The following is a 48,882-nucleotide window of genomic DNA, read 5'->3' on the forward strand; positions in this document are numbered from 1 at the left end:
GCTCCATGATGGTTGACTGTACTGATTGTCAAGGTTCTGGGAACGCCCGGGGCCATCTGCCTCATTGGCGCTTTACTAGCCTATGCCCCATAACCATGCCCTGTCAACCCCCTGGAAGAGGTTTTTTTAGACAAAGAAGGGATCCGGATCCTCTCCCGTTAGACTGTGGGAGGTACTTTAGCGTGAGTCGGACGGCCTTATGGCGATCGCAATTGGTGCTGCTGCCCCTGACTTCAGCCTGCCTGCGGTGGGGAAAGGGATCCCGAAGGGATCCCAAATTTCGCTGGGAGCCTATCGCGGCAAGAGCAAGGTGTTACTGGCTTTTTACCCGGCAGACTTCTCCCCGGTGTGTACGAGTGAGATGAGTTGTTTTCGGGAAGATTGGGGAGCGTTTCGGGCAGCGGGGTGTGAGATCTTGGGGATCAGCAGCGACCCAATCTCGAAACACCAAGAGTTTGCTGAACAGTTGAAGCTGGAGTTTCCGCTGCTGAGCGATGTGGATAGGGTGGTCAGTCGGCAGTATGGGGTGGATAGCCTACTGGGAACTCGCCGGGCTTACTTTGTGATAGATAGCCAAGGGATCCTGCGGTATCAGCATGTAGAGTGGTTGCCGGTATTTAAGCGGGACAATCAAGAGCTGTTAGAGGCCTTGAAGGAAATTGTGTAGAGCAATGGGGGGTTCAGACTGGGGAAAAGCTGAGTTGATGCCTTTGTCCGTCATCTCTGAAGGAGAGAGGGGCATAGCCCAAGGGTTCAATGACCCAAGTACGGTTGGCAGGGATCCAGTTGCCCTGGCGGGGGGTAATCTCCAGTAGCAGCTGAGCCTCGGTTTGCCGCAGATGGAAGGTGGTGGTTGCCCAGTCTCCTGCTTGGTAGTTGAGGGTGCGCCCATCATCTTCGTAGAGGGTGAAGCTGCCGTCACCGGGGTAAAGGCGAAGGGTGAAGGGATCCCAGTTGGCGTTGGCAGTACAGGGTTGCACGGGAGCGAGAGGGAAAATGGCTCCTGCCCTGACAAAGAGGGGCATGTGGGCTAGGGGGGCAGGCGCGAGGATATGAGTAGGGCCGTGGTAAGACTGGCCGGTCCACCAGTCAAACCAAGTACCTGCCGGTAGGTAAACTGCCCGTTGCCGGACGCCCGGGCGTACCACAGGGGCGGCTAGCAGCCAGGATCCCAGCATGGCTTGGTCAGAGAGGTCGTAGGTTTGTGGGTCATCCGGAAATTCGTAGAGCAGAGGCCGCAAAATGGGAGCTCCGGTTTGGCTGGATTCCCAAAACAGGCTGTAGAGGTAGGGCAGCAATTGGTAGCGCAGCTCGATGGCCTGCCGACAGATGGCTTCGACTTCTGGGCCAAAGCACCAGGGTTCGTGGGGGCGGGTACCCATGGCTGTATGGCCGCGCATAAGGGGGTAGAGGATTCCCATTTGCATCCAGCGGGCGAACAGTTCTGGGCTGGCATTGCCCCCAAAACCGCCGATATCAGCCCCGACAAAGCTCACGCCCGATAGGCCCAAATTACAGAGCATGGGGAGAGACATTTCCAGGTGCTCCCAAGAGGACTGGTTATCACCTGTCCAAACGGCTGACCAGCGCTGGATCCCGGCATAGCCGGAGCGGGTCAGGACAAAGGGGCGTTGAGTGGGGTTGAGGCGTTCCAGTCCTTCGCGGCAGGCCCGGGCCATCATCAGGCCATAGAGGTTGTGGGTTTCGGCGTGGGTGGTGGGTTCGGAGGGGGATCCCTGGGGGGCATCGTGGGGGATATCGACGATCTGACCGCCATCTCCAAAGGGCCGATCATTGAGGGCAGGTTCATTCATGTCGTTCCAGATGCCGGCGACGCCCACTTGGGTGAGCACCTTTTGCCAGTCTCCCCACCATTGCCGTACTTCCGGGCGTAGAAAGTCGGGGAAGAGGGTTTTCCCGGGCCAGACGTACCCATGAAAAAGGTGGCCATCAGCGCGACGAATGAAGAAATCTTGGGCTACCCCCTCATCGAAGACGGCATAGTCGGCTTCTGGGTCAAATTTGACGCCTGGATCCACAATGGTGACCACCTGGAATCCTGCTTGATGGAGTTGTGTGATTAACTCTTTGGGATCCGGAAACCGCAAGGGATCCCAGGTGAAGACCCGGTAGCCGCGCATGTAGTCGATGTCTAAGTAAAGGACATCACAAGGGATGTGTCGCTGTCGAAACTGCCGCGCTATGGCTTGTACTTGGGCAGCGCTGGAGTAGCTCCAGCGGCATTGCTGATAGCCTAGGGCCCAGAGAGGGGGTAGAGGGGTGCGGCCAGTGAGTTGGGTATAGGTGTTCAGGACTTGAGCGGGGGTGGGGCCGTAGAGAAGGTAGTAGTCTAGCTCAGGGGCATGCACTTCGAGGGTCAGTTGCTCAGGATCTGTTTGGCCCAGATCAAACTGGCTCCAATGGGTGCAGTGGAGGAACAGCCCATAACAGAGGCCGGGACGAAGGCAGAGGGCAAAGGGAATGGCTTGGTAGAGATTGTCGCTGTGGGCATCGTAGTTCCAACAATCCTGCGTCCAGTGGCTGTAGCGTCTGCCCCGTTTGTTTAACAGGCCGGCCCGCTCCCCCAGGCCGTAGATCTGCTCTTGGGGATGGAGGTGCTTGTGCAGTTGGATCCCTTTGGCATCCCAACTGAGGTTGCGGTTACCTTCGATATCGGTGGCAAAGGGCTGCCCCTGGTGATCTTGAAAGCGGAACCGAATTGGATCCCGGTCGATGTAAACCTGCACCAGAGCGGTAGATAGTTGCACCTGAGTTGGGCTTTCTTCTAGTTGAAAGGGAACGGGTGGCCACTCCTCATCGGCAAGGGCTACATCCCAGGAACGACGGGGTAAGGGTTCTCCGGTGGGGCTGAAGCGCAGACGCAATAGGCGGGGGGTGAGGACTTGGACTGACCAACTTCCCTGGGTGCAGATCAACCGGATCCCAGTCGGATGCACCTGTAGTTGCTCAAGGGATCCGCAGGTTTGCTGTCGGGGTGGGCGGGCGGGAAATTGGGCAAAGACCTCAATCGGCTCCAGCATCGGTTCGGGATCCCTGATCAACACCGCCTTAAAGACTAACCCAGCCGGTCAAAGACAACTCATGCCCGCAACCAACTCTGCCGCCAGGGGAACCTCAACCGAAAAAGGCAGTAGCGATAATTGATAAGGAATGTAAATGTCGCTAGGGGACAGCGAATGAAAATCAAGCTCCGAACCATGAAGCACCTCCCCACCCTGCTCTTTGTTTTGGGAATGGCGGTTGCTCCAGCTCCGGTGAGGGCCAATCCCGTCAGTGCGGAAGCGGTAATGACCTTACAGCAGGGAACCCATGCCCAAGCGCTACCCAGAGCCAGAACCGAACAACCCTTTCGCGTGACTTCTTTGGCCAATGGGCTAGAACACCCCTGGGGTATGGCCTTTTTGCCGGATGGCTCAATTTTGGTGACCGAACGTCCGGGGCGACTGCGGCTAGTGACTGCGAACGGCTTGGATCCGCAACCGATTGCTGGGGTGCCGGAGGTGGTGGCCCGGGGACAGGGAGGCTTGTTGGATGTGGTCTTACATCCTGAGTACGACGAAAATGGCTGGATTTACTTGGCTTACTCGGCAGCAGAGACGCCGGGATCCACGGCAGCGGGAACGCGAGTGGCACGAGCCAGGCTGGGGCTAGAGGGGCTTTACGATTTGGAAGTGATCTTCGACATGGCGCGGAAGACGCCGGCAGGGCAACACTTCGGGGCACGGCTTGCCTTCGATGAAGACGGCTTGCTCTACATTGCTACTGGGGATCGAGGTGAACCGGATCGCGCTCAGGATCTGGGGGATCATGCCGGAAAAGTGCTGCGCCTCACCGACTCGGGTGGGATCCCTGCGGACAATCCTTTTGTAAATCAAGCGGGGGCTTTGCCAGAAGTTTATACCTATGGCAACCGCAACATTCAGGGCCTCACTCGTCACCCAGAAACCGGAGCGATTTGGTCCCATGAGCATGGGCCGCGCGGTGGCGATGAGATCAACATCCTTGCTCCAGGGGTGAACTATGGTTGGCCGCTGATCAGCCATGGGCGGGAATATACCGGTGGCCCTGTAGGGGAAGGACGGTCGGAAGCTCCAGGTTTGGCCTCACCTCTGTTGCACTGGACCCCCTCCATTGCTCCTTCGGGCATGACGTTTTACACGGGCGAAGCCTTTCCAGAATGGCAAGGGAATTTGTTTGTCGGGGCACTGGCGGGACAACATCTAGCCCGCTTGCAACTGGAAGGGGATCAGATCGTGGCGGAAGAGCGTCTTCTGGAGGGAGCCGTCGGGCGAATTCGCGATGTGCGGCAAGGGCCGGATGGCTTGCTGTATCTGCTCACGGATGCCCCCAATGGCTCCCTGTTGCGGTTGGAGCCGGCATCCTAGGTTAGAAATCTTGAGGGCTCTCCTCGTCAGAAGCGGGTAACGCACCAGAAAAAGCCGGCCATGGGTCGGTCAAGCCCACCTCCTGCCACCGGCTTTTGTATCCCACTTAAAATGGCACAGGCTATGGGAAGCTCAGAAGCTAAGGCTTTCCCAGGAGACGTTGATATTTTCCAGGAGCAGTGACTTGTTGTAAATCTGCAGAATAATCAGCAAAAAGACGGTGAAAAGGCCCATGAAAACCGCCATCAGAGGCGTGGTTCCCCAGCCGGGAGCAACTTTACCGTATTCAGAGTTGAGGGGGCGCAACAGCTCGCCCAGTTTGGTACGAATGGCCATAGGTTCTCGCAGTAAGTCAGGAAAAGGACACTTGTCAACCAGTACAGACAGCTAACCGAGGGCGGCGATCCCCAGTGCCCCGCATTGCCAGCGTGGATCAGCTGAGGGCAAACCAGGCTCTAGCTTACAAAGATCAAGCTACCAGAATCTGGCTAACCGCTTTTGCCTTCGGCAAGGAATTGTAAACTTGTGTAATACTATAGTCTGATTCTCTCAGGATCGAAAGCACTGTTATGGAACCCACTTTTTCCTTGATCGTGGCAATTGCGGTTGTCACCATTTGCATCACCGCCTTTGCCATTTACACGGCCTTCGGCCCTCCTTCTAAGGAGTTGCAGGATCCCTACGAGATGCACGAGGATTAAAGCCTGTCGCTTCGGGATCCGGTTCGCATGTCTGCTCCGTTGCCATCGCCCCTCCCCTCCCGCCTTTCATTTCACAAGTATCAAGGGTTGGGGAATGACTTTATTTTGGTGGATAACCGCCAGCAGCCCCAGCCCTGTTTAACCCCCGAACAGGCCATTGCCCTTTGTGATCGCCGCTTTGGCATTGGGGCGGACGGGGTGATTTTTTTACTGCCGGGGCAAGCGGGGGCGGATTTCAGCATGCGTCTCTTCAACAGCGATGGCTCTGAGCCGGAAATGTGCGGCAATGGGATCCGTTGTTTGGCCCAGTTTTTGCACCGTTTGGGGATTCCCGGTCGAGAGGGTGCTTACCAAATTCACACCTTGGCAGGACGGATCGTGCCGCAGTTACGGGCGGATGGACAGGTCACTGTTGATATGGGGATCCCGCGCCTCCTCGCCGGCCAAATTCCCACAACCCTGGCTGAAGCTGAGCAAAAGGTGATCCAAAAACCCCTCTCTGTGGCCGGACGAGAGTGGCAGGTGACCGGGGTGAGTATGGGCAACCCCCATTGCGTGACTTTCTTGGGAGCCGGTGAATCGTTAGAAGATCTGGATTTGCCGGTGGTGGGACCCCAGTTTGAGCATCATCCTGCTTTCCCTGAGCGGACCAACACAGAATTTGTACAAGTGCTCAGCCCGACTTGTCTGCGCATGCGGGTTTGGGAGCGGGGAGCAGGGGCAACCCTGGCCTGTGGGACGGGAGCCTGTGCGGTTCTGGTGGCTGCGGTTTTGGAGGGACGGGCCGAACCCGAAGCCACGGTGGAGCTGCCGGGTGGAAACCTGGAGATTCGCTGGGATCCAAGTACCCAGCATGTGTTTATGACCGGGCCTGCCCTACATGTCTTCAGCGGTACAGTAGCTGAATAGAGGCTGAATGGATCCCCATGAGTTGTTCAAGCTCCCAGACCCCATAGGAGAATTGCCACCAGAGATAGGATCCCGTAGGTAACACTCCAGCCCTGCCGCCAGATCAGCACCACCAGGATCCCCATCAACACCAACCCCATGCCCAAGCCGATCTGCCGAAACAAGGGGTGCACCCGTGCTACTAGCCAGCGCTTCAGCCAGGGGAACCCTATGCCGAAAACCAGCGCTACTGCCGGTGGAATCAAATCCACCCGCTGCCATCCCCCCAATATGTAGAACCCACTCAGGCAAATCCCGAGGCAAAAAAACAGCACCCGCATGCCGGGATAGTCTTGCCGGTGGCTCATGGCTCGGCGGGAGGATTCCTCGGAGTTGGCCAACACCAATGGTTCCACTGCAAAACTTTCACTCCACTCCGGTGCATCGGCCTCTTGCCCGCGACACCACAGATAAACGTTGACTTTGCGGAGGTCTTGTAACATCGAGGCTTCGACAGCGGTACGGATAATCTCCATCAACTGCAGCGTATCTACCACATCCCCCGGCAGGCGCTCCAGTAGGACATTCAAAATCGGCCCCTTCAACTCAGCTCGGCCAAACAGGCGCAAGTCCGCCAGTTTATAGTCGAGAATTTGGTTTAGGGTTTTGAGCTGGCGACGCATGGGATCCCGTAAAAAAGGGCAGCTGTCTGAGGGGAGCTTTCAACATAGCTAGTTTAACGAGTGGAGCTGAAATCCCGAGTGCAGCACACGCGTAAAGGCCGATTAGCTTAAGGGCAACAGAATGCGGAAACAGGTGCGACCCGGTTGGCTCTCCACCTCGATCCGGCCTTGGTGCTTGTCCAGGATGCGGCGCACGATATCCAACCCCAGGCCACTGCCTTCCCCAGCGGGTTTGGTGGTGAAAAACGGCTCGAAAATGCGTTCCCGTAGCTCAGCGGGGATCCCTGGGCCAGAATCGATAATTTCCACCACGGCTTCGGATCCCTGCGGATAGGCCCGCACCTGCAACTGCCCTTTACCCTCCATGGCCTGAATGGCATTGTGAATCAGGTTCGTCCACACTTGGTTTAGCTCGTCGGGGTAACAGAGGATCTCCGGCAGAGGCTGGAAGTCACGAATGACTTCAATCCCCTGTTTGAGCAGGTTGTGGTGGTGAGCACCACCTCCAATCCCTCGGTGAGAGCGGCTCTGCTTTTTTCACCCGTACTGCTGAACCGGGCGTAACTGCGCAGGGCAAAGACGATCTTGGAAACCCGTTCGATGGCCAGGCTGATGTTGTGGCCGTTGCGCATTTGGCTGCTTAAATCCCGGGCCGTTTCTAAAATGTGTTCCCGCAAGGGATCCCTGAGCAAGGTTTGCCACCGCTGCGGTTGTTCGGTGATGCCAATTTCCACCAACAGACTGGCCAATGCGTGCAAATCGAGGGATCCCAACTGCATATTTTCCAAGGCTTCTACTAAAGCACGGCGCAATTGTCGTTCTTGGCGGGGAGAGAGTGCCATCGAGGTTTGGCTACAACTTTGTACCAGCGCCAGAAAATCGGTTTGCCTCTCTGGAGAAAGCTGCTGAAACAACAAGGGCAAACTCCGCAGAGATCGTTCTAGAGCAGTGGTGATGTTACCAATCGAGGCGCGGATCGCACCCAGAGGTGTATTGATCTCATGGGCAATGTTGGCCACCAATTGACCCAGAGCCGCCATTTTTTCCGATTGGATCAACTCCTGTTGGGTTGCCTTCAATTCTTCTAGGGCTTGGCTTAAGGCTTGAGTGCGCTCCCGAACTTGCGCCTCTAGGGTGCGGCTGTACTCCGCCATCAACTGTTCCGCCTGCTTGCGCTGGGTGATGTCTTGAAAGGCCACAACCCCGTAAATGACCTGACCCTGCTGGTTGTAGATTGGGGAGCCCCAACACTCCAGAGGGATCACTTGCCCCTCCGGATGAATTTCCATATCTTCAACACTGCTGGCCTGCCCCTGAAAAGCTCGCACCAAAGGCAAGTCCTGGACAGGATAGGGTTCTGTCGTACCGGCTTTGTACACTTGATACTGGTGAGATAAATCCTCAACCGCAGTCGTTTGCAACACAGGCCCACCCAACAGTTCTGTGGCACGACGATTGGCGTAGTAGGGGATCCCTTGGGGATCATAAACGGTTACCCCAACGGGCATGGCTTCGAGGATCTGGGCTAGGTGATTTTGGCTTTCTTTCACCTCGGCGTACAGTTGGGCATTGCTGATGGCGATGGCCGCCTGGCCGGAGAGCAGTTGCACCACCTCCAGACGGGCGGGGGTAAAGGCCGCCGCCGTTAAGTTGTTTTCCAGATAAACCAACCCCACCAACTGCCCTTGATTCAGCAACGGCGCACAGAGAATGGAACGCACCTGCCGGTGTTGAATGGAGGGATCCGTCGCAAACCCCCCTTCTTTGGCCGCATCCGCTAAAACCAGACTGGCTTGGGTACGCTGCACATAATTGAGCACCGATTCTGGCAACGGGATCCCGGAAAACTCTGCCGGGGTTTGAGCCACCAACCGCAGTTCCTCCCCTTGTGCACCAGGATCTGACGCACCTTGATTCAGCAACAATACCGCCTGCTGTGCCCCGGCATTTTCGATCAGAATTTGCATCAAAGTCGTCAGCAGCTTATCCAGTTCAATCTCTTGGGAGAGGGCTTGTGCCGCCTTGAGGACACTGGCCAGATCCAGCCGGGACGTGGGAGTACCCCCAGATGTAGACAGAATGCGAGTGATGCTGACAGGCTGATCGGAGCCCTCGAGAAAAGCAAGAGGATAGCGCTGCTCCAAATCCAGAGCTTTCGCGGGAGCTTGCCAACGGCGATAGGTGTGGTGGGCTAAACGGAAATAGGTGTAGGCAATTTCTTCAAAGTCCTGTTCCAAGTAAAATTCTGCCGCCAGTTCGTAGGCCAAAGCTTCTTCGTGGAGAAAGCCCCCTTGCTTCGCCCCTTGAATGGCCCGCCGGTAGGCTAGCATTGCCGTTTCTAAGGATCCCTGTTGTCGTGCCCATTCCGCCTCGAGCAAATCTACCTTGTGCTGGTAATTGGTCGGGGCATGACTGGCCCAGAAACGCAACTTCTGCAAATGGGTTTGGAAGCGCTCTTGGTAGGCCCCCCGCTGATCTTCCGCTTGTTGGGGGCGCAACCGACAGAGCGCCAGGGCCTCGTAAAAGGGGATTTGGCTGGAGATCATCAAACTGGCGGCGCTGAGTTGGTAGGTGGCAGCCTGTTGAGCGTGATCTAGCGCTTGTTCCTCCCGATGAAACAGGTAAGCCAACATACAGGCAGCCAGATGGTAGCCGTAGAGGGAGGTGTAGTTTTGGGTGGCTTGAAAGAAGGGCACCATTGCGGTTTCATCAAACGCGACCCCTCGCAGCTGGGCTGGATCCCCGTCGGGATCCGGTTGGTGCAGATTCAGGACAAACTGCTCCCAGATTTTGCAGTAGTTGGCATAAAAGTCTTGTTTGAGGTTGTGGAGCAATTCTTTGTAGGCCACTTGGTGCCCGCGAATGGATCCCAGCGGTTCCCCGCAGAGGGTGATGTTGGCGTGCCAGGTGGAAACAGCGGTGGTGGCCCACTCTAAATCCCCCACTTCTAGACCGGTGGTAATCGCCCGTTGCAGGTCTTGGGTGACGGTAGGGGCCGGATCCCGCCAGTGGCGGATGCAGGCATTGAGCAAGACTTCCACTTTGCATTGAATGGGACTGCGCCCTGGGGTGGGAAGAGCTGGCGGCGGCTGAACTGGTGCTGCACTGTCCGACGGAAAGGAAAAGCGTTCTAGCAGGTCTTGAGCGATTTGACCAAAGCGATATCCCAAAGCCAAGTCTTCAAAAATGCCGCACAACAAGAGGCCGTAGTAGGCATAAGCAAAGGGAGCCAGATAGGAGTTGCCCTGATCCAAACACAATTGCACCGTTGTAAAGACCAACTGCCCCAACACCTGCGGGCGGGCAATATAGGCAGGGCTATGCAACATCACCAAAATTCGCATCGCCGCCAAATACTGGGGATCTTGCATTTCTGGCAAATGCAACAATTCCTCTGGGGCTTCCACCACAGGGGGATCGGCTCGCAAAGGGATCCCTAACCGTTCTAAGGCCGCCAAACCCAGATCCAACGCCTCAACCATCTGGTTTTGGGCAATGGTAGAGAGGATTTTGATCTCATCAATGCGAGCCTGTTCCAGAGGGGTCTGACAATGGGCCAGGAGCCTGTTGGCCAAGTGCTCAGCTGCAGCAAAGTCTGTGTTCAGGTAGCCCACTTCCAAAGCCGCCAAATGCAGCTCCCAAACCAAAGCACGATTCTGTTCCCAAGCCTGCGGAGGCAGCAAATCCAGCCCCACCTGCAAATAACGAGCGGCAGAGGCATAGGCATTTTTCTGTTTGGCCTGTTGACCCGCTTGTAGATTCAGTTGAATCAGTTGCCAGCGGGAGGCATCCTCTTGAACCTGGGTTCTGCCTGCATTCAGTTGCGGCACAATTTCAAATTCAAACAGGTGCTCTTCTGTGGGGGTTGCTTGAGCCAGCAGCCATTGGCCAATCTGCCAGTGTTGGGATCCCTTTTCTGCGTCTGAGAGCAGCGAATAAGCCGCTTGTTGGATGCGGTCGTGGCGGAATTTCAGCTGGATATCCAGCTGCGATGCGGGCCAATCGTCTTGATCCGTTCCTGCTAGGGTGCCGTGGGCGTAACTCGCGGCTGTCTCCAAAAGGCGATACCGACCATCCAATGGAAACACCAACCCCTCCTGCAATGCAGGGCGCAGATCATCCCACAGGTGCGCCAAAGTGAGAGGGGATCCCGAATCAGTGCTAGCCAGGTTGGCCAGCAACCGCAGATCAAAGCTGGTGCCCACACACGCGGCCAGTTGTAGGGCTTGACGAGCACGCGCTGGCAACCCGCCAATTTTGCTCGCCATCAGATCCACCACATTGTCGGTGATGCCCTTGGCTGCGATTTGAGTTGTATCCCAAACCCATTCCCCGGACTGAAACCTGAGCAACTGTTCAGCCGCCAGGGTTTTCAAAAATTCTGTTGCAAAAAAGGCGTTGCCCTGGGTTTTGGCCTCGATCAAAGTGGCCAAGGAAGCACAGCGCTCGGTTGCAAGGCTGAGGGTATCCGCCAACCACGCCATCAAATCCTGGTGCTTCAGGTTATCCAGATGGATCTGGTGCAGTGTACCGTGGCGAAGCCCCTCGATCGTCAAGGCCAACGGATGAACAGCATCTCCAGTTCCCGAAAGAATTTCGTTGTCTCGGTAGGCTCCAATCAGGTACAAGTGGCGCAGTTCGGGATCCCGCAGCAGGGCTTGGAGCAGCTGTAGCGAGGCCGCATCCGCCCACTGCAAGTCATCCAGAAATACCACCAAAGGCCGCTGCGGTTGGGCGATGGCTCGTAAAAATTGCCCAAACAAAAAATGGAAGCGGTTCTGGGCCTCACGGGATCCAACACTGGGTACCGGGGGTTGGGATCCCAAAATCACCTGCAATGCTGGAATCACATCGATGAGCACCTGGGCATTCTGTCCCAAGGCGGATCCCAGCCGCTCTTGCCAACCCTGTAGCTCGCTATCACTGGCCACCAACACCTGTTCACACCAACCGCCAAAGGCTTGAGCGATGGCAAAGTAGGGAATATCCCGTTTGTATTGCTCGTATTTACCTGCCACAAAACAGCCGCGCCGCGCCGTGATCGGTCGATGCAATTCATGAATGAGGGCGGATTTTCCCACCCCGGCATACCCCCCCACCAACATCAGCTCCAGGGATCCCTGGCTGGCCCGTTCAAACCCTGCCAATAGCTCTTGGTATTCTCTCTCCCGTCCATACAGCTTCTGGGGAAATACCAACTGAGCCTGTCGTTCAGCTTGTCCCAACGGAAAAGGCTTGATTTCACCCTGGCTGCACCATTGTTCCAGACATCGTCTCAAATCGGCTGCCAAACCTGCGGCGGAAAGATACCGATCCTCAGCATTTTTGGCCATCAACTTGTTCACCAAGTCAGCCACCGGTTGCGACACCTCCGGTCGTATCTGAGATAAGGGTGGCGGCGACAGGGCAATGTGGCTGTGAATCAGTTCCAAGGGATCCTGGCTGGCAAAGGGGAGGTGTCCAGCCAGCAACTCGTAAAAGGTCACCCCGAGAGCGTAGAAATCGCTACGGTAATCGACGGCCCGATTCATCCGTCCGGTTTGTTCCGGTGAAAGGTAAGGCAGCGTTCCCTCCAACACTTTGGGATCTTGAAAGGGCAGGATCTCCCGCGATAACTGGGTAGAAATACCAAAATCAATAATCTTGACAGCGCCAGTGTTCGGATTGAGCAGAATATTGGCGGGGTTGAGATCTTTATGGATTACCTGTGCGGCATGGATCTCGGCCAAGATCTCGGCAATTGATAGTGCCAATTCCAAAAACTGTTCCAGATCAAGGTGTCCAGCCAAACCCAACCGGGCCAAAGATTCCCCACCAAAATCCTCTAGCACCATCAACAGCCGCCGCTGGTCTTGTTCGAGACCATAGACCTTGGCGATCCCTGGCAAATCGAGATGCCGCAGCAGGTCATATTCCCGCCGAAACCACGCCACCCGCTCCGGAGTAGGATCCGCTTCTTTGAGCACCTTTAACACCACCGGCAGACCATCCGACTGGCGAATGCTGCGATAAACCAGCGACTGCGCCCCCTCGTACAGCTTTTCGGTGATGCGGTAGCCAGATAGGGTGAACATAGACGTTCCGGTGCAGGAGAGAATCCCTGAGGGTTAGGGGATGCCTTAATACTGCCTCAGGATCCCGAACTCGACCGCATCCGCATTAGGACAAAGAATACCTCAAACGCCCCCCATGACTCGGATCCCTACCCCTGGCAATCTTCTGGACTCGCCGGGATCCGACCGGAAGGTCACCACGACCCCAGAGATATTCCCGGCAAGGTCGGTAATGGGGGCAGCACTGGCGGAAAAGAAGTGCTCTGTTTGGGCCTTATCGATCAGTACGGTGGCGGGAGAGAGCCCCAGGGTTTTGCCCTGATTCAGCACTGCGGCCACCAAATCTGGATGAGGCTCCCGAGTTTCTTGATTCAACCCCACCTCCAGCCGCATAACGTTCGGATCCGTCCCACTGACTCGGAAAAGAAACCCTTTTGCTGCCCCCAGTCAATCTGCTGCCTGCTGCACAATCATCTGCAGCAGTTCGGGCAGCTCACGCCGATCCAGCAGCGCCAACCCAATCTGGTGTAAGGCGTTGAGATAGCGATTCTGAGCCAAAAGATCGGATGAGGCACTGGTCATCCTTGGCCTGCTGAAGTAGTAGTGAGTAAGACTGCTTCACGGTAGATCCGACTGTGGCTTTTGGGTAGTCTCATGTTCAGGATCTTTCAGGATCTATCCCTCGCCCTTCCTGCCCAGCCCCCAGTGCTGCTCCCAAAAGTAAGGTCACCAACAGATGGATCCGACCATCCAAGATCACCACATCCAACAACCCAGAGGCCAGCCAAGCAACTAGCGCCAGGAGGATCCCCAACAGCACCCCCTCTTGAGTCTGCCTCCATGTCCGCCAGCTGCGCCACAGGATCCACCCCCACAGCAGCAGATAGCCCAGCAAGATGGGGATCCCGCCCTCAACCGCCAGATGCAGATACCAATTGTGACAATGGCCCAATAGCTCCGGTGGATTTTGGGCATTGTACAGCTCGGCGAAGCTCTGCCATCCCCAGCCGGTTAGGGGACGTTCTTGCACCCTTTCCAGCGCAAAACGCCAGGCATCCACCCGATTGGCGGTGGAACTGAAATAAGTGGCCTGCGGGTCGAAGGTATCGGCCAAACGACTCCAGAGCAACCGTGGCACAACGGCTCGCCAACCGGGCCAATCCAAAGCCGCCGCCAAAGCAGCGATTCCCGAACCGATGAGGATCCCTAACCCCCACCAGCAGCGTCGGATCCCCAACCCCAGCAGCAACACCAAAGCCCCCACTCCCCAGCCATTGCGGGAGGCGGTCAAGATTAACAACAGGGATCCCAACCCAAGCGTGCTCCAGAGCCAGGCCGCTGTTGGCCAGTTGCCCTTCCCGTCCCGAGCCTTGTCCAACAACAGACCTGCTGCCAAGCAGAGGATGATCACCAGATAGATGGCCAGGATATTGGCTGAGGTAAAGGCTGCCGCCGGTCGCTCCCCCCCTGCCACCCCTATGATCCACATTGGCCCCAAAAACAGATCCCACCGCCAACCCCACAAAACCTCCCCCCAACCCAACAGCAGCAGCAGCCAGCTGCTCAGCACCAGCACTTGTGCCAAGCGTTTGCGCTTCACCGCACCCGCCAGCACGCGGGCAAAAACTGGCAGCATCCCCAAAAAGGGCCAGTAATTGAACATGCCCGGTAAACTCAGCCGCCAATCGTGCCCCAGCAGGGCCACCACCACCACTGCCAAGCTCAACCCCAGAGCCAGCCGATGCAAGGGATCCCGCAACACCTCCCACCCCCACTGGCCATAGCTGCGACCGAGGCCGAGCAGCACCAACAGTAAACTGGGGGCCAAATTCACCGGGATCAAGGCCGCCGCCGCCAAGAGCCATCCCTCTTGCCAGAAGGGGGGTATCCTTTGAGTTCCCCTAGAAGAAAGCGCAGAAGGTTCCCCAGCTGTAGAGGAGGACATTACTCCTCCTCAAGGGGAAGCCCCGGTCTGACCCGTCCTTTGCCGAAGTAGCGCCCAAATTGCAACTCATACACCTCATCTTCATCCTGGGTCTCCACCCATAGCTCCGAGCGCGCATAGCCCACACACAGCAGCCCATAACCCTGCTCCTTCAACTCCCGCGAGATCCCCATTGCTTCTGGTTGATAAAGGGATCCCTGTCGTACCCGCACCGCACAGGTGGTACAGGCCCCATTGCGACAGGCAAACGGCAGCTGGATCCCTTGGGCTTCTGCGCTGGCCAAAATGTACTGATCGGCGGGCACCTGAATCAAATAGTGTCGATCCCGTTGGCGATCGTGAATGTGAACCGGATAGGAGACAGCAGACTGGGGTGAAGTCATGGAGGACAATAGCGTTTTCCCGAAGCCAGATACCTTCTCATGATCCCACAGGATTCTGTCCCGCTGATGTAACCGGAACCGTCTTATTGGGGATCCCAGGAGGGCTGGGATAATCTAAAAGCACACCCCTGAGGAGGGCAACTCCATGCTGGAAACCCCTAAGCCAGACCTGGCTCCACCAGACAAACTCCCTGTTCCCCTCTCTGCCGAGACTTTGGCCCAGCTGATCGAGAGCAATACCGAAAGTCGACCCTGGGGCACCTTTACCGTGCTTGAGGAGGGCCCCGGCTATAAAATCAAGCGAATCGTGGTGTTGCCCAAACATCGCCTCAGCCTACAAATGCACTACCACCGCAGCGAACATTGGATTGTTGTGGCCGGCACCGCCAAAGTCACCTGTGGAGACGAAGAAAAAATCATCACCTCCAACCAATCCACCTATGTGCCCCCCTGCACCCAACATCGCTTAGAAAATCCGGGTGTCATTCCGCTGGTGATCATCGAAGTACAAAACGGTCAGTACTTGGGCGAGGACGACATCATTCGGTTTAGCGACGATTACGCCCGAACCAATGGCAGCCAACCCCAAAAAGCCTAAGCCTTCTGGCCGTGACCCGCTGAACCCGACTGAGCAACTCGGTTTGATCCCCCCCTTTGAGTGATTGCAGGATGAAAGCCCTAGAAGCCGAGCACCTGAAAAAGTCCTACCAACAGGGGGGCAAAACGGTACAGGCGGTGGTGGATGTCTCCTTGGCCATTGCAGCGGGGGAGGTTCTGGCTTTTTTGGGGCCTAATGGAGCGGGTAAAACCACCACGATTAAAATGATTGCTGGATTGATTCGCCCGGATGCCGGTAGGGTACGCATTGTCGGGCGGGATCCCCACCGAGAGGAACAGGCCCTGGCGCAGGTGGGCGCGGTGCTGGAGGGCAATCGGAACCTTTACTGGCGGCTTACCCCTCTGCAAAACTTGGAATACTTCGGCGTATTGCGGGGCCTAACAGCCAAAACCGCTCGGCAACGGGGATTGGAGCTGCTAGAAACCTTTGGGTTGATGGAAAAACAGGGGGTAGCGGTACAAACCCTTTCGCGGGGAATGCAACAAAAACTGGCGATTGCCACTGCCCTGATTCACCGTCCGGCTTTGCTGCTGTTGGATGAACCCACCTTGGGATTGGATGTGGAAGCAGCCCAAACCGTCAAGTCCCTGATTCGTCACATCGCTGCGGCGGGTCAGGCTATCCTGCTCACCACCCATCAATTGGATATTGCTGAAGTGCTCTCGGATCAGGTGGCCGTGATTCAACAGGGGGTGATTATCGCCCAAGCACCAACCCGCGAACTGATCCGACACTTTGCTGGCGCTGCCTCTACTTATCACATTGAGTTGGAACAAGCCATTGACAGTGAACGGGCTACTCAACTGGGATCCCTGGGCGTCGTGGTCGAGGAGCCCCATCGGTTGCGGTTCACCGGCTCCTCTGAGGAGTTGTATCGGATACTGGACAAAATGAACCCCATCCCCCTACTCAGCATTAAGCGAGCAGAAGCGGATCTCACCCATGTTTTTCTCAAGTTATTGAGAAAGGGAAATAGGCAGGGATGATCCAACTCTTTTTGGCCGAGTTAAAACGTTCCTGGATCCAATACATTCGCTATCCCGTTGAGGCCCTAGGTGGGATCCTGATCACCACGTTTTTCTTCTATGCCTTGTTTGTTGGGGCTCAATACGTGGCGGGGCCAGCCTCCCAATTTGGAGAACGCTTAGATGCTGTGGTGATTGGCTATGTGTTGTGGACGCTGGTGATCTTTATCGTTAATGATATTGCTTTGAATTTACAGGTCGAAGCCCAAACCGGAACCCTGGAGCAAGTCTTGCTATCCCCTTTCTCGGCAGCATCTATTTTTTTGGCCCGCGCCTGTGCCAGTTTTTCGTTGCGCTTCGCATCGGTCACGGCCATTTTGCTGGTGATTTTAGCGCTGACGGGCAGCCGACTACAGTTCCCTCCCAGTTTAATCTTGCCCCTCGCCAGTGTGGTATTGGGAGCTTACGGATTTTCTTTTTTGCTTGGATCTGCCGCCCTCATTTTCAAGCGGATTCAACAGCTTTTGATCATCAGCCAGTTTGGTTTGTTGTTTCTTTTGGCTACTCCTACCGAAGAATGGCAGGGATCCCTGAAATGGGTGGGGCAAGCGTTACCGATGACGGCAGGAGCTGGGCTGTTGCGGGATGTGATGGTACGGGATGTGGGCTTGGATGGGCTGCGACTGTTGATGGCTTTGATTACTGGGGTTGTGTATTTTGCTCTGGGGATGGTGGCCTTTCGCTGGTCAGTTCGGGTTGCCAAAGATCGCGGCATTCTGGGATCCCAGTAGGGCTAATCTTCGGGATTGACATGAGATCTTGAGGAGACCTGAACATTGAGGCTCAACATGGAGCGGCGTACTCCGGTTACCCTCCCAAGGTTCTTAATGCGAAACTGAGCAGCTCTCAGCAGCCTTCATTTTCAACCAACTTATACTGAGCGAGCGGAAAAATCGTCCGGCACAGCCACAACTCGACGGGTAAACAGAGCCTCAATGAGACGATCCAGCGCCACCAAATCATCCGGGTCAAAGTCACTTGACTCCAAAAGCTGATCCAACCGCTGCTCCTGACGAGAGGTGAGCATCTCGGTCTGTAAAATTTCTTCAATCAGGGAATGAACACGCACAAAGATCCCCCCTCACCAGTCACCACCCCAACCTTAGCTAGCCCGAAACCTAGCCCTAAAGACAAAGCCCAGGCTTTAATCCTTCTCTTTCAAGGGTACTGGAGTGAATAACCCAGCAACCACAGAAAAAGTTCAGAAACAGCAAGATCAAAAAGATACAAAAAATAAAGTGTATGAGTTATTAATACTACGAGAATGCCCTGGAACGGCGAGGTTCGATGCGTCCAGAAGATACAATTTTAGAGATTTTAATGCTTGCTTTATAATCTGGAGATTCTCTGGGTTCTGGAGTGCTCCCCTTTTAGCCTTCTTCTTCAGATGGGATCCCCTGATGCACCTCAGCTTTGGGAGCGGGAGGATTGGCGTCTGGCTGCCGCAGTAAGAGCGCAACCCGTTCTAGCCAAGAGCCGAGTTTATCTTCTTTTAGGATCCCACTCAGCAACTCTAGGCCGCTGCTAGAGAGCAATAGCTTATTAATTTCCGTAGCCGAGGAGCCATTGCCCATACTGCCCCCAAAACTGTAGATGCGGGCATCCCCTAAGACCCCCGGTTTGGGGGCGAGTGCCTCCAGTGTTTGGGGCAGTTGCTGGACGAGATCCGGCCACAGCTCTTTGATTAACTCAGCGGTGAGGGTGGCGGTGCTGACGGTGTTTTGAGCCGCTAATTTAGCTCGGATCCCTTCTGCCTCCGCCAGGGCTCGATCCCGTTCGGCTTCAGACAGAATACGGATCGATTCTGCTTCAATTTGGGCTGCCTCTTGGGCAATTTGGGCTTGTCGTTTACGACGGAAGGCTTCAATCTCCACCACGTTGCGCTCGCTGATGTTGCGTTGTTCAGCCTCTTCTTCGGCAGAAATAATCGCCAACCGTTGACGACGTTCCGCTTGTTCCAGTTCACGGGCGGTTTGCACCCCACTTTCAGCTTTCACTCGTTCCGCTTCGGCTAGTAGACTTTCGCGGCGTTTGTTAGCAATGGCAATTTGAGCTTCTTCCCGGGCAATTTGAGCCTGACGTTCAGCAGCCGCGATTTCCACCTGGGATCCCAGTCGGGCGGACTCAATCGCCTGTTGTCGTTGAATCTCGGCAGTTTCCGATTCCTGTTGTTGCAGGATTTGCACGATTTTAAGTTGTTTGTTGCGCTCCTCTAGGGCAATATCGGCATCAATTTGACTTTGCTGGATGGCCAGCTTTTTGCGGATCTCTTCTTCTTCTACCGATTGCATTTGTAAAATTTTATTCCGCTCCACAGTGGCAGCTTCTCGCACCTGTGCCTCTTGAATTTCTCGTTCTCGTTGGGCTTTCAGGGCTTCGAGTTGCAGCTGCTGCTCCATACGGGCACTTTCTTTCTCCTGCTGAATCAGAAGGGATTGCTTCTCAGCATTTAGCTCTTTCTGTTCGATGGTGACTTGGGTGGTCAGTTCCACCTCTCGTTTTTGTTGGATGGATTTTTGAATGGTCTCGGTGCGGAGGCGAACTCCCTGGGCATCGAAGAAGTTGTTGGTATCGTAGGTGTCGCTTTCCTCTACTTCCGAAATAGCGATGTTGTTGAGAGTCAGACCAACTTTTTTAAGATCTGGCTCGATCAGATTGAGAACCTCTTGAGCAAAGCCCAATTTGTCTGAATCGATCTCGGCTAAGTTCTTGGTTTTGGCAGCAGCTCGAATCGCATCATCTGCTCGTTTTTCTAGAGCATTTTTGATGTCGTCGGGAGTAATTCGCCCTGCTTGAGACAGTCTGGCTGCTGCCGTCAGCACATCTTCTTCGGTGGCATTGATACAGACAAAGAAGGTGACCCGCATATCCGCTCGCAGGTAGTCTTGGGTGCGCACCGCCAGTTTTCCAGTGCGTTCCACATCAATGGAAATTTCCCGCAAGGGTACCCGCGTCAGCTCATGAAAACCCGGTAAAACGATGCAGCCGCCATTCAGGATCACAGTCTTTTTCTTCGCCACAACCCCACCCGTGCGCACAAAGGCTTCGTTGTTAGGGGTGATGACATAAACGCGGGTATAAGCCCAAATGGCTAAGAGCAACAGAAAGACAATCGCCCCAGCCACCCCAGCAAAAAAGGTGGGGCCACTCAGTAGTTGGCCGCGGGCCGATAACGGGATCCCGCTGGTTTGGGTTGAAGTCGTCGGTAGCGGAGGGCGTTGCGGGAGAAGGGCAACCTGTGCCTGCGGCAGATCCAGCTCGCTGGGGATCGGCAAAGATTGCAGCAAGGTTAGCCAAAATAACATCAGGGATCCCTCTCTACTTCAGATGAGTTCGTTCAGATGGGTCAGATAGACAAGAGCACTGTGAAGTGACATCCCATCACCTTCGCTACGTCCTGAGCATACAACAAGACCTTCACTCCTTAATTACAGCCCTTTAATGCTCCGCAGTCGCGTGTTGCGTAGCATTAGCGTTGCGTAGCATTAGCGTTGCGTAGCAACAATGCCTACGGCAGGCTGCGCCACCCCAAAAGTGAACGCGGGTTTGCGACAGCAACAGCTGTGTCCCTAATCAATTTCAAAAGTATGACCCTCCGGGTCGTCCGTAGGACGAGAGGCGTTGGCAAAGCCTATCGGAGACAGACGCGCTAGCGTGCCCTGGGTGCAAAGGGCTGTAAATAAATTAAGTTAATAAGCTATAAAGAATTATAAAGTTTGCCGCAAAGCCAGCCTGTTTGGGAATTAGGGCGGTCGAGCAAATGGTTTCCAAAACAAATGGGATCCCTGAAGGCCCCGGGACATGGCCCATCCCCCTGAGCAGAGGGCTCCAGAAAATGGGTAGATTGTTGTTGAAATCGATTTTTGGGTCGGCGAACAGGCTAGCGAACACAACCCAAGCTGGCTAGGTGTCCATTCTTTACTCCCTGCCACACTGCTTCTCACTCAATGTCACCCAATGTATGAATGCCTCCCCCCTTTGGAACCAGCGGTACCAACCGGAGCGACAACTGAGCAAGCGCAGCGGGCGGCAAACCTGGCTGGCAAGAGATCTCACCACATCAGAACCAGTGATCCTCAAGTTGTTGTTCTTCGGGCCGGATTTTGATTGGGCCGACCTCAAACTTTTCGAGCGGGAAGCCCAGATCCTGCAAACTCTCTCTCATCCGGCTATTCCCCAATACCGTGACCACTTCGAGATCACCCTTGAGGGCGGGCGTGGCCTAGCCTTGGTACAGACCTATATTGAAGCCCCTTCTTTACAGGAGTGGATCGATCAAGGGCGGCACTTCACAGAACCCGAGGTGCGAACGCTGGCCAAAGCGCTGCTCGGGATCCTCATCTACCTACACAGCCTGCATCCCCCCGTCATTCACCGAGATCTCAAACCCAGCAACATCCTGTTGGGATCCGACCAGCAGGTTTATCTGGTGGATTTTGGCTCGGTTCAGGCTGCTGCCCCACGGGAACAGGGATCCTATACGGTGGTGGGGAGCTATGGCTATATGCCCCTAGAGCAATTTGGCGGCAGAACCGTCCCTGCTTCGGATCTCTACAGTTTAGGGGCTACCCTGATTCATTTGCTGACCGGACAACATCCGGCAGATCTACCCCAGGAGGGATCCCGTGTGGTGTTCGAGCAAGCGGTTAATGTCAGCGTTCCCTTTCGGGATTGGTTGCGCTGGCTCACAGAGCCGTTGGTGGGGGATCGCCCGGCCTCAGCCCAACAAGCCCTAGAAGCCTTAGAGAACCTGGAACACCACCCAGGTTTGATCCGGCTAGAAGCGGCAACCGTACCGACGCGGCAACCGGCGGGTAGCCTTATTCAACTGAGCAAATCAGAACGGACATTTCAGGTAATCATCCCAGCCAATGGATTTTCTGGTGGTGTTTTGGTTTTGATCCCGTTTGCCATTGCTTGGAATTCTTTCATTACCTTTTTCACAATCATGTCGGTTGGGTTTGCTCCCTTTCCAGCCAATCTGGTGTTTGGCCTGTTCACACTCCCCTTTTGGACAGTGGGACTGGGGATGGTGGGAATGATTATTTATGGCTTATTTGGCAAAGCTCACCTGCACATCGACAGCGAACGAATTGGCTTAACCCATGAAGTCTTTGGCATCCCCTTTCGCAAAGTGCCCCGCAGTTGGAGACGCGATATTAACCGTCTAGAGCTGGTGCCCCGACATCACAAACGAGATTCGGATGGGGATCGGGTGGAGGTAAAGCCGCAGTTAAATATCTGGGCTGGCAACCGTAAATATGAATTGGGATCCGGGATCCCTTTGCAGGAGCCAGAGTTGGAGTGGCTGGCCTCGGAGCTGAGCCGTTGGTTAAAAGTACCCGTTACCTCCCAGGAATCTCTCCAAAGAGTAAGGCGAGATCTCAAAGGATAAGACAAGACTTGGAACGGGGTAAAAGCTAATTTACAGCCCTTTCATGCTCCGCAGTCGCGTGTCGCGTAGCATTAGCGTTGCGTAGCAACAATGCCTACGGCAGGCTGCGCCACCCCAAAAGTGAACGCGGGTTTGCGACAGCAACAGCTGTGTCCCTAATCAATTTCAAAAGTATGACCCTCCGGGTCGTCCGTAGGACGAGAGGCGTTGGCAAAGCCTATCGGAGACAGACGCGCTAGCGTGCCCTGGGTGCAAAGGGCTGTACGTACCATTGGAGATGTTTCGAAAATTCACTTCAACTGGGTATCCAAGGCCTTTAGCGGCTCCCAATCCTCAACCCCACTCCCTACGGCCTCTCTGACCCAGATCTACAGGAGATCCCTGTGTATGATAGGGAAGAGAGTTTAAGAAATGTAAAGTGACATCCTCATTATCGCAAGCAGTCATTTTGATCACAGGAGCAACGGGCGGCATTGGTAGTGTCCTTGTCCCCCGGTTGGCTCAGGCGGGATCCCATTTGGTCTTGGCAGCTCGACGGGCAGAACCTCTACAGGCTTTGGTGGAAAAAGCGACCGCTCATGGGGCCAGCTCCGCCACAGGGATCCCTACTGATGTAACGGATTATGCCCAGGTGGAAGCTCTGGTTGCCCAAACGGTACAGCAGCATGGGCGCATCGATGTGCTGATTAACCTAGCCGGGGCCGGGATCCTAAAGCCTGCTCCTCAGATTACCCCTGAAGATCTGGAGCGCATGTTGTCGGTCAACCTCAAGGGCAGCTTCTACACGAGTCAGTGGGTTGCCAATCACATGCGTGAGCAGAAATCCGGACATATTCTCAATTTCCCTGGTATCTTGGGTCGCCATCCTATGGCCATGGCTTCTGCCTACTGTGCGGCCAAGTTTGGTGTGGCTGGGTTTAGCAAGTGCATGGCCGATGAGCTGAAGCGATTCGGAGTTAGATTCACCTTGTTTTACTTTGGCGGCGTAGACTCCCCCTTCTGGGATCCGATTAGCCTGAAAGTACAACGGGACAAAATGCTCAGCCCTGCCACCGCTGCCGAGGCAATCCTGTTTGCCCTTTCTGCACCTCCTAATGCCGTTCCCAGTGAAGTGGTGTTGCAGCCGGAGAGTCACCAATTCCTCTGACGGCAATTTCTTCGCAAAAAGAAAGCGCAAGGAGAAAGCATGCAAAGATTCTCAGGCCTGTTAGGCAGTAGGGGCACTTCCCTTGGCGATTTCACTGGCCCAATCCAGCAGACTGTTAACGGAATCGATATCCTGGGCTTCTGCGTAGAGGCGTAGTAAGGGTTCCGTGCCACTGCCACGAATCATGACCCAACTGCTATTGGCCAGGGTGAATTTGTGGCCATCCTGGTCAAAATGCTTGACAACGTTCTGCCCCAAAATCTCAGCTGGGGGATCCACATGGAGCCTTTTCAGAACTTGAGTTTGTTGGGTTTGATCGGTGAGGTGCAAGTCGCGGCGTTGGTACACAGAGGTGAATCCAGCTCGTTCTTGCAGAGTCTGGTAAATTTCGCTCAAGTCTTGCTTTGTTTCTGTGACGGCTTCGATTAGATACAGCCCCGAGAGCAGGGCATCCCGTTCAGGAATATGACCCAGGTAGCCGATCCCACCCGATTCTTCCCCGCCCAGCAACACCTCAGTGCTCATCATGCGCTCGGCAATATACTTGAAACCCACGGGCATTTCCGTGATCGGTAGGCCGTAGTATTCTGCCACCTTAACGAAGAGCTCAGAACCACTAATGGTTTTGACAATTTCACCGCGCAAACCGCGCCGCCCTGCCAAATGATCGATCAGGATTGGAATAAGGATTTGCGGGCTGAGAAAGTTCCCGTGGCCATCAATAGCCGCAATCCGATCCGCATCTCCATCAAACACTAGCCCGATTTTCAATGGAGCGGGATCCGCTGCAATGACCTGAGAAGACTTGCGCAGGTTTTGAGGTAGTGGCTCCGGAGGAACCCCCCCAAACAGGGGATCCCGATAACCCTGCAATTCCGTGATGGTGTTTCCCAAAAGACGGGTGAGGCCGCCCGAGCCAGAGCCAAACATAGCATCCACCCAAATCTTGGCCGGGGATTTTTTGAGCGCGTCCAAATCCACAAAACGGCTCAGTTGAGTAACATAGCTTGGCCAGGGATCCCAGCTTTGAATCGGCGCCTTCTGGGTATTGACTGATGACAGGTTTTGCATCTCCTGCTCAATTTCGGTGGTAACCTCCGGCGGCACGGATCCGCCAAAGCCTCCCTTGACCTTAAGGCCGGAATAATGGGCTGGGTTGTGACTGGCGGTGATCACCAAAGCTCCGTGGCATCCTTGTTCTTTGGCCGCCCAACTAAAGGCAGGGGTCGGAGCCGCACAAGCGGAGAGGTAAACCGGGATCCCTAGGCTGGCGACCACTTCCGCCGTATGAGCTGCAAATTGTTCTGAAAGAAAGCGGTTGTCATACCCGACCACGATCCCTGCGCCGGGGTAGGTGCGGGCCAACACTTGGGCACTGGCTTGGGCTGCAATGCCTAGCCGTTCAAAAGTGAAACCCTCAGCAATAACGGCGCGCCAACCATCGGTGCCAAAGCGAATTGGGGGGGTGGGCATGACTTGTTGTATTGGATCCCGTCGCATCAACTCATAGCATGTTCTGAGTAAAAAAGCGGACGGTCACCACCTTGGTGCATTTCTGGGAATGAAAGGTAAATAAATTAAGTCTCTAAGCACGGGATCCCTACCCGAAATTTCTCGGATTGGGATGGATGCTTACCATTCCTAAATCTGAACTTAACAACTACTTAACCCTGGGCTGCTATTTTCTTTCTGTTCCTTGAAGAAAGATTAAGCCCTCACTGAGGAGTCAATACACACTATGATGAAAACTTTCTTGGCCAGTCGTCGCTCTGTGCTCGTGGGTCTGGCTGCCACTGTGGCCGGTGCTTCGCTGGCTTTAACCGGATTGGTGCATGCCCAAGCCCAGGATTGCCCTCGCTCACCCCAGATGGATGAGCGTTTCTGTGACCGCGATGGCGACTTGGTGGCAGATGCCCCCGAAGATCCGAGCGAATGGATCGACCCAGATACCTTGATCTTCGCCTATACCCCTGTGGAGGATCCCTCTGTTTACGAGAACGTTTGGGCTGAGTTTCTCGAGCACTTGGCGGAGGTGACTGGCAAAAACGTGGAGTACTTCGGTGTGCAATCGAATGCGGCTCAGTTGGAAGCGATGCGGGCGGGCCGTTTGCACGTTACCGGCTTTAATACTGGCTCTGTCCCTTTGGCAGTGAATGCTGTGGGCTTCCGTCCTTTTGCCATGATGGCTAGCTTGGATGGCAGCTTCGGCTACGAAATGGAAATCATCGTCCGGGCCGATAGCGATATCCAAACTCTTGAGGATGTCCGTGGACGGCAAATGGCCTTCACTTCCCCGACATCCAACTCTGGTTTCAAGGCTCCCTCAGCGTTGCTGCAGGCTGAGTTTGACATGATCGAGGGTCGTGATTTTGAGGCGGTGTTCTCCGGTAGCCACGAAAACTCCATCTTGGGTGTGGTGAACGGGGACTATGATGTAGCCTCCATTGCCAACTCAGTGCTCACCCGTATGGACGCTCGCGGTGCAGTGAACAAAAATGATCTGCGGTCTATCTACGTGTCCCAAACCTTCCCGACCACCGGCTATGGGTATGTTTACAACCTCAAGCCGGAATTGGCAGAAAAAGTGAAAGAAGCTTTCTTCACCTTTGAATGGGAGGGAACCAAGCTGGCAGAAGAGTTTGGCAAGAGTGGCGAAGAGCAATTCATTCCCATCACCTACAAAGAGTACTGGGAAGTCATCCGTCAGATCGATGAAATTCAGGGTGTGGAGTACAGACTCTAAGCCCAAATTGCTAAGTTCAGCCTAAGTGGATCGGGATCCCTGTTCAGCCAGGGATCCCTTTTTTTATTTTTTTATTATTTATTGGTTTTGCTGGAGCACTACGAAGAGACTGATTTTCCAATTCGTCAGGCTTGAATGCCCAAACGAGCCAGATCTCGCTTCACTTCAAAGGCCAATTCTCGATTGCGCGGTTCGGTGGCCAGGGCTTTTCTTAGGTAGGCTTCCGCCTGTTGATTTCGCCCTTCGTAGATCAAGTAATTGCCAAAGCGTTGATAGGCTAAGGCAAGAATATGCACGGCCTCACTGGAGTTGGGAAATCGCTTCAGCAGCGCCTCGGCTTGAGCCACCGCTGTGGGCAGTTGTCGATTGCGCCAAGCGGCTCTCACTCGGGCAATCCCCTCTTTCAGCAATTCCGAGTCAAGGGGAGCTTGTGAAGGGGATCCCGTGCGAATCACAACCTGTCCCTCTCGGCTAGAACCTGAGGAGGTATTCGAGGGCGGAGAAGATTGCCGTTGTGCGTCGTATCGCCGCCGTTGCTCTGGGTCGCTCAGTACCTGGTAGGCTTGGCGGATTTGCTGAAACCGTTCCCGGGATCCCTCCCCGGCCACATCGGGATGAAACTGCCGCGCCAACTGACGAAACGCCTGTTTAACTTCTTCCGTATCTGCTTCAGGAGACACGTTCAGGATCGCGTAGTAATCCATAAACGGCAGCGAGTGTAAGTGAGAGAAAAAGGGGCTTGGGCCATGGGTTCTGGCAAACAATCTCCAGCCATGGCCCATCTGTACGCCAATCATGCCATGGCAACCGAGGCTTGACCAGTCATAGACCCGCCCTTTTGGATACGGCTTTATACCGTCACGAGTGTCTCCGCTTCTGCTGCTGCCGCCACCATCCACTCCCTAGCAGCTGTTGCTTCCCCAGTAGGACGGCAGACCGGGATCCGGTGTTAGACTTTGCCCAAGCCTTCTCCTCAGGTGAGGATCCCCCCTTTTTTTGCCAAACTCTTGCTGTATGAGTGAAGCCCTTCACCAAGCCCTTGAAGATCAAGATCCACAACAGTTGTTGGCCCATTTACAGCAGGGGGAGAATATCAATGCTGCCGATGCCCAAGGATTTACGCTACTCCACAAAGCTGCTGTCCTTGGCAACTTGGAGTTATTGGATTTGCTCTTAGCTCATGGGGCTTCACCCCATGCTTTGGATTCAACTGGGGCAACTCCTTTGCATCTGGCTGCGGCTGGAGGTCACGTTAATCTTGTAAGTCGTCTTTTGCGGGCCGGTAGTGACATCAACCTTCAGGATCGGTATGGATATACCCCTTTACATCGGGCTGCCCTTACCGATCAAGCCGAAGTGATGAGTCTGTTCATTAAACAAGGTGCTAACAGCACAGCTCTCTTACACTGGTCTGCGGCAACCGGTCGCAAAAGCATTTTGGCTCGACTACTGGCGAAGGGATCCCCGGTGGATGCTGTGGATGAAATGGGTCGCACCCCTTTGCACGAAGCCTCTGCTCAAGGAAATTTGGGCATTGCTCGTTTTTTGTTGCTGTATGGAGCGAATGTAAATGCTCGCAATCGATATGGGGCAACACCCATGCACTGGGCTGCCTGGGAAGGGCATGTGCAAATGATGGAACTATTATTTGATAATGGAGCTGATCTAAACCCTCGTAATGAAGATGGACATACTCCTTTAGCCTATGCCCAAAAACGCCAGCATGAAATGGCGACTCAGTGGTTGCAAAGTAAAGGCGCAACTCTTTAGGTGCAACTTTTTGCAGTTTTTAAGAGTACTAGGGCATCTGCAAATGAAATAAAAAAAGGAGAGAGGATGTTAGGGTTTCCTCCCTCCGAACTCTTCGTCGCGGTTAGCGTCAACGCTGTTTTGATTCTATCTGAAAATCACATTCTTAGGATTACATTTTTTACTCCTTTCTTTCTTTGTTATAAGCTTTTATTATAAGAAGAATCAAGCTGAAATTAGGAATTAGGTAAAAGAATCACCCTTCTAAAAAATAGTCTGTATAGCGTCCATAGGGTCTACGTAGTCTATTTCCCTATTCCAGCATTCTCAGCCCAGAGATCCACAACAAAGACCTTCCGGCCAGCGAGCCGACCATCCGGGCTGCCCTCTACAACTTAGAAAGCTTAGAAAGAACTTATCTAAACTGACTCTCAATAAGGAAGCTCCTGTCCCTGGAGAAAGAGGGATCCCCGCCAAACGCAGGATGGCTAGTTCCGCTAGCGCAGGATCCCTGTCGCATCCAAGACAAGAGAGGAAGACTGATGGATATAACTCCACCACTCAACTTAAAGACAGCATATCCTTATTGAGACTAAATTGCAATACTATCCCCACTTATTTCGGGATCTCTTTGATAAAGACTTGCATTAAGTTGGGGGGTCTGGTAAAGTGCTTCCCTAAAAGGTAGTTGGCAATTATTTTCAGTTAGGGATCCCGGTAGCAGCGGGGCTGTGGAGTCGCAGGCATGGCATGGCAACAGGTTCAGTCAGGCGTTTGGCATACCCATTTGGGCCAGTTGGCACCTCAGTGGTGGTTGGGTTGGAGTTCTGAGCGAGGCTTTCAGCTCTATCGCAAGGAGGATCAGGCCTCACCTGCTTTGAGGATTCGCTGCCAAGAGCAGGATCAATGGCTGGATGTGTTTCTCGGAACATCAGAACAGCATCCCCAACAGCGACGCAGTCTGATAGATCCCACTGCCCGGGTTGCTTTGCACTATCTGGAAGAGGAGCTGGCCCAGATTCAAATGCTGCAGCGTCCTCATGAACGGATCCCTGTGGATCTCTGGCAACGGCTGACCGCTCACAAAGGCTGAGGAGTTTCCTCCCCCAAGTCTCCTATGCCAGTCGGATTAGAAAGGCCCTCGACGTAAGCTGGAGGAGAACTACCGTCGAGAGGGTCATCGCTTATGCCCGTTTCTGAAACTGGAACCCAGACGCTAGCGCATCCGCAAAGTTCTCGCCGCCTCCTCAAGGGATCCATCATTGGGGCTGGACAGGTGGGCATGGCCTGTGCCTATTCGATGTTGATTCAAAACACCTTGGACGAGCTGGTGATCAGCGATATTGCCCGCGACAAGGTGGAAGGGGAAGTGATGGATCTGGTGCACGGGATCCCTTTTGTAGAACCAACACGGGTTCGTGCAGGTGAACTGGCGGATTGTGCCGGGTCGGATGTAGTGATTTTAACGGCAGGGGCTAAGCAGCGGCCTGGGGAAACCCGTTTGGATTTGGTGCAGCGCAACGTCGAGATCTTCAAGAGTTTGATCCCGGCTTTGATGGAGCATTGCCCCGATGCCATCCTGCTGGTGGTGAGCAACCCCGTCGATATCATGACCTACGTCTCTCTGAAGCTGTCCGGTTTGCCCGCAAAGCAGGTGATTGGGTCAGGCACCGTTTTGGATACGGCCCGTTTTCGCTACCTGCTAGCGGAGCGCTTGGGGGTGGATCCGCGCAGCCTCCATGCCTACATCATTGGCGAGCATGGGGATAGTGAAGTGGCGGTCTGGAGCAAGGTCAATATGGCTGGCACCCCGATCGGAGAACTCTCGCCAGAATGGGATCCCGTCCATTTGGGGGATATCTTCGAGCAGGTGCGCAATGCTGCCTACGAAATCATCCGTCGTAAAGGGGCCACTAGCTATGCCATTGGTTTGGGGGTCACTCAGATTGTGCAAGCTCTACTGCGGGATCAGCACCGTGTTTTGACCGTCAGCAGCCTCACCCAAGGGGAATACGGCCTACCGGAGGTCTGTTTGAGTTTGCCTAGGATCATCGGGCGGCAAGGGGTAGAACGTACTCTCGGGATGTCCCTCACGGAGGTTGAGCAGAAACAACTGCACCACTCCGCGCATCTCTTGCGGCAAATTATCGACGATATTCAGTGGTAGTCTGGGTGTTCCCAGCTTTTTTTGCCTGTTGCTGAACCTTGCGGCAGGAGGTGTTTGATGGAACCGGATGTGCAACGGATAGGGCACTCCTCTGTGGCCCAACCCGCAGATTGCTCTTCTCGATCGGCTCCTCAACCCTGGGGGATTCGGTTGCAACAGGGTCTCAGCCACCGGGTACGACAACACGTCAACCCGTTGCAGGTGCAATACCAGCAACCTGCTTCGCCACCTCACTGGGAACGGGTGTACCGACGCTTGGCGCAGCCCTTTCACCTGGACATCGGTACGGGTAGTGGGCGGTTTTTGTTGCGCATTGCTCAAGAGCAGCCAGAGTGGAACTTTCTGGGGGTAGAAATTCGACAGCCCCTGGTGGAACGAGCCAATCGCTGGCGGGATGAGCTGGGCCTTGACAATGTCCATTTTCTTTTTGGCAACATCAATGTGTCTCTGCGGCATCTGTTTGCTCCAGGGGACCTCAGCCGTGTCACCCTTCAATTTCCGGATCCCTGGTTCAAAAAACGCCATCACAAACGGCGCGTGGTGCAGCCGCAACTGGTGGCAGACTTGGCCTTACTGCTGCGGCCGGGTAGCCCTGTATTTCTGCAATCAGATGTTAAAGAGGTAGCCGAGGAGATGGTGGGGCGCTTCCTGGAGCACCCCCAGTTTTGGGATCCCTACGCGGGTCCCCTGGATCACAACCCCCTTGGCATTCCAACCCAACGAGAGTGGCATTGCCAACAATTGGGCTTGCCCATCTATCGCTATTGGCTGGAGCGACGATAATCAGGGGATAAGATATAACCCGCTTGAGTTGGATCCTGTGCAGCGATGTCTCACCCTGAAGCCGGAGCCTCTACTGACCCATCCTCTGCCCAGACCCAGGGCTGGCTGGCTGCTGGGTTTTCTCTTCGCCGTGGGATCCTCAATCTGTTTAGCCTTTTGGCCTTTTTGATTGTCGGGCTTTCTCTATCCAGCAGTTGGTTCCAACCGCCTCCCCAAACGCAACTGGATTTGTTTCAAACCCATCTGGCCCTACAAGCTTCCCGAACCCTGGACGATCCCCGTTATCAAGATTTGGCACGGGCTCTCCTGGGTCAGGATATCTTTCAGCTCGCCCTCAATCGCTACCAGCAAACCGCCGAGAATTATGCGGAACGTCTGAAACGCCTAAAACGCCTGGCTCAGCCGGTTCCTACTGCTGTGACTGAAGCTTTAACGGGAACAGATACAGCTGCTCCTGAGCCAACGGAACCGTCACCCGTGGATCCTGTCCTGCTGGCCTCGATGCAGGATCTCCAGACAGAATTGGATGCCCTTTGGCTGCGCAGTGGGCTCCTTCATGCCTATCAAGAAAACTTGGAAGAGGCAGAACGGCAGTGGCAACAGCTGCTCGATCCAGAACGGCCTGTGGAGTTGGAATCCAGCCAGAAGGCGGTGGCACGGGTTTTGCAGGGGCTGTGGGGGACACCCCGGCGGATTTTGCCGGATGCCGAAGTGCAAATTCGCAATCATCTGGATGGCTGGTTTGAGGCTGTAGCCCTGCAACGGCTGTACCGTCTTCAACAGCGCAGCGATAGCCTGAATGCTCTCAATCAACAGCAAGAGAAGCTAGCTTTGTCGGCTCTATTCCGACTAGCGGTGGTGGCTGGGATTCCAACGCTGGGGGCGTTGCTGGGCCTGCTGTTGCTGGTGGGCTGGGTAAGCTGGAGTCTCTGGCACAAACAACCGCTTTTGGGCCCTGCCTGGGATCCCCCTTGGCCGGGAATAGGGGTTCAGGCGGTGTTGACGGGTTGGTTTTTAGGATTCATTCTCCTCAATAGTGTGGTGCCCCAGCTCTATGGGATCATCCTTGGCTTACAGTCGCGACAGCTCAGTCCTTGGCACCAGGCGGTGGCTTTGTTTTTGACCTACAATTCCGGTGCCCTGTTGGGGGCAGGGTTGCTGTATCGCCTCTTGCATCGCTATCCTGCCTCCCCAAGGGTGCTGCAGGTGCGGCTGTTCGGCAGTTGGCTGTTGTGGGGGGTGTGTGGTTACTTGGTGGCCTTACCCTTGGTGGTGCTGGCAGCGGCTCTCTCGCAACTGCTATTGCCGCAAGCGGGGGGAGGGAACCCGATTTTGCCCCTGCTGCTGGATAGTCAGGGGTGGGGAGCACGGCTGGTGTTTTTTGCGGTGGTGTCTTTGTGTGCCCCAATTTTTGAGGAGGTGCTGTTTCGCGGTTTTTGGCTGGCGGCCTTGAGCCGTTATTTGCCCATGTGGGGGGCGGTGTTGGTGAGTGCCTTGACCTTTGCTCTCGCCCACCTCAACCTCTCGGATCTACTGCCCCTGACCATGCTGGGGATCGTACTAGGGGTGATCTACAGCCACAGCCGCAACCTGCTGGCCCCGATGCTGCTGCACAGCCTCTGGAATACCGGATCCCTGGTTACCTTACTGGTGCTGGGAGGGGCGCGTTAACACCTACTTTTTCTTGCCGAAAAGACGACCCAAAAATCCCCCGGAGTTGTCGTCTTTCTTGGGAGGGGGAGACACCACCTTCTGAGCTTGGCCCGTTTGACGAGTGGCGGCAGTTCCCGGAACCGGTTGTTGGGGGCCAGTTTGTTGCATCCAACGGCGTACCTCCAGCATCAACTCAGGATTGGTGGGTTCTAGACGGGTGACCTGCAAAAAGTCCGCTTTGGCCATGCCGGTATTCCCCTGCTTCAGGTGAGCAATGCCACGGTGTAGGTAGTAGCGGGCCACATTCGGCTCAGCACTGATGGCGAAGTTCAGGTATTGCACCGCATCCCGGTATTGCTTGCGCTCGATCATATCCAGGGCTTGAAGGAAGCGGGTTTCACTGGGGCTGAGCTTGGGGGCAGGGGGTTCGGTAGGAACCGTCGGAACAGATGGTGCAGAGGATGTAGCGGGAGTGGCCGTGACTCGCGGCGAGATCGGGGGAGTGCTGGCAGCGGCTCGGGGCGGGATCCCACCTAAGGTGCTGGAATTGCTGGTGCTACGGGAACTGGTGGGGATCCCCTTGTAGCCAGCTTTAAGCAAGAGATAGGCCAGATTCAATTCGCTCAGTTGCTCGGTTTTGCTGAGGATCTCCTCCATGGAGTTGTATTGCTCCGCGGAGAGTTGCTGTACCCGCTTGATGTACTCCTCTTGCCAATTGGCGGACTCCGCCAGCCCCCTAACGGCTTCCCCATGCGGCCAAAGATCCGGGGGCGGTGCCTCCAAAAGGCGTTTGATCCGCATTTTAATTACCGCTTCGTACTCCCCTCGTTCCCGATCTTTAGAGAGGATTTCGTTGGCGGGACTGACCATTTTGGCAAACAGGAGATTGGCCCGTTCTGCTGCATCGGAATTGCCCACAAACCGATCCGGATGCAGAGATTTGGCGGCTTGCAGATAGCCGCGTCGGATCCCTTTGGAATCGGCGGTGAGGGGAACTCCCAGAATGGCATAATAGTCGGCTTCATACTTGGCTAACCCTCGGTTGATGCGGGGGACATCACTGTTGGCTCCCATAATTGCCACTTCTCCAAGATTTGCTGCAAGGTGCCATCCTCTGACAGAGTCGAGATCGCTTGATCCAAAGCCTGCTTTAAGGAAGGATGTTGAGACGATACCACTCCCACCAGGGGAATGGGAGACAGGGGAGGCCCCGCGAGACGCAGTCGGGATCCCGATTGGCGCAGGTTCATGGCTGCAACGGGTTGATCGATGAGTACGGCATCCAACTGGCCAGCCTGTAACTGAACAAACAATCGCTCGGGGTTACTGGTGGCAAATAGACGGATGGCATTGCCTCTTCTCTCGTTGTACGCCTCCAACAAAGCTGCCCCTGTACTATTGACTACAATGCCCACTTTTCGGCCAAACAATTGCGATAGCTCCTCAATCGGTGGCTCCTCTCGCGCTAGGGGGACGGAGTCCTTTGGAGTGGGATCCCGGACGACTAAGCGTTGTGGGCTGAGATAGTAGGGCTGAGTGGCAAGAAACTGCTCGGGATCCAAACCAAGAGGTTCTCGGGCCCCTAGGATCAAATCCACTTCATCCGCTTGCAAAGCCGCCAACTGCTCGCTCCAGGCAATCACCACAGGGTTGACCTGGATCTGCAGTGTTTGGGCAATTGCCTTCAGGATATCCCACTCAAAACCTGCGTAGGTTTCCCGCTCCAAGTCAGTGTAGAGATAAGCGCTACCCAGACTGGGATCCAAACCAACACGAATCCATCCCCGTTCTTGAATTTCAGCCCAGCGGGAATCAGTGGCTTGATCTCCCTCATGGGCTGGGCTGGGCTGGGCTTGCCCCCACAGGTGTTCGGGCTGACTGTAGGCACGATGGGCGGTTGCGGCCCCGAATACCATCGCCGCCACGATCAAGGTAAAGCTGAATGTTCCCGCCCAAGGGCAGTGCCGCTGTTTTCTGTTGACCAACCTGCTACTCCTACCCGGCTCGACACCAATGAGACACTAATGATCTCAATCTTCTCAATCTTTTCCAGGTTGCTTCGGGATCCCCCCCACTGGAAACGAAACCGGCAAGGGCCGTACCTGGGCCAGTTCCTGCTGCATTGCGCTGTGCAACCAGCCATTGCTGGCCAGCAGTCTGCCACTATAAACATCCACCGGGCTGCCATCATAGGCGGTCACCTTACCCCCAGCTTCCCGAACCAAGACGATCCCTGCCGCAATATCCCAAGGGGAGAGGCCCCGTTCCCAGTAACCATCCAACTGACCCGTGGCCACATAGGCCAAATCCAGAGCCGCTGATCCACCCCGGCGTACCCCTTGGGTGAGATGGGTGAAATGGCAGAACTCAGCATAATTGTTGTCTGGGGTTTCGCGGCGGTCGTAGGCAAACCCGGTCACCAGCAGGCTATGGGATAACTCTTTAGTGGTGGAAACTTGGATGGGCTTGTGGTTGCGGGTGGCCCCCATCCCTTGGCCGGCCCGAAACAGATCCCCCCGAAACACATCGCAGATTACCCCCAAAACGGGTTCTCGGCTTTGCAACAGACCAATGGAGACGGCAGCAAAGGGATAACCGTGGGCAAAGTTGGTGGTGCCATCCAACGGATCGATCATCCAAGCGTAGAGACCCTGGGCGGATCCCTGTTGGCCGGATTCCTCCGTTAAGATGACATCTTCCGGAAAGTGCCGCCTGAGAATTTTTAAGATCAAGTCTTCAGAAGCTCGGTCCGCTGCAGTCACCAAATCCCCCGGTCGTTTTTCTTCAACGGTCAAGGAATTACCCCCATAGCTGCGCAACAGAGCCGCTGCCTCTAGGGCTGCCTCGGAGGCAACATCCAAACGGCGGAGCAAAGCATCCGTCACTGCTGTACCTCTGTTAAGAACTTGTTACTTTAGAATAGCCTTGAGGCGCAGTACAGGCGGAACACTGGGACGAATCGAATCTAGGTAGGGATCCTTAGATTAGATTTATCATTGTCATTTATTATTTGCTTGAGGGATCAGTTGCCCCTGGGGGCAGGGGTTTGCCGATCCACCACTGGAGCACCAACCGAGTTGCCACCGCTGCAACCAACCAAAAAGAGCCCCAGCACCAAAAAGCAGAGCAGGTGAGCTGAAGAACGCATGGTTTCCTGCCTTGAAGAGCACAACTGACAGCACAGATTACCCCAAAGACCATCCCTGCTTAATGAAGATTCTTTAAGGGCTGGCTGGGGCTGCCAGGGATCCCTCCAGGGCAAGGCGGTCACTGACGGTAAGGCGGCGGCTCTCTAGGGTAACGCCGGTTTGGTTTACCAACATGACGGAGATCCACTCTGCACCGGGTTCCTTTGGGGCATCCGCTTGCCGGAAAATCCCACCTGCCTGTAGGGGCTCAAGGGGGAAGGAGGTCACCGCAGGGTAGCCAGAAGGGGTGATGGGTTGTTCCGTAACCGCTCCCAAGAGCAACGAACGGGTCAGAGGTTCCGCCACAATTGCCTGCAAGGAATAGGTGGAACCTGGCTTGACCACATCCGGCAGATTTAGGGTGACGGTGGGGGGAGCCGAGCCGGAGGTGAGGGTGCTCGCTTCTCGTAAGACTTCTTGGTCGATCAACAGCAGTTGTTCAGGATTAGCCGGATCCGGGCGATAGCGATTGCGCACCAAGGTTGAGGCTTCCACCTGAAAACTACCGCGTACCGAAGCCTGGGATCCCCTCAGTTGGCTGGAGACATCGGCAATGATATCCGGGCCGACCTGCCGCCAGGACTCAATTTGTGCGGAGTAAGTGAGATCCGGGTGGTTGTCCCAAAGCGCTTGGATGGCACGTTCCACACCCTCTCGATCCAGGCCATCCCGATGCCGGAATTCAGGACTGTAGGTGGCCATGACCCCTGCTAAGTCCCGCCGATTGGCCGCTTCGATCTGCTGATTGAGCAGATCAATGAGAGCTTTGGGGGGGGGATTCAAGACTTGGCGTTGGATCCCGCCTTCCAGTTGTGTCGGGGCTGGCTGGGCTAGAACCTCTATGGGAAAGACTGCCGCGAACAGGATCCCCAGACCTAGGGCAGAGGTGAGGGTGAAAAGCTGTTGCAAACCGACAAATGGGGAGCTCAAACCGGGGCCTCCAGCAAGCAAATCTGCATTCCAGTCTAGCCTTGCAGCGCTTAAGATCCAGAAGGTAGGCTCTAGCTCACGAAGTTTATCCAAAAGCAAATTCCTCATGGCTCCCCATCACTCTCCTGCCTTTCTTGCCTTGGTTAACGATGCCAAAAGCCGCATCCAAGAGCTGACTGTTGAACAGGTGCGGCAGAAACAGCTACAAGGGGATCCCTTCTACTTTGTGGATGTGCGGGAAGAATCGGAATGGCAAGCGGGTCATGCTGCCGGGGCTATCCATTTGGGCAAGGGAATTATTGAGCGGGATATTGAAACTGCAATCCCCGATAAAGAGGCTGAGATCGTCCTTTATTGTGGGGGAGGGTTTCGCTCCGCTCTGGCAGCCGACAACCTGAAAAAGATGGGCTATCTAAACGTGATCTCCATGGACGGCGGGATCCGGAGTTGGCGGGAAGCTGGATTTCCTGAGGAAGTCTAAGGCTGGGGAGGCGGTGCAGTTTATGCGCTGGCCAGGGGTGGGGCACGACACCCGCAATGAATCTAGCCTGGTCACGTTGGGTTGGATCGAGGATCGCTTCGCCGGACGGGGCTTTGGTTCGAGTTGTTGAAGGTGGATCCCAAGCCTGCCAACAGCCAACACCCTTTTGGGGAATTCGTTTAAGATTGTGAACCTAGTGCTCACCTGGCTCGGCCATGACTCAAACCTTGCCCCGCTTAGAGATTCCCGCCCGCCTACAGCAGTTGCGGCAGCTTTTGCAAGAAAAGGGTCTGGATGGATTTTTGGTGCCCTCGGCCGATGAGCATTTGAACGAATATTTGCCGAACCATCGCAAGCGGCGGCAGTGGATCACGGGCTTTACCGGTTCGGCGGGCGATGCCCTCGTGGGTCGGGATAAAGCCTGGCTGCTGGTGGATCCCCGCTATCACGAACAAGCTGAGCAGGAAGTGGATCTGAGCCTCTTTACCCTGATCAAATCTGGCTTGCCGGATCAGCCGAGCTTGATGGAGATCATCGAAGCGCTGGGATCCGGTTTTCGCTTGGGGGTGGATCCCTTCACGGTTTCGGTGGCTACGTATCGACAACTGAAAACCCATACTCAGGCAGGAGGGGTGTTGCTGATTCCCACCTCAGAAAACCTAGTGGATAGGGTGCGGCAGGGATCCGTACCTGGATCTGAAGCCTCTGAGGAAGTATCAAAGCCTTTTACCCAACCGATTTATGCAGTGCCCATCAGCCTGAGCGGAGCCACGATTGCCGAGAAGCTGAGCCAAGTCCGACAACACATGCAGCAAAAACGAGTTGGGTTGTTGCCCCTCACCAAGTTGGATCAAGTGGCCTGGCTGTTTAACCTGCGGGGATCGGATATTCCCTACAATCCGGTGTTTCGGGCCTATGGCTTGGTCAGTGCCCAAAAGACAGCTCTTTTTACCGACGTAGAGCGGCTGACTCCAGAAGCCCAGCTGAGTTTGCAAGAGGCGGGGGTGGAAGTCTTGCCCTATGACAGCTACGCGGAACACTTGCCTCTCTGGGCCAGAAGCGATGCTCCGGTGGGGCTGGATGCCAAACACACCACCCAAGGGACCCAGGATCTATTGCAGGATGTGGCCTGTCGGGAGCTGGATCACCCGGTCGAGGCCCTGAAAGCAATCAAAAATCCGGTGGAACTGGAGCAGATGCGGCAGGCCAATCGCAAGGCCAGTCGAGCCAAAATTCGCACCTTGGCCTGGATCGACCGGCAAATCCAACAAGGGATCCCGGTTAGTGAAGCCGATGTGGCAGCCACCATGGAACGACACTACCGGGAGGAAGGCCAGTGGCGGGGCTTGAGTTTCAATACCATTGCCGGAGCTGGCCCCAATAGCTCGATTATCCACTACGGCACCCCGAATCCCGACAAACTTTTGCAGGTGGGTGAACTTTTCCTGCTGGATTCGGGATCCCAATACGAAGGGGGAACCACCGACGATACCCGTACCGTTTGGATTGGCCAAGGGACAGCGGATCCGGTGCACCAACTCCGCTACACAGAGGTGCTCAAAGCCCATATTCAATGTGCCCGCCAGATTTTCCCGCCGGATACCTACGGAGCTTCTTTGGATGGCATCACCCGTTCTAGCCTTTGGCACGCCGGATTGGACTACGGCCACGGTACCGGACATGGGGTAGGGGCCTTCTTAAATGTGCATGAGGGGCCAAACGGGATCCATCGACGGGCCAACACTGCCCTCAAGGTGGGCATGATCACCAGCATTGAACCGGGCTACTACCTGCCGGGATGGGGCGGGATCCGCGTCGAGAACCTCTACGAAGTGGTAGCCATGCCGGAGCCAGAAGGATGGATGGGCTTTCGCTCTCTCACCTGGATCCCGTTTGATTGTCGGTTGATCGACTGGGGGCGACTGGACAGGGCCCAAACAGACTGGATTCATCGCTACCACCAGCAGGTTTACGAGCTGCACCACGCCACCCTGGAGGCAGAAGAGGCTGCCTGGTTGAAACAGGCCTGTGGTTTGAACCTGTCTTGAGGGCTGTAGGCTGGAAACCCTGGGGGATAATAATAAGAGATGTAAACTCCTCCAACCTTGCACTCATGTCTTTCTGGAAACCTGTGTTGCTGTTGGCTGTGCTGCTGTTTGCCCTCATGGGATCCAACGGGATCCCGGCGGTACAAGCTGCTACTTTGGGCGGATCTCCCAACAATCGTGCGCAACAGGAGGTCGTGCTCCCCGCCAGTCCTGAGCAGGTCTTAAAAGCGGCTGAACAAGCCTTCCAGGTATGGAAACGGGGAGAGCTGGGATCCGTGGATACCCAGGCTATGGAAGTGAAAGGGATTTCCCGCACCAACTTTTTTAAGTTCGTGGATGATATCACCGTCTCGTTGTCCCCGGTGGAAGGGGATCCCGGTCAGACTCGTCTGCAGATAACTTCCGTAGGCCGGGTTGGGGAATACGATTTCGGTGGCAACCGGCGCAACATCAACGAGTATCTGGACACATTGCGATCTTTGCTGGAGCAGGGGTAGGGTTTGTTGAGCCGACAGCACCCTGACGGGATGAGCAGAATAAAGTCTGGGCAACCTACCATTTCCGGGGGCAAAGAAGGTTGAGCAAGCAGTCCCGCCTCTTGGGGGGGGAGGCACCATCGATACCTTTAGTGGGTAAGCTTTTGAAGCGCTGGGGGCTTCTGACTTGGACGTTGCCTGCCTTGGCCTTTTTGCTGGCCTTTGCCCTCTACCCGCTGGGATACGCGCTGGTCATTTCCCTGTTTCGGTATCGATTGACGGATCCCACGGGCTCTAGGGCTTTTGTGGGTCTGCAAAATTATCTCCAGGCACTGCAGGATCCTCAGGTGCTGGGATCCCTGGGGAATACGCTACTCTTTGTCGGCGTAGCTTCTGGACTGGAGTTGATCCTGGGGTTGGGGATTGCGGTGTTGTTGGATCAGCGGCTGCCCGGTATGGCTTGGGTGCGGGCTTTGTTATTAACGCCGATGGCGCTGGCCCCAGTGGTGGCGGCCTTGGTGTGGCGGGCGCTGTACAACCCGGATTTTGGCTTGGTGTCGCAACTGTTGAGGGGATTGGGGATCCCGTTGGGGCGCGGGTTAGTGGGAGAAGCCCACACCGCTCTCTGGGCTTTAATTTGGGTGGATATCTGGCAGTGGACACCTCTACTGGCGATTACCCTTTTTGCCGGTCTACAAAGCCAACCCCCGGAACTCTTGCAAGCGGCTCAACTGGATGGGGCCAATGGCTGGCAAGGATTTCGTTACATCTCTTTGCCACTGCTGAGGCCGGTATTGACGGTGGCACTGCTGCTGCGGGCGATGGAGCTGTTTAAGATCTTCGACTCGGTGTTTGTGATCACGGGCGGTGGGCCGGGGCGAGCCACCGAGGTGCTCAACTACCACATTTTCAAAGTCGGCCTGACCTTTTTTGATGTGGGCTATGGGGCAGCGCTGTCGGTACTGCTGATGGGAATTGTGTCGGTATTCTTGGCCCTTTACGGCTGGGTTGTGGGCTGGGGGGATCGCGCGCCATGAAGCTGCTGGAGAAGCCGGAACAAGTACCGACAACGGCTAGCGAGGTAGGCTCCAGGTTCGTCTGGGATCCCCGACACGCGGTCAAACGTCCCCTTCGTTGGCTGTACCCTCTGCTCCTGTATGGGCTGGTGGCGTTGGTGCTGCTGGTGTTCCTATTGCCGCTGGGGTGGATGCTGCTCATCTCCCTCAAAACCGGCCAGGGATCCCAAACCATTAACTTATTTCAATCCTTTCGGCCCAGCTGGGAAAACTACCGGGCGCTGTGGCAGGAGGTGCCGGTGGCCCGTTACTTGCTCAATACTCTCATTGTCTCGGTGGGATCCACACTGCTGGCGCTCCTGTTGGGGATCCCGGCGGGCTATGGGTTGGCCCGTCAACCGGGCAGTTGGGCAAATGGGTTGGCCCTGGCATTGTTGGGGATCCGCCTGTTCCCGCCGATTGCGTTGCTGTTGCCCTTCTATTTGATGATGCGAGATCTGCGCCTACTGGATAGCTACACTGGGCTGATTCTGTTGCAGAGTGTGTTTAAGATCACCTTCGTCGCTTGGTTCATGCGTGGCTTTTTTGTGGGCATGCCACAGGTGTTGGAGGAAGCAGCATTGGTGGATGGCTGTAGCCGCTGGGGGGCGTTTTGGCGGGTGGCGTTGCCGTTATCATTGCCGGGGGTGATCACCGTTAGCCTGTTGGGATTGATCTTTTCCTGGAACGACTTTTTTAGCCCGCTGGTGCTGTCGGGGGTGCGCACCCGCCTTTTAACCCTAGGCATCCTGGAAGCGTTTAGCACCTATGAGGTGGCCTGGGGACGGATGAGCGCTCTTGGGGTCATTGCGGTGTTGCCGGTGTTGCTCCTGGCCTTGGGTTTGCAGCGCTACTATGTGCGGGGGCTGACGGCAGGAGCGGTACGGGAATAACTAGAGTGATAACTTGCCCCCTCCGGCAAATGGATTGGGATCCCCTTGGCGAAAGGGTGGGATAGTGGAAAAGGGATCCCCTGCTGGTTTCTATTCTGGTTTCTATTTTTTTCATGCTCACCGCGCCTGCTCTACAAACTCAACTGCATCCTCTGATTCAGCGCCTGTCGGAGGCGATCCTGAACATTTGGGGATCCAATCTCACCCTCGCACCCTATGATCTGCCGCAGGATCTGGGCTATGTGGAAGGTCGCCTGGATGGAGAGAAATTGCAAATCGAAAACCGCTGCTACCAAGGGGATCCCTTTCGCAAGCTGCACCTTGAGCTGGCCCGTGCCGGACAAAACCTAGATATTCTCCATTGCGTCATGTTCCCGCAGCCGCAGTACCCGCTGCCGATGTTTGGCTGTGACATTGTGGCCGGTCGGGGGCAGGTCAGCGCCGCCATTGTCGATTTATCTCCGGTCACCCCCAGCTTGCCGGAACCTTACGTCCAGGCATTAGAAGCCCTCGGATCCCGCTTGGCCCTGTTTCAGCACCGGCGAGAGCTACCCCAGTGGGGGAGTATTTTCTCCCCCTATTGTCTGTTTATTCGCCCCAGTGATGCCGAAGAAGCGGATCAATTCCTGGCCTTAGCCAGCCGCTACCTGGCCATTCACTGTCAGCTTGCCCAAGAAATCCCCCCCCAGACGGATCCCAGCCAGATTCTGGCCAACTACCAAGGGCAACACCGCTACTGCAGCCAGCAACAGCAAAATGACCGTACCCGCCGCGTCTTGGAAAAAGCCTTTGGCCCCGAATGGGCAGAGCGCTATATGAACACAGTTCTGTTTGATTTGCCCCCTAGCCCTGGAGGGGATTGAAATCCTCAGAGCATCAGGCAGAGGACTTTAGTCAGGATTAGCCGGAGGCTTGTCCAGAAGGATCCCGCCAAATTGAGCCAGCCAGAAGCCGGTTATCCCACCGTAAGCCAGCCACCCCAACCCATCCTGTCACGATCCAGTCCATGCCCGTAATGACCAGCCAACGCCAACCCAATCGGGGATGGGATCCTACAACCTGGGGAAGTCCCACGGGAGAACGGAAACCAACCCAGCAAAGGTTCTGAGCCAAGCCAACGGTAAACCCCAAAAGCAGCAGCGTGGCCGAAAACTGCCAGCCGGATCCCTCCAGCCATCCTGCTACAGCACCCCCCAACCCACTGGCCAAGCACCAGCGCCAAGAAAAACTTGTCAGGGGCCCTGTTCGGATGGACATTGACCCTCCCTCTCAACCCACGGGGTAGTTAGGGGAATCACGGAATCGATTGGCCTATTAACCTAGCTAACGCTGGCCAAGATCCCCGGCTGCACCTGTCGGGGTACCACTGCCAAGCGATCCACATCGGCACAGTAGGCCAGATCCGTCTCATTCTCCGGCCCAATCCCCAAAAGCCGTTGCCCATGACTGGAGCACCGCAACAATTGCAGCAGATTCCCCTGCCAAGTCTGATATAGGGCCAAGGCGGCAACCGCCTCATCGTTGCCCAGTTGCTCCAGATGGTTCTGACACCCCAGGCGATGTAAAATCCCCCCGGCACAGACGGTGTCTTCCAAAGAAAAAGCCCCTTCCCAGCCGGATCCCACCAGCCACACCTCCTCAAACCCCTCTGCTTTCAGAAAAGCCTCCACAGCTCCTAGGTTCACCAGGGCTGCCGTAATCACCACCGGGATCCCTTCCACCCGTTGCAGACTGCGGGTACCGTTGGTGGTACTCATAAAAATGCGCTTGTCCCGAACCCGTTCCGGTGTGTAGTCCAGGGGAGAATTTCCCAGATCAAAACCTGCCACGGTTTTGCCTCCCCGTTCCCCCGCCAACAGCCGCTTGGGGGCCGGCCAGCTTTGGCTCACCTCCTGGAGCTGTTGCAAGTGGGCAAACACCTGTACCGCTTCTGCTCCAGCCGCCAGCGCCGTGGCAATAGTGGTGGTGGCTCGCAACACATCGATGGCCACCGCACAATCAGGGATCCCGGACAGGGGCACCTGTTCAGGGGTATGAAAATGAAAAAACCGCATGAGGGGAGGGAATAAAGGAGCAAAATTTCAAGATTTGGGCGCAAACTGGGCGCACAATCAAAATTGACGCCGTGCAAACACCAACACCGCCAGGATGAGCAGCAGGATTGTATAAACCAAGCCATAGAAGGCATCCCCTAGCAATTCTCCCGGCAGTGGAATTTGTCCGTAAACAGCGGCATCTCTCAGATTCAGGCGTTCCAGATCCGGCAAGACCAAGTAAATCACCTCGAACACCTTGCTCAATCCGCTATCCTCTACCAAATTGCTCAGTTGCAGCAGGGCACGGCTGGCGTGTCCCATGAGAAAAAGGGCAATCGTGTAGAGGGTAGCCAAAATCGAGGAGGTAAACACCCCAAACAGCAGCGCTGCCGCCACAATCAGCACCAGTTCCAGGAAGATAAACACTGCCGCCCAGAGAATGGCCAACAGGGGAATCTCCGCCTGTACCAGCCACAGGCCCAGCAGGAAAATAGCCGTCATGATTGCCAGCAGCACCGACAACAAGGCTGCTAGCCCCAGATGCTTACCAACGATAAACTCCGCTCGGCTCATCGGTTTGGCGATCAACACATAGACGGTGCGTTTTTCGATTTCCTTGTTGACCAACCCCGTGCCAACGAAGATCGCCACAATCAAGCCGAGAAAATGAATCGCCGCCAGCCCCAGATCCGCAATGATTTTGTTGTGGGCTTGGTTGGCCACCTGCGGGAGCAAAACAATGGCTCCCAGCATGACCACGGCAAAGAGCATCACCAGGTAGAGGATCCGATCCCGAATTGTTTCCCGGAAAACGTTTTGGGCAATGGCCACCACTCGCAATGCATCCATGTTTTGACCCAAAGCCGTGACAGTGTGGCTGCTACACTTGTAGCAGATCCAACATTCATTCTATGCAGTTCCAGGCTCAAATCCAGATCCACCTGCGCCCCTCTGTGCTGGATCCCGCCGGGGTAGCGGTGCAGTCCAGCTTGCATCAGTTGGGCCATACCCAAGTGCAGCAGGTGCGCATCGGCAAGCATATTCAACTGCAACTGGAAGCTCCGGATGCGGAAACGGCGCAGAAACGGGTGGGGGAATTGTGCGATCAACTGCTGGCCAATCCGGTGATCGAGACCTACGCCATTCGGGTGGAGCCTGTCGGTTCTTGATGAATCTTGCCGATGGTCTTGCGATTGTCTTTAGGGATCCCTATGTCCAGCGTTAAGTTTGGTATCGTCGTCTTTCCTGGCTCCAACTGTGACCGAGATGTAGCCTGGGTAACGCGGGGGTTACTGGGCTGTCCCACTCGCCTGATTTGGTATGCAGAGCGGGATTTGTCGGGGTTGGATGTGGTGGTGCTGCCAGGGGGCTTTAGCTACGGGGATTACCTCCGCTGCGGGGCTATCGCTCGCTTTGCCCCCGTGATGGGATCCCTGCAGGAGCATGTGGCGCGGGGGGGCTATGTGCTGGGGATTTGCAATGGCTTTCAGATCTTGACGGAGGCGGGCCTGCTGCCGGGGGCACTGGTGCGCAATGCTAACCTGCACTTTATTTGCGACCGAGTCGGCCTGCGCATCGAACGACAGGACTTGCTCTGGACGGGTGCTTATCCCGCCGGAGCCACGATTACCCTGCCGATTGCCCATGGAGAAGGCCGCTACACCTGTGATCCAGACACCCTTAAGCAGCTTCAGGATCAGGGGCAAATCGTCTTTCGCTATGACCCAGTTTCCCCGAATGGATCCCTGGATCAGATTGCTGGCCTTTGTAGCCCCTCCGGTCGCGTGCTAGGGCTAATGCCCCACCCAGAACGGGCCGCCGATCCAGATTTACCAGGACAGGATGGGATCCCCCTTTGGCAGTCGATTCTGCAGGGCTTGGCAGCTTAGACAGGTGGACATCCAAGCGGGTTTCAAGCCTACTGCGGTTCCTGTAAGGACTGGGGCAAGACCTGACGTACCTGGTTCACCATGTCTTCGTGATCCACCACCGGCTTGGCAATATAGCCATCTGCCCCGCTCTGGGCCAAAAAGGCCTCCCGATCCCCTCGCATGGCATGGGCCGTCACCAAAATGATGGGGATGGAGTTGCTCTTGGGATTTTCTTTCAACAGTTGGGCAATGCGGATCCCATCCACCGCCTCACCCCGAAAGGTGCTTTGGGACAGGGAAACATCCAGGAGGATGACATCCACCTCATGCCCCTGGGCCAACTGCAAAATTTGCTCCACATTCTGACTGTGGAAGACTTCGAAGCCACCCCGCCGCCGCAAGACCTTGTCAAAGACACGGGCATTAACGGGATCATCTTCCACCAGCAGCACTGTCGCCATGGTTTATCTAACTGTGGACTTTCACTGTGATCTTAGAAGGTCAAGGGGCAAGGGTTCTCCGCCAAAATGCTGAGAATTCCAATTGGAGCGCCAAAAGATCTACACCCCTACCGAGAACAAGAAAGCCGGAGGGATCCCCGCCGGCTTGCTAGAAAGGGAACTTGTCGGATCCCAGACCCCATTGGGCAGTGGCCTTAGCTCCCTCAAACAACTCTCAGATTACTTTTTGGTGATCCTGGGGGTTTCTCGAAAGGCAACAGCGAAGAACAGAACGCCCAGAGTCAGGAACAGGATAAAGGTGTAGGCAATGGCTTCCATACGAAACCTCCGAATCGGATTTTTTTAAGATGGGCTTGATTTCAGATTAACTCGGAAGCGTCAGCACTCCATCCCTATCTCAGAACAGAGTGCCGACGGCAGTAGGCAAGGCCAACAGAGCCTTAGGCTTCCTGGGCTTTGCGAGTGGTGGGATCCCCCACTTTTTGGAAGACACCAAATTCCACCATCTCTTCGCTCATATCTGGGTCAATACCGGCAAACACATCCCGGAACAGGGTGCGGGCGCCATGCCAAATATGACCGAAGAAGAAGAGCAACGCAAAAACCGCATGGGCAAAGGTAAACCATCCCCTTGGGCTGGTATGGAAGGTACCATCCGCTTTCGGGGTTTCGCGGTCAAACTCAAACAACTGCCCCAACTGAGCTTTGCGGGCGTATTTCTTCACGGTAGCCGGATCGGTGAAGACTTGGCCGTCCAACTTGCCGCCAAAGAACTCAACCGTCACCCCCACCTGCTCAAAGCTGTAGCGAGACTCGGCTCGCCGGAAGGGAATATCTGCCCGTACCACACCATCGGCATCCCGCAAAATGACGGGGAAGGTCTCGAAGAAGTTAGGCAAGCGCTGTACGGTCAGCTCCCGCCCCTCTTGATCGCGGAACACAGGATAACCCAGCCACTCGGTCGCAATGCCATCCCCTTTGTTCATGGGGCCAGCGCGGAACAAACCACCCTTGGCCGGGCTATTGCCCACATAGTCGTAGAACAGCAGGGATCCCGGCAGAGAATCGTAGGCCTCGCTACGGGTCATACCGGCTTCCATAGCAGCATTCACCCGGCGGTTGATTTCCTGGTTGTAGTAGCCGGAATCCCACTGGTAGCGGGTTGGGCCAAACAGCTCCACCGGGGTCGTGGCACTGCCGTACCACATGGTACCGGCCACCACAAACCCTGCGAAAAACACGGCGGCAATGGAGCTAGAGAGCACCGTCTCGATATTCCCCATCCGCAGGGCACGATACAAACGCTGAGGCGGACGAACCGTGAGGTGGAACAAGCCCGCAATGATACCGACAATCCCAGCAGCAATGTGATGGGCAACCACACCGCCCGCATTGTAGGGGTTAAACCCAGCAGGGCCCCATTCCGGTGCCACCGGCTGCACATGGCCTGTGGTGGCATAGGGATCGCTCACCCACATCCCTGGGCCAAATACCCCGGTTAGGTGGAAAGCACCAAATCCAAAACAGAGGATCCCGGCCAGCAATAGGTGAATGCCAAACATTTTCGGCAAATCCAAAGCCGGCTCACCGGTGCGGGGATCCCGGAACAGCTCCAGATCCCAGTACACCCAGTGCCAACAAGCAGCCAAAAAGAGCAGACCTGACAAGACGATGTGGGCAGTGGCTACCCCTTCAAACGTCCAGAAGCCTGCATTGGCGACGCTCTCGCCGTAAATATTCCAACCACCCCAGGAGTTTTCTACCCCAAGGCGAGCCATAAACGGCATGACAAACATGCCCTGACGCCACATTGGGTTCAGGACAGGATCCGACGGATCGTAAATTGCAGTTTCATAAAGCGCCATCGATCCCGCCCAACCTGCTACCAAAGCGGTATGCATGAGGTGCACCGAGATCAGACGACCTGGGTCATTCAGTACAACCGTATGGACCCGATACCACGGTAGTCCCATAAAGTTCGGTCCTCCACGTTCTCCAACAATTGCGCGATATCCAGTCAAAAATTAAGCCAACATCTTCACCTGGGATCCCGACTTGAGCAGTCTCTCTAGCCAGTCTCTTCAGTGTCGAGGGGTGCCGCACCCGCCTGAACCCCTAAGCGCACCCGATAAGGATATCGCTCTCAGAATCTTCATCACGGGCATCAAACAGTATAACGAAACGCAACCGACCTGAGCGGTTTCAGGCAGGATGCCGTCTTGTTTGGCATCATCCTCCCAGATCTCTCGACAAAGATTAAAATCATGACTTAAAATGTAACAATACTTAGCAAATACAAGTGCTTTTCTAGCTCAGTCTAAAAGGTGTAGTGGGCCTAACAACTCTATGGCAACGATCCACTTCGTCAACGAAAACCAAGAGATCTTCGTCGCTGATGGCGCCAACCTACGGTTGAAGGCGCTGGAAAACCAGATCGATCTCTACAAAATGATGGCCAAGCTGATGAACTGCGGCGGCAACGGCCAATGTGGCACCTGTGTGGTGGAGATCGTGGAGGGCTTGGAAAATCTCTCCCCACGCACCCCAGCGGAAGAACGCAAACTCAAGCGCAAACCCGACAATTACCGTCTCGCCTGCCAGACCAAGGTGCTGGGGGATGTTTCCGTCAAGACCAAACCCTAAACAGGCCCTCTGTTCTTCCTCTCTGCGCAAGCTGTACCTGAGAGTGATATGCTGACTGCCAGTTGGGTTCGCGGCATGTGAAGCTATGGAAACAAACTACTTGGGCCTTCTGGCCACGATCTTGGCGATTTTGGTGCCCGCTATTTTCTTGGTAATCCTGTATGTGCAAACCTCTAGCAAGTCCAGCGACTGATGCCTTTTATCTAGGTCTAGTTATCCTAGTTATCTAGGTCTAGTTACTGATGCTATGTCTGGGCTGAAGCTCAGAGAAGAAAGTTAGAAAGCAAAAGGGATCCCTTAACTCAGGATAGGGATCCCTTTTGACTGTGTGGGTTTGACACTCCCCCGGTTAGAAACCGGGGGATTCTCCCTTCTAGCCCCTTGCAACCTTAGACTGCAAGGTATTCATGGAGTTCAGGGGATTGCCAACTACCCCATCCCCTGAGCCGACCCTACCTAT

At 55.3% G+C, this 48,882-nt stretch carries 49 protein-coding genes; 25 read left to right on the plus strand and 24 right to left on the minus strand.

The features are described from left to right. Nucleotides 1-199: 199 nt before the first annotated feature. On the plus strand, nt 200-667 hold the full coding sequence (locus tag JX360_RS10465) for a peroxiredoxin family protein (RefSeq protein WP_244350609.1): 468 nt from the start codon (nt 200-202) through the stop codon (nt 665-667). Nucleotides 668-680: 13 nt separating this feature from the next. Here the strand turns inward: JX360_RS10465 and JX360_RS10470 are convergent, their stop codons facing one another. After that, nucleotides 681-3,041 carry a glycoside hydrolase family 31 protein gene (locus JX360_RS10470; RefSeq protein WP_244350610.1) on the minus strand — a complete coding sequence of 787 codons (2,361 nt, stop codon included), beginning with the start codon at nt 3,039-3,041 and terminating at the stop codon, nt 681-683. Between the two features lie 156 nt (nt 3,042-3,197). Here JX360_RS10470 and JX360_RS10475 point away from each other — a divergent pair, with 156 nt between their 5' ends. Beyond that, nucleotides 3,198-4,406, plus strand: a complete 1,209-nt coding sequence (locus JX360_RS10475) for a PQQ-dependent sugar dehydrogenase (RefSeq protein ID WP_244350611.1) — start codon at nt 3,198-3,200, stop codon at nt 4,404-4,406. A 132-nt stretch (nt 4,407-4,538) separates the two neighbouring features. Here the strand turns inward: JX360_RS10475 and psbH are convergent, their stop codons facing one another. Next, a complete protein-coding gene (gene psbH, locus JX360_RS10480; protein ID WP_244350612.1) occupies nt 4,539-4,742 on the minus strand; it encodes a photosystem II reaction center phosphoprotein PsbH in 204 nt (67 codons plus the stop codon). A 233-nt stretch (nt 4,743-4,975) separates the two neighbouring features. On the opposite strand from psbH, the gene psbN reads away from it, so the two are divergent. Together psbN and dapF are read left to right on the plus strand one after the other, a co-directional pair. Further along, a complete protein-coding gene (gene psbN, locus JX360_RS10485; RefSeq protein WP_244350613.1) occupies nt 4,976-5,107 on the plus strand; it encodes a photosystem II reaction center protein PsbN in 132 nt (43 codons plus the stop codon). A 27-nt stretch (nt 5,108-5,134) separates the two neighbouring features. Continuing rightward, on the plus strand, nt 5,135-6,016 hold the full coding sequence (dapF, locus tag JX360_RS10490) for a diaminopimelate epimerase (protein ID WP_244350614.1): 882 nt from the start codon (nt 5,135-5,137) through the stop codon (nt 6,014-6,016). A 26-nt stretch (nt 6,017-6,042) separates the two neighbouring features. On the opposite strand, the gene JX360_RS10495 is transcribed toward dapF, so the two are convergent. The 7 genes from JX360_RS10495 to JX360_RS10520 form a co-directional block, all read right to left on the minus strand. Continuing rightward, on the minus strand, nt 6,043-6,678 hold the full coding sequence (locus tag JX360_RS10495; RefSeq protein WP_244350615.1) for a hypothetical protein: 636 nt from the start codon (nt 6,676-6,678) through the stop codon (nt 6,043-6,045). A gap of 102 nt (nt 6,679-6,780) precedes the next feature. Continuing rightward, on the minus strand, nt 6,781-7,080 hold the full coding sequence (locus JX360_RS10500; protein ID WP_244350616.1) for a sensor histidine kinase: 300 nt from the start codon (nt 7,078-7,080) through the stop codon (nt 6,781-6,783). A gap of 5 nt (nt 7,081-7,085) precedes the next feature. Then, entirely contained in the window at nt 7,086-12,752 is a 5,667-nt protein-coding gene (locus JX360_RS10505; protein ID WP_244350617.1) for an ATP-binding sensor histidine kinase, read from the minus strand. Between the two features lie 102 nt (nt 12,753-12,854). Continuing rightward, a complete protein-coding gene (locus tag JX360_RS10510; RefSeq protein WP_244350618.1) occupies nt 12,855-13,124 on the minus strand; it encodes a hypothetical protein in 270 nt (89 codons plus the stop codon). A 54-nt stretch (nt 13,125-13,178) separates the two neighbouring features. Further along, nucleotides 13,179-13,313 (minus strand): hypothetical protein, encoded by a 135-nt coding sequence (locus JX360_RS17595; RefSeq protein WP_279611420.1) that lies wholly within the window; start codon nt 13,311-13,313, stop codon nt 13,179-13,181. Between the two features lie 76 nt (nt 13,314-13,389). Further along, nucleotides 13,390-14,676 (minus strand): O-antigen ligase family protein, encoded by a 1,287-nt coding sequence (locus JX360_RS10515; protein WP_244350619.1) that lies wholly within the window; start codon nt 14,674-14,676, stop codon nt 13,390-13,392. Further along, nucleotides 14,676-15,059 (minus strand): 2Fe-2S iron-sulfur cluster-binding protein, encoded by a 384-nt coding sequence (locus tag JX360_RS10520; RefSeq protein ID WP_244350654.1) that lies wholly within the window; start codon nt 15,057-15,059, stop codon nt 14,676-14,678. Before JX360_RS10520 ends, JX360_RS10515 begins: the two co-directional genes overlap by 1 nt. A 145-nt stretch (nt 15,060-15,204) precedes the next feature. Here JX360_RS10520 and JX360_RS10525 point away from each other — a divergent pair, with 145 nt between their 5' ends. The 3 genes from JX360_RS10525 (at nt 15,205) to JX360_RS10535 (ending at nt 17,434) form a co-directional block, all read left to right on the plus strand. Beyond that, the gene (locus JX360_RS10525) at nt 15,205-15,657 is read left to right on the plus strand and encodes a phosphomannose isomerase type II C-terminal cupin domain (protein WP_244350620.1); all 453 of its coding nucleotides are present in this window, start codon (nt 15,205-15,207) and stop codon (nt 15,655-15,657) included. A gap of 71 nt (nt 15,658-15,728) precedes the next feature. Further along, complete coding sequence (locus JX360_RS10530) at nt 15,729-16,664, plus strand: ABC transporter ATP-binding protein (RefSeq protein ID WP_244350621.1); 936 nt, start codon at nt 15,729-15,731, stop codon at nt 16,662-16,664. Next, nucleotides 16,661-17,434: an ABC transporter permease gene (locus JX360_RS10535; RefSeq protein WP_244350622.1), complete on the plus strand. Its 774-nt coding sequence runs from the start codon at nt 16,661-16,663 to the stop codon at nt 17,432-17,434. Before JX360_RS10530 ends, JX360_RS10535 begins: the two co-directional genes overlap by 4 nt. A gap of 140 nt (nt 17,435-17,574) precedes the next feature. Here JX360_RS10535 and JX360_RS10540 read toward each other — a convergent pair whose 3' ends face one another. Further along, on the minus strand, nt 17,575-17,772 hold the full coding sequence (locus JX360_RS10540; protein ID WP_244350623.1) for a hypothetical protein: 198 nt from the start codon (nt 17,770-17,772) through the stop codon (nt 17,575-17,577). 301 nt (nt 17,773-18,073) lie between these two features. Beyond that, nucleotides 18,074-20,008: an SPFH domain-containing protein gene (locus tag JX360_RS10545; protein WP_279611421.1), complete on the minus strand. Its 1,935-nt coding sequence runs from the start codon at nt 20,006-20,008 to the stop codon at nt 18,074-18,076. A 656-nt stretch (nt 20,009-20,664) separates the two neighbouring features. On the opposite strand from JX360_RS10545, the gene JX360_RS10550 reads away from it, so the two are divergent. Together JX360_RS10550 and JX360_RS10555 are read left to right on the plus strand one after the other, a co-directional pair. After that, a complete protein-coding gene (locus tag JX360_RS10550) occupies nt 20,665-22,098 on the plus strand; it encodes a serine/threonine protein kinase (RefSeq protein ID WP_244350624.1) in 1,434 nt (477 codons plus the stop codon). Nucleotides 22,099-22,516: 418 nt separating this feature from the next. Continuing rightward, nucleotides 22,517-23,245 carry an SDR family oxidoreductase gene (locus tag JX360_RS10555; protein ID WP_244350625.1) on the plus strand — a complete coding sequence of 243 codons (729 nt, stop codon included), beginning with the start codon at nt 22,517-22,519 and terminating at the stop codon, nt 23,243-23,245. A 60-nt stretch (nt 23,246-23,305) separates the two neighbouring features. Here JX360_RS10555 and JX360_RS10560 read toward each other — a convergent pair whose 3' ends face one another. Beyond that, nucleotides 23,306-24,718, minus strand: coding sequence for a phosphoglucomutase/phosphomannomutase family protein (locus JX360_RS10560; RefSeq protein ID WP_244350626.1), 1,413 nt, complete (start codon nt 24,716-24,718; stop codon nt 23,306-23,308). A 265-nt stretch (nt 24,719-24,983) separates the two neighbouring features. Between JX360_RS10560 and phnD the strand changes: the two genes are divergently transcribed. Then, entirely contained in the window at nt 24,984-25,988 is a 1,005-nt protein-coding gene (phnD, locus tag JX360_RS10565) for a phosphate/phosphite/phosphonate ABC transporter substrate-binding protein (protein WP_244350627.1), read from the plus strand. 125 nt (nt 25,989-26,113) lie between these two features. On the opposite strand, the gene JX360_RS10570 is transcribed toward phnD, so the two are convergent. Beyond that, nucleotides 26,114-26,692, minus strand: coding sequence for a J domain-containing protein (locus JX360_RS10570; protein ID WP_244350628.1), 579 nt, complete (start codon nt 26,690-26,692; stop codon nt 26,114-26,116). A gap of 310 nt (nt 26,693-27,002) precedes the next feature. On the opposite strand from JX360_RS10570, the gene JX360_RS10575 reads away from it, so the two are divergent. The 5 genes from JX360_RS10575 (at nt 27,003) to JX360_RS10595 (ending at nt 32,358) form a co-directional block, all read left to right on the plus strand. Further along, a complete protein-coding gene (locus JX360_RS10575) occupies nt 27,003-27,758 on the plus strand; it encodes an ankyrin repeat domain-containing protein (protein WP_244350629.1) in 756 nt (251 codons plus the stop codon). Nucleotides 27,759-28,482: 724 nt separating this feature from the next. After that, on the plus strand, nt 28,483-28,830 hold the full coding sequence (locus tag JX360_RS10580; RefSeq protein ID WP_244350630.1) for a hypothetical protein: 348 nt from the start codon (nt 28,483-28,485) through the stop codon (nt 28,828-28,830). Nucleotides 28,831-28,923: 93 nt separating this feature from the next. Beyond that, complete coding sequence (locus JX360_RS10585) at nt 28,924-29,904, plus strand: L-lactate dehydrogenase (protein WP_244350631.1); 981 nt, start codon at nt 28,924-28,926, stop codon at nt 29,902-29,904. A 57-nt stretch (nt 29,905-29,961) separates the two neighbouring features. Beyond that, nucleotides 29,962-30,687 (plus strand): tRNA (guanosine(46)-N7)-methyltransferase TrmB, encoded by a 726-nt coding sequence (gene trmB / locus JX360_RS10590; protein ID WP_244350632.1) that lies wholly within the window; start codon nt 29,962-29,964, stop codon nt 30,685-30,687. 45 nt (nt 30,688-30,732) lie between these two features. Then, entirely contained in the window at nt 30,733-32,358 is a 1,626-nt protein-coding gene (locus tag JX360_RS10595; RefSeq protein ID WP_244350633.1) for a CPBP family intramembrane glutamic endopeptidase, read from the plus strand. 3 nt (nt 32,359-32,361) lie between these two features. Here the strand turns inward: JX360_RS10595 and JX360_RS10600 are convergent, their stop codons facing one another. The 5 genes from JX360_RS10600 to JX360_RS10615 form a co-directional block, all read right to left on the minus strand. Then, a complete protein-coding gene (locus JX360_RS10600; RefSeq protein ID WP_244350634.1) occupies nt 32,362-33,414 on the minus strand; it encodes a J domain-containing protein in 1,053 nt (350 codons plus the stop codon). Further along, the gene (locus tag JX360_RS10605) at nt 33,372-34,325 is read right to left on the minus strand and encodes an ABC transporter substrate-binding protein (protein WP_244350635.1); all 954 of its coding nucleotides are present in this window, start codon (nt 34,323-34,325) and stop codon (nt 33,372-33,374) included. The genes JX360_RS10600 and JX360_RS10605 overlap by 43 nt, the downstream gene beginning before the upstream one ends. 54 nt (nt 34,326-34,379) lie before the next feature. Continuing rightward, nucleotides 34,380-35,225, minus strand: a complete 846-nt coding sequence (locus JX360_RS10610; protein WP_244350636.1) for an inositol monophosphatase family protein — start codon at nt 35,223-35,225, stop codon at nt 34,380-34,382. A 137-nt stretch (nt 35,226-35,362) separates the two neighbouring features. After that, nucleotides 35,363-35,488, minus strand: a complete 126-nt coding sequence (locus JX360_RS17600) for a hypothetical protein (RefSeq protein WP_279611422.1) — start codon at nt 35,486-35,488, stop codon at nt 35,363-35,365. 73 nt (nt 35,489-35,561) lie between these two features. Further along, nucleotides 35,562-36,458, minus strand: a complete 897-nt coding sequence (locus tag JX360_RS10615; protein ID WP_244350637.1) for a nuclear transport factor 2 family protein — start codon at nt 36,456-36,458, stop codon at nt 35,562-35,564. A 106-nt stretch (nt 36,459-36,564) separates the two neighbouring features. On the opposite strand from JX360_RS10615, the gene JX360_RS10620 reads away from it, so the two are divergent. The 6 genes from JX360_RS10620 to JX360_RS10645 all read left to right on the plus strand — a co-directional run bounded on the left by JX360_RS10620 (nt 36,565) and on the right by JX360_RS10645 (nt 42,274). Next, nucleotides 36,565-36,939, plus strand: coding sequence for a rhodanese-like domain-containing protein (locus JX360_RS10620; RefSeq protein ID WP_244350638.1), 375 nt, complete (start codon nt 36,565-36,567; stop codon nt 36,937-36,939). A gap of 215 nt (nt 36,940-37,154) precedes the next feature. Continuing rightward, nucleotides 37,155-38,987, plus strand: a complete 1,833-nt coding sequence (locus JX360_RS10625; RefSeq protein WP_244350639.1) for an aminopeptidase P family protein — start codon at nt 37,155-37,157, stop codon at nt 38,985-38,987. A gap of 83 nt (nt 38,988-39,070) precedes the next feature. Then, nucleotides 39,071-39,484 (plus strand): DUF1499 domain-containing protein, encoded by a 414-nt coding sequence (locus JX360_RS10630; protein WP_244350640.1) that lies wholly within the window; start codon nt 39,071-39,073, stop codon nt 39,482-39,484. Nucleotides 39,485-39,615: 131 nt separating this feature from the next. Next, entirely contained in the window at nt 39,616-40,500 is an 885-nt protein-coding gene (locus tag JX360_RS10635) for a carbohydrate ABC transporter permease (RefSeq protein WP_244350641.1), read from the plus strand. Next, nucleotides 40,497-41,411: a carbohydrate ABC transporter permease gene (locus JX360_RS10640; protein WP_244350642.1), complete on the plus strand. Its 915-nt coding sequence runs from the start codon at nt 40,497-40,499 to the stop codon at nt 41,409-41,411. The genes JX360_RS10635 and JX360_RS10640 overlap by 4 nt, the downstream gene beginning before the upstream one ends. 113 nt (nt 41,412-41,524) lie before the next feature. After that, complete coding sequence (locus JX360_RS10645) at nt 41,525-42,274, plus strand: phycocyanobilin:ferredoxin oxidoreductase (protein ID WP_244350643.1); 750 nt, start codon at nt 41,525-41,527, stop codon at nt 42,272-42,274. 37 nt (nt 42,275-42,311) lie between these two features. Here JX360_RS10645 and JX360_RS10650 read toward each other — a convergent pair whose 3' ends face one another. The 3 genes from JX360_RS10650 to JX360_RS10660 all read right to left on the minus strand — a co-directional run bounded on the left by JX360_RS10650 (nt 42,312) and on the right by JX360_RS10660 (nt 44,296). Beyond that, nucleotides 42,312-42,668 (minus strand): hypothetical protein, encoded by a 357-nt coding sequence (locus JX360_RS10650; RefSeq protein WP_244350644.1) that lies wholly within the window; start codon nt 42,666-42,668, stop codon nt 42,312-42,314. 62 nt (nt 42,669-42,730) lie between these two features. Then, entirely contained in the window at nt 42,731-43,465 is a 735-nt protein-coding gene (locus tag JX360_RS10655; RefSeq protein ID WP_244350645.1) for a 2-phosphosulfolactate phosphatase family protein, read from the minus strand. Between the two features lie 57 nt (nt 43,466-43,522). Beyond that, on the minus strand, nt 43,523-44,296 hold the full coding sequence (locus tag JX360_RS10660) for an ABC transporter permease (RefSeq protein WP_244350646.1): 774 nt from the start codon (nt 44,294-44,296) through the stop codon (nt 43,523-43,525). 62 nt (nt 44,297-44,358) lie between these two features. Here JX360_RS10660 and purS point away from each other — a divergent pair, with 62 nt between their 5' ends. Together purS and purQ are read left to right on the plus strand one after the other, a co-directional pair. Beyond that, a complete protein-coding gene (gene purS, locus JX360_RS10665) occupies nt 44,359-44,616 on the plus strand; it encodes a phosphoribosylformylglycinamidine synthase subunit PurS (protein ID WP_244350647.1) in 258 nt (85 codons plus the stop codon). 42 nt (nt 44,617-44,658) lie between these two features. After that, nucleotides 44,659-45,336, plus strand: a complete 678-nt coding sequence (purQ, locus tag JX360_RS10670; RefSeq protein WP_244350648.1) for a phosphoribosylformylglycinamidine synthase subunit PurQ — start codon at nt 44,659-44,661, stop codon at nt 45,334-45,336. A 29-nt stretch (nt 45,337-45,365) separates the two neighbouring features. On the opposite strand, the gene JX360_RS10675 is transcribed toward purQ, so the two are convergent. The 3 genes from JX360_RS10675 to psbB form a co-directional block, all read right to left on the minus strand. Beyond that, entirely contained in the window at nt 45,366-45,779 is a 414-nt protein-coding gene (locus JX360_RS10675) for a response regulator (RefSeq protein WP_244350649.1), read from the minus strand. Between the two features lie 219 nt (nt 45,780-45,998). After that, a complete protein-coding gene (locus JX360_RS10680) occupies nt 45,999-46,097 on the minus strand; it encodes a photosystem II reaction center protein T (protein ID WP_244350650.1) in 99 nt (32 codons plus the stop codon). A 122-nt stretch (nt 46,098-46,219) separates the two neighbouring features. Continuing rightward, a complete protein-coding gene (gene psbB / locus JX360_RS10685) occupies nt 46,220-47,752 on the minus strand; it encodes a photosystem II chlorophyll-binding protein CP47 (RefSeq protein WP_244350651.1) in 1,533 nt (510 codons plus the stop codon). A 373-nt stretch (nt 47,753-48,125) separates the two neighbouring features. On the opposite strand from psbB, the gene JX360_RS10690 reads away from it, so the two are divergent. Then, nucleotides 48,126-48,422, plus strand: a complete 297-nt coding sequence (locus JX360_RS10690; RefSeq protein WP_244350652.1) for a 2Fe-2S iron-sulfur cluster-binding protein — start codon at nt 48,126-48,128, stop codon at nt 48,420-48,422. A gap of 85 nt (nt 48,423-48,507) precedes the next feature. Continuing rightward, nucleotides 48,508-48,615, plus strand: a complete 108-nt coding sequence (gene psbM / locus JX360_RS10695; protein ID WP_244350653.1) for a photosystem II reaction center protein PsbM — start codon at nt 48,508-48,510, stop codon at nt 48,613-48,615. The last annotated feature ends 267 nt before the right edge of the window (nt 48,616-48,882 follow it).

This window comes from Thermostichus vulcanus str. 'Rupite' (genome assembly GCF_022848905.1).
Taxonomy (GTDB): Bacteria; Cyanobacteriota; Cyanobacteriia; order Thermostichales; family Thermostichaceae; genus Thermostichus; species Thermostichus vulcanus_A.

What these genes read in the sequence shown, in the direction of transcription:
- JX360_RS10465 (WP_244350609.1), top strand. Translation starts at nt 200, where the DNA reads ATGGCGATCGCAATTGGTGCTGCTGCCCCTGACTTCAGCCTGCCTGCG.
- JX360_RS10470 (WP_244350610.1), bottom strand. Translation starts at nt 3,041, where the DNA reads ATGCTGGAGCCGATTGAGGTCTTTGCCCAATTTCCCGCCCGCCCACCC.
- JX360_RS10475 (WP_244350611.1), top strand. Translation starts at nt 3,198, where the DNA reads ATGAAAATCAAGCTCCGAACCATGAAGCACCTCCCCACCCTGCTCTTT.
- psbH (WP_244350612.1), bottom strand. Translation starts at nt 4,742, where the DNA reads ATGGCCATTCGTACCAAACTGGGCGAGCTGTTGCGCCCCCTCAACTCT.
- psbN (WP_244350613.1), top strand. Translation starts at nt 4,976, where the DNA reads ATGGAACCCACTTTTTCCTTGATCGTGGCAATTGCGGTTGTCACCATT.
- dapF (WP_244350614.1), top strand. Translation starts at nt 5,135, where the DNA reads ATGTCTGCTCCGTTGCCATCGCCCCTCCCCTCCCGCCTTTCATTTCAC.
- JX360_RS10495 (WP_244350615.1), bottom strand. Translation starts at nt 6,678, where the DNA reads ATGCGTCGCCAGCTCAAAACCCTAAACCAAATTCTCGACTATAAACTG.
- JX360_RS10505 (WP_244350617.1), bottom strand. Translation starts at nt 12,752, where the DNA reads ATGTTCACCCTATCTGGCTACCGCATCACCGAAAAGCTGTACGAGGGG.
- JX360_RS10510 (WP_244350618.1), bottom strand. Translation starts at nt 13,124, where the DNA reads ATGCGGCTGGAGGTGGGGTTGAATCAAGAAACTCGGGAGCCTCATCCA.
- JX360_RS17595 (WP_279611420.1), bottom strand. Translation starts at nt 13,313, where the DNA reads ATGACCAGTGCCTCATCCGATCTTTTGGCTCAGAATCGCTATCTCAAC.
- JX360_RS10515 (WP_244350619.1), bottom strand. Translation starts at nt 14,676, where the DNA reads ATGTCCTCCTCTACAGCTGGGGAACCTTCTGCGCTTTCTTCTAGGGGA.
- JX360_RS10520 (WP_244350654.1), bottom strand. Translation starts at nt 15,059, where the DNA reads ATGACTTCACCCCAGTCTGCTGTCTCCTATCCGGTTCACATTCACGAT.
- JX360_RS10525 (WP_244350620.1), top strand. Translation starts at nt 15,205, where the DNA reads ATGCTGGAAACCCCTAAGCCAGACCTGGCTCCACCAGACAAACTCCCT.
- JX360_RS10530 (WP_244350621.1), top strand. Translation starts at nt 15,729, where the DNA reads ATGAAAGCCCTAGAAGCCGAGCACCTGAAAAAGTCCTACCAACAGGGG.
- JX360_RS10535 (WP_244350622.1), top strand. Translation starts at nt 16,661, where the DNA reads ATGATCCAACTCTTTTTGGCCGAGTTAAAACGTTCCTGGATCCAATAC.
- JX360_RS10545 (WP_279611421.1), bottom strand. Translation starts at nt 20,008, where the DNA reads ATGTTATTTTGGCTAACCTTGCTGCAATCTTTGCCGATCCCCAGCGAG.
- JX360_RS10550 (WP_244350624.1), top strand. Translation starts at nt 20,665, where the DNA reads ATGAATGCCTCCCCCCTTTGGAACCAGCGGTACCAACCGGAGCGACAA.
- JX360_RS10560 (WP_244350626.1), bottom strand. Translation starts at nt 24,718, where the DNA reads ATGCCCACCCCCCCAATTCGCTTTGGCACCGATGGTTGGCGCGCCGTT.
- phnD (WP_244350627.1), top strand. Translation starts at nt 24,984, where the DNA reads ATGATGAAAACTTTCTTGGCCAGTCGTCGCTCTGTGCTCGTGGGTCTG.
- JX360_RS10570 (WP_244350628.1), bottom strand. Translation starts at nt 26,692, where the DNA reads ATGGATTACTACGCGATCCTGAACGTGTCTCCTGAAGCAGATACGGAA.
- JX360_RS10575 (WP_244350629.1), top strand. Translation starts at nt 27,003, where the DNA reads ATGAGTGAAGCCCTTCACCAAGCCCTTGAAGATCAAGATCCACAACAG.
- JX360_RS10580 (WP_244350630.1), top strand. Translation starts at nt 28,483, where the DNA reads ATGGCATGGCAACAGGTTCAGTCAGGCGTTTGGCATACCCATTTGGGC.
- JX360_RS10585 (WP_244350631.1), top strand. Translation starts at nt 28,924, where the DNA reads ATGCCCGTTTCTGAAACTGGAACCCAGACGCTAGCGCATCCGCAAAGT.
- trmB (WP_244350632.1), top strand. Translation starts at nt 29,962, where the DNA reads ATGGAACCGGATGTGCAACGGATAGGGCACTCCTCTGTGGCCCAACCC.
- JX360_RS10595 (WP_244350633.1), top strand. Translation starts at nt 30,733, where the DNA reads ATGTCTCACCCTGAAGCCGGAGCCTCTACTGACCCATCCTCTGCCCAG.
- JX360_RS10600 (WP_244350634.1), bottom strand. Translation starts at nt 33,414, where the DNA reads ATGGGAGCCAACAGTGATGTCCCCCGCATCAACCGAGGGTTAGCCAAG.
- JX360_RS17600 (WP_279611422.1), bottom strand. Translation starts at nt 35,488, where the DNA reads ATGCGTTCTTCAGCTCACCTGCTCTGCTTTTTGGTGCTGGGGCTCTTT.
- JX360_RS10620 (WP_244350638.1), top strand. Translation starts at nt 36,565, where the DNA reads ATGGCTCCCCATCACTCTCCTGCCTTTCTTGCCTTGGTTAACGATGCC.
- JX360_RS10625 (WP_244350639.1), top strand. Translation starts at nt 37,155, where the DNA reads ATGACTCAAACCTTGCCCCGCTTAGAGATTCCCGCCCGCCTACAGCAG.
- JX360_RS10640 (WP_244350642.1), top strand. Translation starts at nt 40,497, where the DNA reads ATGAAGCTGCTGGAGAAGCCGGAACAAGTACCGACAACGGCTAGCGAG.
- JX360_RS10645 (WP_244350643.1), top strand. Translation starts at nt 41,525, where the DNA reads ATGCTCACCGCGCCTGCTCTACAAACTCAACTGCATCCTCTGATTCAG.
- JX360_RS10650 (WP_244350644.1), bottom strand. Translation starts at nt 42,668, where the DNA reads ATGTCCATCCGAACAGGGCCCCTGACAAGTTTTTCTTGGCGCTGGTGC.
- JX360_RS10655 (WP_244350645.1), bottom strand. Translation starts at nt 43,465, where the DNA reads ATGCGGTTTTTTCATTTTCATACCCCTGAACAGGTGCCCCTGTCCGGG.
- JX360_RS10660 (WP_244350646.1), bottom strand. Translation starts at nt 44,296, where the DNA reads ATGGATGCATTGCGAGTGGTGGCCATTGCCCAAAACGTTTTCCGGGAA.
- purS (WP_244350647.1), top strand. Translation starts at nt 44,359, where the DNA reads ATGCAGTTCCAGGCTCAAATCCAGATCCACCTGCGCCCCTCTGTGCTG.
- purQ (WP_244350648.1), top strand. Translation starts at nt 44,659, where the DNA reads ATGTCCAGCGTTAAGTTTGGTATCGTCGTCTTTCCTGGCTCCAACTGT.
- JX360_RS10675 (WP_244350649.1), bottom strand. Translation starts at nt 45,779, where the DNA reads ATGGCGACAGTGCTGCTGGTGGAAGATGATCCCGTTAATGCCCGTGTC.
- JX360_RS10680 (WP_244350650.1), bottom strand. Translation starts at nt 46,097, where the DNA reads ATGGAAGCCATTGCCTACACCTTTATCCTGTTCCTGACTCTGGGCGTT.
- psbB (WP_244350651.1), bottom strand. Translation starts at nt 47,752, where the DNA reads ATGGGACTACCGTGGTATCGGGTCCATACGGTTGTACTGAATGACCCA.
- JX360_RS10690 (WP_244350652.1), top strand. Translation starts at nt 48,126, where the DNA reads ATGGCAACGATCCACTTCGTCAACGAAAACCAAGAGATCTTCGTCGCT.
- psbM (WP_244350653.1), top strand. Translation starts at nt 48,508, where the DNA reads ATGGAAACAAACTACTTGGGCCTTCTGGCCACGATCTTGGCGATTTTG.